Genomic DNA, 57,671 nt, shown 5'->3' on the forward strand with positions numbered 1-57,671 from the left:
GGCGCGCGGCGATGCCCAGGGCGCGCGCGGACACGTCGACACCGACGATCTCGGTGAAGCGCGGGTCCTTGAGCAGGGCCTGCACCAACTGCCCCTGTCCGCAGCCGAGGTCGAGCACGCGCGCCGCACCCGCCTCGTTCAGCGCGGCGAGAATCGTCTCCCGCCGCTGCTCGGCGAGCGGCACCGGCCGCTCCTCCGTGTCGGTCGTCTCGTCGACGGCGTTGTCGACGTCCTCGACGTCCAGCCCCTCGGCCTCGGCGAGCCGCGCCAGTTCGAGCCGCTCCGTCGCCTCCCGGGCCAGGCCCCAGCGCCGCGAGAGGTAGCGGGCGGTGATCAGCTTCCGCTCGGGGTGCCGGGCCAGCCAGCCGTCACCGGCGCGCAGCAGCTTGTCGACCTCGTCGGGCGCGACCCAGTAGTGCTTGGCGTCGTCGAGGACGGGCAGCAGGACGTACAGGTGGTTGAGGGCGTCCGCGAGCCGCAGCTCGCCCTCCAGGACGAGCCGCACGTACCGCGAGTCGCCCCACTCGGGGAACTCCCCGTCCAGCGCCACCGGTTCGGCGTCCACCGTGTCCCAGCCCAGCGGCCCGAACAGCGCCCGCACCAGCTCCGCGCCGCCCCGGGCGGGGAGGGCGGGAACCTCGACCCGCAGCGGCAGCGGCGCCGCGGCCCGCTCGGGCATCGCCTTGCACTCGCCGTGGAGCGCGGTCTTGAAGACCTTGGCGAGCGCGACGGCCAGCAGCGAGGACGCCGCGTAGGGCCGGTCGTTGACGTACTGCGCGAGCGCCGAGTCCGGGGCGCCGCCCCGGCCCTTGCCCTTGCCGCGGCGCACCAGCGCCACGGGGTCCACCTCCAGGAGGAGTGCCGCCGTGCACCGCTCGGCGCTCGCCTCGGGGTAGAGGACGTGCGCCGTGCCGTGTGAGGTCGAGAACGCCTGCGCCCGCTCGGGATGCTTGTGCAGCAGAAAACCGAGGTCGGTCGCGGGCCGCTCCGGATTGCCGTAGGTACTGATCGTCAGGAACACACGTCCGAGTATGAGCGTCCCCCACCCCGCCGACCAGGCATTTTCCGGGCCGGCGGGGTGAGGCCGCGGCCCGGAGGCCGCACCCGGGTCCCGGTCAGCGGGAACGGTCAGCGGGAGCGGTCGGCGGCGAGGGCCGCGGCGACGGCGGCGATCGTCGCAGGACCGACGCGGCAGCAGCCGCCGACGAGGCGAGCCCCCGCTGCGGCCCAGGCGACGGCCCGGGCCGGGTCGAAGGCCATGTCCCCACGCCAGCCCCGCGCCTCGGCGTCCCACCGCTCCCCGCTGTTGGGGTAGACCACGGCCGGCTTCCCGGTCACGGCCACGGCGAGCTCCACGGCGGCCCCCGCCTCGGCCGGGTCGCAGCAGTTCACCCCGACCGCCACGACCTGCTCGTTCCCAGCGGCGACCGCGAACGCCTCCGCCAGGTCCTGCCCGGCGCGGGTCCGCCCGCCCTCGACCGTGTACGACAGCCACACGGGCACCCCGCACCCCGCGGCCGCCCGCAGCAGGGCCTCGGCCTCCTCGACGTCCGGAACGGTCTCCAGGGCCAGGACGTCCGGCGCCGCCTCGGCGAGCACCTCGATCCGGGGCCGGTGGAACCGTTCCAGCGCCCGCACGGACAGCCCGTACCGTCCCCGGTACTCACTGCCGTCCGCGAGCATCGCCCCGTACGGTCCGACCGACGCGGCGACCCACACCTCCTCCCCCGCCGCCTCCGCCACTGTCCGGGCGAGCCGCACGCTCCCGCCGAGCAGCCGCGCCGCCTCCTCCCGGCCCGTGCCCCGCCGGGCGAACCCCTCGAACGTGGCCTGATAGCTGGAGCTGATCAGCACCCGCGCACCAGCCCGTACGTACGCCGTGTGGGCCGCCTCGATCTGCTCGGGCCCGTCGGCGAGGAGCCGCGCGGACCAGAGCGCGTCCGAGAGGTCACAGCCCTGCGCCTCCAGCTGGTTGGACAGCCCGCCGTCGAGGACGAGTACCCCCGCCCCGAGGGCGTCGGCGAGCGTACGGACCGGTCTCATCGGATCGCCCCGCTCATCCCAGCTGCGACAGGACCTGGGCGGAGATCAGCTCCAGGTGGTCCAGGTCCTCCAGGTCCAGGACCTGGAGGTAGACCCGGGAGGAGCCGATCGCCGCGTACCGCCCCAGCTTGTCGACGACCTCGGCGGGCGAGCCCGCGAGCCCGTTCGCCTTGAGCTCGTCCACGTCCCGGCCGATCGCCGCGGCCCGGCGGGCCACCTCGGCGTCGTCCTTGCCGACGCACACGACCAGCGCGTTGGAGTACACCAGGTCGCCGGCCGGCCGCCCGGCCGCCTCGGCGGCGGCCCGCACCCGGCCGAACTGCCGCTCGCTGTCCTCGACGGAGGCGAACGGGATGTTGAACTCGTCCGCGTACCGCGCGGCAAGCCGTGGCGTACGGGTCGCACCGTGCCCTCCGATCAGCACCGGGATCCTGGCCTGGGCCGGCTTGGGGAGCGCGGGCGAGTCGGTGAGCTGGTAGTACTCCCCGTCGTAGCTGAAGGTCTTGCCGACCTCGGTCTCCCACAGGCCGGTGACGATCGCCAGCTGCTCTTCGAGACGACCGAACTTCTCCTTCGGGAAGGGGATGCCGTACGCCTTGTGCTCCTCCTCGAACCAGCCGGCGCCCAGGCCCAGTTCGACCCGGCCACCGGACATCTGGTCCACCTGGGCGACCTGGATGGCGAGGACGCCGGGAAGCCGGAAGGTGCCGGCCGTCATCAGCGTGCCCAGCCGGATCCGCTTCGTCTCGCGTGCCAGGCCGGCGAGGGTGATCCAGGCGTCCGTCGGTCCGGGCAGCCCGTCGGCGGACCCCATGCTGAGGTAGTGGTCGGAGCGGAAGAAGGCGTCGAATCCGAGCTCCTCGGTGGCCCGGGCCACCGTGAGGAGGGTGTCGTAGTCGGCCCCCTGCTGGGGTTCGGTGAAGATGCGAAGATCCATACCTCCATCCTGCACCTTCCGGTGCCTGTCAACCTCACTGTCACCTCCCTGTCCACCCCGGCTCGGTCGGGTGAACATCCGGCCCCCTGCCGGGCCGCGTCCGCCCTGGCCAGTGACCGGGGCCGGGCCTCGTCGTTGGCTCGGGCGGAGCCGGACCGCCCGGCCCGCGTGCCGGCGGCCACTGTCGGCGCGTCTCCCTCATGGCCTCGCCCTCCGCGGCGGAGCCCGGGCCGAGGAGGCCGTCATGTCCCAGGAAGCCGCGCCGGAACGGGCCGTGCCCGAACGACCGGTGCCGCAGTCCGTGCCCGAACAGAAGGGCCCCGGCGCTCCCAAGGGCCTGCTCCAGCAGATGGAGGAACTGATGGCGGCGCTCTCCGCCGACCTCTCCCAGCTGGACGCCGACCTCCAGTCCACGTCCGACCGCCACACCCCTGAGCCGCAGATCGAGTCGCGGCCCGAGCCCCGGCCGGCCCCTCAGCCCCAGCCCCAGCCCCAGCCCCAGCACGACGACGCCGAGCGCGACGATCCCCAGTGCCCCCGCACCGAGCAACAGGACGCCGAGCGTCACGGCCCAGCGGCGCACTGACTCGGCCGGCAGCGAATCCACCGGCACGGAGCCGAACAGGATCGCCCCCTCGCCGCGCGCCCCTACCACGAGGGGCCCCGTCCCGGGCCCGCTCGGCCTCGGGCGGGGTCGGGAGGCCGGGCACGCTCCCCGTCACGCACGGCGAGGCGCCGCAGCATCCCGCGCACCCGGTCACTCGACTCGTCGGCGGCGTCGATCGCCTCGATGCACTGCCAGTAGAGCCCCTCCTCGTCGGTGGCGCAGGCCACACCCACGAGCGCGATCCCCACCTCCCCGAGAAGCTCCCCGAGCGCGGTCAACGCCCCGCACGGATCAGCGACTTCGGTCAGCTGGGCCGCGCGCGGGCCCCCGGCGCCCCAGGCCGGATACTCCCCGGTCTCACTCAGCCCCCGGGCCTCCCCGCGCAGCTCCTGCGGTCCGCAGAGCGCGAGGTGACTCCCTATCGCCTGGGCGAGCGCCTGGGCCTGCCAGGCCTCCCCCACGATGTCCTGTGCCGTCCCGCTCTCCGCCAGCGCGTGCCGGCCGAGCGCGATGAGTCGCTCCGCTTCCATCAACGCCGCCCCCGTTCGTACGACTTACTGCCCACTCGCTCACTACCCAGAGTGAGGCCAGCCGAGCCTTACCACCAGAGGAATTCGGAAATCTGTGGACAGGAAGCGTGACGGGGACAAGTCGATCACTCCGAAGAGTGACGATCCCCCTCCGATTCCCCCTCCGATTCCCTCTCCGGGCCTCCCTCCACGTCCCTGTCCGCCCCGGTGTCCACGCCCCCGTCCGCGCCCTCGTCCACGCCGGCGTCCGCGCCCCCATCCGCGCCGCCCCTCCCCCGGACGGGGAACCGGACCTCGTTCCGGTCGATCTTGGCCGCGAGCGCCGCCAGCGGATCGACCCCGAGCACCTGACAGAACTGGAGGAGGTAGGCGAGCACGTCCGCCACCTCGTCGGCGACCCGGTGCGCCGACTCCGGGTCCTCCATCACCCGCTCGGCCTGCTCCGGCGTCAACCACTGGAAGATCTCCAGGAGTTCGGCGGCCTCCACGCTGAGGGCCGCCACCAGGTTCTTGGGCGTGTGGTAGGGCTGCCAGTCGCGCGCCGCCGCGAATGCGGCCAGCCTGCGCTGCAGCCCCGCCACGTCGTTGTTGTCCGTCACCCCCTCAGGTCTACCACCGTCACCCCGGGCGTCCGGCGCGCCTCCTCCGCCGTCCCCTCCGCGACCGTGCCCACGACCCGGATGTGTCCGTCGGCGGCGATGTCCGTCGCGACCCGCAGAAGTTCGCGCACCTGGCGTCCGTCGAGCCCTCGATCCAGGCCGTCGGCGAGCAGCGTCAGGCTCTGCATGGCGTCCGGCACCTCGGCGATCCGGTCCATCTCCAGGACCCCGGGGCCCGTGAGCAGGGTGAGGGCGAGCGCCAGATAACGGAGTTCGCCGTCGCCGAGCCTGCCGAGCGGGGTGGCGGGCCGGCCGCCCCGCTCGAGCACCGCGCGGACGGTGCCCTCCGGGAGTTCCTCCACGCCGAGCCCCGTGACGGGTCCCACGCAGCCCGCCCCGGCGACGGTGGCGAGCCGCTGGTGGCGACGCGGGCAGTCCGTGTGCGTGCGGTGCAGCACCTCGGCGAGATTGCCGCAGCCACGCCGCAGCCGCCCCTCGCCCGGCGGTACGGCGTCCCGCATCCGCTCCGGCCGGGGGTCGCAGGCGAAGGCGGATCGCAGCCCGACGACGACCTGTTCGGCGGCGGCCAGGACCTCGAGCTGTCCCGGCGTCTTGCCCGCGACCCGCAGCGGCAGAAGCGCCGTGCCGAGCAGGTCGTCGGGGAACGGGGCCCGGGTGACGGGGGTGGCGCCCGCCGTGTGCCACTCGGCCTGGACGGTGCTCCGGCCGGGGTCGCGGAGCGCGGTGGCGAGCAGGGTGCGGCCCCGGCCGGTGAGCCGCTCGCCGACGATCCGGAGCCGGGGCTCGGCCTGCACGGCGAGGTCCAGGCTGACGGGGCCTTCGGGCCCGTCGACCGTGCACCCGATCCGGAAGCCGCGCCTCCCCTCGGCGTCGGGCCGTGCGCGCTCGGGGACGCAGCCGGCGGCATCGGGGAACACCTCGTCGAGCGGGTCGCCCGCGCAGAGCCTGGCCAGGGCCTCGTACGCCCGCAGGGTGGTGGTCTTACCGCTGCCGCTGGGCCCGGTGAAGAGGGTGACCGGCCCGAGCGTGTGCACGGCGGAGCGGAGGCCGGCGAACGCGGACAGCCGCAGCTCGGTGACAGCGGGACGGGCGGAGGCCGGCCCTCCCCGCGCCTCCGCCGCGCCCGGCCCCCGCGCCTCCGCCGCGCCCGGCCTCCGCGCCTCGGGGACGGAGGCACGGGGCCCGGAGTCGCGCGATCCGGACGTGGGCGATCCGGAAGAACGAGGTCCTGATGCGCGAATCCCGGAGGCACCGGGCCGCCCGGCGGCGTCGGGACCGGAAGCGCGGGCCGCGGGAGCGGGCACGACGGAGGAGGAACCGACAGGGAAAGAGCGAACCGGGGACGGGTGACCCGATGCGGGGTGACCCGGGGACGGGGGAACCGCGGGAGAACGAACAGCGGAAGGAACGACGTCGGAGGAGCGGGCGTCTGACGTGCGGGCGAGCGCGGGGCCGCCGGTGAGGTCCATGCCCGGACCGTACGCAGACCATTCCCTGACGAACCGTTACGGCGAGATGACCTTCCTACGATCGAGGGACGCCGGCGGTCCTGCCGTCCACGACACCGTCCTCGTCCTCACCCTCCGCGCCCTCGACCTCCGTACCGGCCGGGGCCAGAAGGAAGACGTTCCGGTCGACGCGGTGCATCCCGCTGCCCAGGCCGAAGACGACACCGCTGCTGAAGTCGAGGATCCGCTTGGCGACCTCGGTGTCGGCGCTCGTCAGATCGAGGAGCACCGGGATCTGGGCGATGAGGTACTCGGCGACCTCTCGGGCGTCGGCGAAGACCTGCACGCGGAGCACGACCATACGGCGCTGCTCGGCGGATTCGTACTGCTCGGGGATCGTGCGGTGATCGACCCTGGACGGCCATTCGTCACGGCCGCGCAGGGGCACGACCTGGGCGAGGCCCTCCCACTGCTCGTCGGTGACGTCGTACCTCTCGTACCTACTCATGGGGCCATCCTCCCGCTCCTCACCCGTTCGGCCCAACAACGACACGAGGTGATGCCCCGGGCGGCGGCCGGCGTACGGCTCCGGGTCAGGCGGTCGCCTGACCTGCGGCCGTCGGCGGGACGGAGTACGTGACGGTGGCGGAGGCCGCCAGATCGCCCGCCTCGTCCCTGAGTTCGGCGAGGACCACGCACAGCCGCCGGCCGAACTTGGCCATGCGCGCGTGGGTGCGGAGCAGTCCGGGCCGGGGGCGGTTGAGGTAGCTGATCTGGAGGGAGGTGGTGAGCGCCATCGGAGTGGGGCGCCCGAGCCGCGCGTTGATCAGGAGGAAGGCGGCGAGGTCGACCAGCCCGGCCTGTTCGGGGCCGGAGATCGTGCCGCCGGGGCGGGTGCGGAGCCGGGCTCCGTCCGCCTCCATGAGCAGGTGCGTCCCGCTCGCTTCGGTGACCCGGCAGGCCGCGTAGTCAGGAAACTGCCGCTGGACGAGCGCGTTGAGCTCGTCCGGCGACAGCGTGCCGGCGACGGCCGGAGCGGGAACGAGAGCGTCCCCACGGGGTATCGAGCAGCTCCCCGCGTCCCTCATCGGACGAAGCTCTTCGCCAGCCGGCGGAGCCCTTCCCTGATCTCGTCGGCCGAGTGCGTCGTGAAGGACAGCCGCATCGCGCCCGGATCCGGCTCGCCGCAGAAGAACGGCGCCCCCGGCACGTACGCCACCTCGTGCCCGACGGCGCTCTTCAGGAGGGCCGTCGCGTCGTGGCCCGCCGGAAGCGTCACCCAGATGAACATGCCGCCCTCGGGCCTGTTCCACCGGCTGCCCTCGGGCAGGGCGCCCGGCAGGCCGTCCAGCATGGCGTCCCGGCGCTCCTGGTACGCGGCGCGCATCACCGCGACATGGGCGTCCAGGTCGCTGTCGCGCAGATAGCGCGCCGCGGCGGCCTGGTCGATGGTCGAGGTGTGCAGGTCGGCGGCCTGCTTGGCGATCACGCAGGCGCGGCGCAGCCCGGCGGGGGCGCGCAGGTAGCCGAGCCGGAGGCCGGGGGCCATCACCTTGGAGAAGGAGCCGAGCAGGACGGTGCGGTCGGCGGCCGCGGGGTCGGCGGCGATGCAGGGGACGCGCTCGCCGTCGTAGCGCAGTTCGCCGTACGGGTCGTCCTCGACGATCCAGAACCCGTGCCGCGCGGCGGCTTCGGCGACGGCGTGGCGGCGCTCGGCGGGGAGGGTGCGGCCCGTGGGGTTCTGGAAGGTGGGGACGATGTAGAGGAGGGTGGCCTTCTCGCGGGCCGCGATCTCCTCCAGGGCCTCCGGGAGGATGCCCTGGTCGTCGGTGGGGACGGGGACGACGCGGGCGCCCGCGAAGCCGAAGGTCTGCAGGGCGGCGAGGTAGCAGGGGTCCTCGACGAGCACCACGCTGCCCGGTTCGACGAGGGCGGTGGTGAGGAGGGTGAGCGCCTGCTGCGAGCCGGTGGTGACGAGCAGGTCGTCGGCGTCCGTGGGCAGGTCGCGCGCGGTGAGCCGGGCGGCGATGGCGGCGCGCAGCTCGGGGTCGCCCTCGGTCGTGGAGTACTGGAGGGCGTACTGCGGGTTCTCCGCCAGGACCCGGTCGTACGCCGCCCGGATGCCGGCGATGTCGAACAGCTCGGGGGCGGGCAGGCCTCCGGCGAACGAGATCACCTCGGGCCGTGCCGTGAGCGCCAGGATCTCCCGTACCGGCGACGAGCCGACGTCGGCCAGACGGGAGGCGGTGGCCGGCGCGGGCACGGAGGGGGTGGAGGGGGTGGCGTTCGCGGGCGCGGAGGCGGCAGAAAACATGGCGCCAGCATATAGAGATTCAAGGCGGTGTCCAGGTCGTTCGATTCCCGCCGGACATGGCCGAGTTGCCCCGCCGCGGGTTCCCCGGCGGGGCCGAATTCCAGGCCTGATCCGGTCCCGGTTTGCACGTGCCCCGGGCGCTGCTTCGGTTCTGCTCCGGGCCTGCGTCACGTTCGACCCGATTGATCGGGCTTGATTCGGCCACTCTGCGGACCGTGGGAATTCAGCCGCCTGCGCCGAATTCGGAGGACTTCCCTCCCCCGGCTTTCTCGCTGGTCGCCACCGGGGACCGAGGGCCGGGTGGTCTTCCTCCCCGTTGTCCGACGCGCCGCAACCAGTTCTTGATCCGGTTCTCCACGCACCGCGAGCGACTCGGGGAAATCGGCCATTCCGGTCTTTGGTCTCATTGATGGACGGCTGCGCCATGGATAGCGTTCGACCGCTCCACCACCGCGATGTCAGCGGTCTTTCGGGTCGAAGTCGAACGAGCGAGGCGAGTGGATCACCATGGCATCTTCCGTTCCCGTCGACGAGGTCGTCGTCGTCCGCACCCCCGAGGAATTCCTCGCCATGCCCGAGGACTACCGCGAGATCGCCGTCCGGGGAATGATCGTCAACACCGAGGGCGAACTGTCCGGCGCCGACGACTACATCCAGGTGTTCCTGCCGCTCGCGCCGAACGCCGAGGAACGGCAGGTGTGCGCGGAACGCGCCGTCGAGGAGTACGACCACTACAAGATCGGCAAAAGGATCCTGGCCGACATCGGCGTGGACACCGGATACATGGAGCAGCAGCGGCTCGCCGACCGCGATCTCTTCGCCGGCCACGAGTTCCACACCTGCACCACCTGGGCCGAGCGCGGGATCTTCTCGTACATCGGCGAGGAGACCGCGATGGTGATGATCTCCGAATTCGCGCGGAGCAGTTACAAGCCGTGGGCCGAGGCGGTGCGCACGATCATTCTCGACGAGAAGGTGCACATCGCGCACGGCGCGCGTGTCTGCCGGAATCTCGCCCGCACCGAGGAGGGCCGCGAGGAACTCCAGGCGGGGCTCGACCGCTTGTGGCCGGGATTCAACCGGATCTTCGGAAGCGCCCGTTCGGAGCGGTCGAAGCTCGCGGTTCGCTTCGGCCTCCGGCAGACCACCAACGGCGAGGCGCGCGACATCTGGCGGGCGAAGGTCACCCCCCGGATCGAGAACCTCGGCCTGAAGGTGCCCGAGTAGCCCGGTACGACGAGCCAGCCGGTACGGCGAGACACAGCGGTACGACGAGCCAGCCGGTACGGCGAGACACAGCGGTACGACGAGCCAGCCGGTACGGCGAGACACAGCGGTACGACGAGTCAGCCGGTACGGCCGGACGCAGCGGTACGGCGAGACGGAGCGAGAGCGCGAGAGGCACAGCGACAGCGCGAACGGCACAGCGACAGCGCGAGAGACACCGAGCAGCAGTCCGACCGAGGAGTCCTCACCCCCATGGCCACCCCCCTGACCATCACCCCGCGCCCGCTCGGCCGCCGCGAGGCGAAGGAGCGCACCGCCGCCCTCCTGGCCGAACGCCCCGATCTCGCCGAGCGTCTGCACCGGTTGCGCCGTCTCGGCCGCGAGGTGCGCTCGTGCGAGGTCCACCTCACCAACACCTGCAACATCCGCTGCAAGGGCTGCTGGTACTTCGAGGGCGGCTTCGACACCGCCGTGCGCGAGCTCTCGGACGTCGACAGGATCCGTGCCTTCGCCCGCCGGCTGCGCGACGAGGGGGTCAACCAGGCCACCCTCATCGGCGGGGAGCCGACCCTGGTGCTGCGCCGGGTGGAGGCCTTCGTCGAGGAGCTGCCGTACATCACGATCTCGACCAACGGCCTGCGTCCGATGCCCGTGCAGGGATTCGAGCACATCGCCGTGGCCGTCAGCATCTTCGGCGGCGGGCCCCTCGACGACGACCTGCGGGCCATCCGGGTCAACGGCTCGAAGTTCACCGGCCTGTTCGACACGGCGCTCTCGCACTACCGGGACGATCCGCGGGTCCTGTTCATCTTCGCGCTCTCCGAGGACGGCCTTCCGTACCTCGAACCGACCGTGCGCAAGATCGCCGAGAACGGCAACATCGTCACCTTCAACTTCTACAGCGAGCACGGCACCGACACCCCCCTGCGGATCGAGAACGAGCGACGTGTCCTCGACGAGGCCCTGCGGGTCAGGGAGGCGTATCCGGAGGCCGTGGTCAGCCATCCGTACTTCATCCGCAGCCTCATCACGGGCACCTCGCACTGGGGGGCGCGCTTCGGGTACGACGTGTGCCCGAGCCTCAGCGTCGACCATCCCGACCACGAGGAACGGGTGGCCAACGGCAACCCGGTGATCCCGGGCTTCGCCGCCTGGGGCGCCGACTACGAGTCGCTGCAGTTCTGCTGCACGTCCGGGGAGTGCGGCGGCTGCCGCGACAGCCAGGCCGTCTACAGCTGGCTGGTGGTGAGCGCCGCACGCTTCCTGGACAGCGCCGCGCGCCTGGAGGAGTGGGTGGACATCGCGGAGAGCTACTGGCGCCAGTGGCACTGGTCCCCGTACCACGCCTCGAAGCTCATCCCCTGACCAGCCCCCCCATCCGGCCGTCCGAACACCGCACGGGAGAGTCATGTCCGAGACACTGGACCGCGCCACCATCGAGCAGTTCATCACCGACGCCCTCGTCGAGCTCGGCGTCGACGCCGCCGACGTCCGCCCGGGGGCGGCGCTCGACGACCTGGAGATCGACTCGCTCGACATGGTCGAGCTCGCGCAGTCGGTCAAGCGGGACCTCGGCGTGCCGGTCCGCACGAAGGACTTCGACGGCATCGACACCGTCGGCGAGATCCTCGACCTCTGCTACGAGAAGGCCGGAGTTGAGTGATCCTCGGGGGGACCGGGAGGTCGTCGTCACCGGTTTCGGCGCGGTCACCCCGTTCGGCGTGGGCGCCGGCGTGCTCCACGAGCGCGCCGTCGCCGGGGACGTGGCGCCGGCGGGTTCTCATCCGGCCGTTCGGCACGCCGACTTCACGGCCGCCGACCATCTGCCGCGGAACCTGGTGCGACGCACCGACCGGTTCACACAGCTGGCCCTGGTGGCGGCCGACGAGGCCCTGACCCAGGCCGGGAAGCGGGGCGGCGCGCCGGCGCCGTGGCCGTCCGACCGCGTCGCCTGCGTCATCGGCTGCGGCCTCGGCGGCACGTCCTCCTTCGAGACGCAGCGCGAGGTGTACGACAGGGAGGGCGCCGGGTTCGTGTCGCCGCTCATGATTCCTCAGATGATGGCCAACGCGGCCGCCGCCCACCTCTCCATGCGGCACGGTTTCCGCGGCGAGAGCCTGTGCGTGGCGTCCGCGTGCAGCAGCGGCGCGCAGGCCGTCGGTACGGGAATGCGGCTGCTGGCCTCGGGGGCGGCCGACGCCGTCGTGGTGGGTGGCGCGGAGGCCGCCACCTCGGACCTGGTGGCTGCCGCCTTCGCCAACGCGGGCGCCCTGTCGCCGGGCGGTGCCGCCCGCCCCTTCGACCGGGACCGCGACGGATTCGTGATCGGCGAGGGCGCCGGGATCCTCGTCCTGGAGACGGCGGCGGGTGCGGCCCGGCGCGGTGCGGAGGTCCTCGGAGCCGTACGCGGATACGCGGCGACCTCCGACGCCCACCACGTCACGGCGCCCGACCCCGGCGGCGGGCCCGCGGGCCGGGCGGTCACCCTCGCGCTGCGGGAGGCCTCGGTGGCGCCCCGGGAGCTGGCGTACGTGAACGCCCACGGGACCGGCACCGCCCTCAACGACCGCCTGGAGTGCGAGGCGCTGCGGCAGGCCCTCGGGGCCGACGTCCTCGCGGGGCTGCCGCTCTCCTCCGGCAAGGGCGCCCTCGGGCATCTCTTCGGGGCGGCGGGCGCGGTCGAGGCGATCGCCACGCTCCAGGCGTTGCGGCACGGCGTCGCGCCCCCGACGGCGGGGCTGCGTCATCCGGACCCGGCGCTCGGCCCCCTCGACCTCGTCCGTGCGGCGAGAAAACTGGCTCCGCGGGCGGGCACCGGCCGGCTCTTCGGGCTCTCCACCTCCTTCGGCTTCGGCGGACACAACGCGGCCCTCGTCCTGGCCGCGGAAGGACGGTCCTGATGCGCGCGCCCCGCCACCCCCACGGCCTGCCCGACGGGCCCGCCTCCCCTGGCTCCCACGCCCTCCCCGACCGGCCCGGCTCCCGCGACCGGCCCCGCCTCCCCGACCCGCTCGGCTTCTCCGGGCGGCGCTATCTGGTCACCGGGGTCCTCAACGACGACTCGATCGCCTGGCACACCGCGCGGGCGCTCCAGGAGGCCGGCGCGGAGGTCCTGTTGACGGGCTTCGGGCGGACCCGGCGGATCACGGAGGCGGCGGCCTCCGGCCTCCCGTACCCGGCCGACGTCCTGGAGCTCGACGTGACGCGTCCCGAGGACCTCGACGCGCTCACGAAGGAGCTGGAGCGCCGCTGGGGCGCGGTCGACGGCGTCCTGCACGCGATCGCCGCCGCCCCCCGCTCCGCGCTCAGCGGCAACTTCCTCACCACACCCGTCGAGAGCGCGTCCCTCGCCCTGCGCACGGCGGCGTTCTCGCTGCACTCGCTGACCACGGCCCTCGCCCCGCTGCTGCGCGAGGGCGGGGGCGCCGGGACGGCCAGGGGCAGCGTCGTCGGACTCGACTTCGACTCGTCCGGGGCCTGGCCAGGCTATGACTGGATGGGGGTCGGCAAGGCGACGCTCGGCGCGGTCTGCCGCTACCTCGCGCTCTATCTGGGCCGCTCCGGCATCCGCGTCAACCTCGTCGCCGCCGGCCCGGTCGAGACCGTGGCCGGGCGGGCCGTCAGCACCTTCGACCGGATCGCCGACCGCTGGGAGCAGGAGGCGCCGCTCGGCTGGAGCCGCTCCGATCCGGCCCGGCTCGTCGGCCCCGTCCTGTTCCTGCTCTCGGATCTGGCGGCCACCGTCACCGGGGAGATCGTGCACGCGGACGGCGGGATGCACGCCGTCCGCATGGGCGTCGACGCCGTCGGCGAGCCCCCGGACATCGGCGCCCCGCCCCGCGTCGGCAAGGAGGACCCGTCATGACCGCGGCGATCGTCGGCATCGGCTCCGCGCTGCCCGAACGGGTCGTGTCCAACGGCCACTTCGCCGCCATCGGTTCCTCCGACGAGTGGATCGTCAAGCGGACCGGCATCCGGCAGCGCCACTTCCTGCCGGAGGACGGGCACCTCGCCGATCTCGCCCTGGCCGCCTCCCGGACCGCCCTCGCCCAGTCGGGCCGGACGGCGCGCGAGGTGGGTCACGTCGTCGTGGCGACCACGACGCCCGACCGGACCACGCCGGGGCTCGCCGTGGAGGTGGCCGCCCGGCTCGGGGCGGACCGGGCCGCCGCCTTCGACCTGCACGCGGCCTGTGCCGGGTTCGTGTACGCCCTGGACCACGCCGTCGCCCTGATCGAGTCGGGCCGGGCGAGCACCGTCCTGGTCTGCGGGGCGGAGGCGCTGACCCGGATCACCGACCACGAGGACCGGTCGACGGCGGTGCTCCTCGGCGACGGTGCCGGGGCGGTGATCGTGGCGGACGTGGACCTGGTGCCCTCCGTCGAGCCCGCGTTCCGGCTCGGCTCCGACGGTGACCTGATCCCACTCCTTTACGCCGACCGGTACGACCGGAAGCTCCGGATGGACGGCCCCGAGATCTTCGTCCAGGCCGTGGAGCGGATGAGCGAGGCGGCCCGTGACGTCCTCGCGCGGCGGGAGCTGACCGCCGAGGACGTCGACCTGTTCGTCGCCCACCAGGCCAACGCGCGCATCGTACGGGCGGTGGGCAAGGAGCTCGGGGTCCCGCCGGAGCGGCTGTACCTCAACGTCGACCGGGTCGCCAACACCTCCTCCGCCTCCATCCCCCTCGCCCTCCACCAGGCCTGGCAGGAGGGCCGCCTCGGTCCGACGGGCCTGCTCGGGGTGGCCGGGTTCGGCGCGGGCGTCACCTGGGGGGCGGGCGTGATCGGCTGGCGCCTGGCGGACGGGGACGCGGGGGCCGGTGGCGGAGCGGGACTATGAGAGCCTCGCCCTTTCCCGTGCTCGCCGAGCTCACCGCCCCGGACGGCGCCACCCTCGTGGTCCGCGTCCACGCCCGCCCCGAGCCCACCGCCCCGGTCGTGGTCGTCCTCCCCGCGATGGGCACCGCCGCCCGCCACTACACCCCGCTGGTGCGGGCGCTGCACCGGCGGGGCGCGACCGTGGTGACGACGGACCTGCGGGGTCACGGCGAGAGCACTCCGGTGCCGGCGCGCGGGGTGCGCTTCGGCTACCGGGAGCTCGTCGAGCACGACATCGGCGCCGTCCTCGGGACCGTCGAGCGCGCGTTCCCCGGGGCGCGGAGGCTGCTTCTGGGGCACAGCCTGGGCGGGCAGCTCGGTCTCGTGCACTGCGGACTGCTCCGGCCGCACCTCGCGGGGGTCGTCCTGGTCGCCAGCGGCTCGGCGTGGTGGCGGGCGCTCGGTACGGGGGCGGATCCCCGGCCGGGTGCGCGGTGGCTCGTACGGAGCCTGGTGTGCGTGGCCGGGGCGGAGCTGCTCGGGTACTGGCCGGGGCACCGGTTCGGCTTCGGCGGGCGGGAGTCCGTGGGCGTGATGCGGGACTGGGCGCGGCAGCTGCGGACCGGGCGGTACGGGGCCAGGGGCGCCGTCGCGGACTACGAGGAGGCGCTGCGGGGCGTCGACCTGCCCGTGCTCGCCGTCGACGTGGAGGGCGACGCGCTCGCGCCGCCGCGGGCGGTGGACCACCTGTGCGCGAAGCTCCCCTCGGCACGGGTCCGGCGCTGGAGCTACCGGGCGGCGGACGCGGGCGGCCGGCGGCTCGACCACTTCCGCTGGATCCGGCACAACACGGCCCTGGTGGAACGGATCGCGACGTGGGCGGAGTTCCCGCCGGTGACCGGCGCGGACGGGCGGCGCGGGACGGCCCCGTCGGGTGCGCGGGCGTGAGTGTGGGGCGACGGGAGGGCGGTTCGCTGCTCGGCGCGCTGCTGCCCGAGCGGGTGCGCTGGGCTGAGGAGGTCTCCGCGCCCGGGGCGGCCGGCGCGGCCGCCCCCGGGTGGCTCTTCGCCGAGGAGGAGGCGCTGATGGCTCGCGCCACGCCCGGCAGGCGGCGGGAGTTCGCGGCGGGCCGGCTCTGTGCCCACCGGGCGCTCGCCGCCCTGGGGGTCGCGGCGGCGCCCCTCCTGCGGGTGCGGCGCGGGGCGCCCGCCTGGCCCGCGGGCACCGTCGGCAGCATCACGCACTGCGCGGGGTACCGGGGCGCGGCGGTGGCGCCGGCCGTCCGCTTCCTCGGCCTCGGCATCGACGCCGAGCCGCACGCGCCCCTGCCGTGCGGAGTGCGCGAGGCGGTGGCGTTCGGCGCGGAGGAGGCTCGGCTGCGCGAACTGGCCGTCCTGCGGCCCGACATCGCCTGGGACCGGCTGCTGTTCAGCGCCAAGGAGTCCGTCTACAAGGCCTGGAGCGGGTACGGCGGTGCCTGGCTCGGCTTCGAGGACGCCGAGGTGTCCTGGCACCCCGGTACGGACGACGGCCCGGATCGGGCCTCACGCGCGCGTACGGCGCGTTCCGGGGTCACCGGCCGGTTCCGGGCGCGGCTTCTGGTCGATCCGCGCATCCCGTCCGCAGCGGGACCGTCCACGTTCCCGCGCGTCCTGCCCGGTCGCTGGCTCGTCCGCGACGGCCTGCTGCTGACGGCGGTCGCCGTCCCCCGCCCCGTACCGCCTCCTCCTCCGCACCGCACGGCCCCGAAGGAGCACCCGTGATGAGCGTCGACGACGGCACCGTTCCCGCGCTGCTCGCCCGGAGCGCGGCCGCGCACCCCGACAGGACCGCGCTGCGGCTCGGCGCCGAGGAGCTGACGTACGGCGCGCTCGACGAGCTCGCCGACCGGGCCGCCGCGCTGCTCCACGCGCGCGGGGTCGGGCCCGGCGACCGGGTGGCGCTCATGCTCCCGAACAGCACGCTGTTCGCCGTGCTCTACTACGGCATCCTGCGCGCGGGCGCGATCGTCGTCCCGCTCAATCCGCTGCTGCGCGCGGGCGAGGTCCGGCACTGTCTGGCGGACGCCGGGGCGGCGCTGTTCCTCGCCTGGCACCGGGACGGCGAGGAGGGCGTCGAGGGTGCCCGGCTCGCCGGCACCCCGCACCTCACGGTCGGACCGCGGACGTTCACGGCGCTGGCGCCGGACCGCGCCCGGGCGGTGCCCGCGTCCCGTACCGCTGCGGACACGGCTGTCGTCCTCTACACCTCCGGCACCACCGGGGCGCCGAAGGGCGCCGAGCTCACCCACCGCAACATCCGGCGCAACGTCGAGGAAGGGGTGCGGGTCCTGGGGCTCGGTCCCTCGGACGTGGTCTTCGGGGGGCTGCCGCTCTTCCACTCCTTCGGTCAGGTGATGGGGCTCAACTGCGCGGTGGCGGTGGGCGCCTGTCTGACCCTCATGGCACGCTTCGACCCGGCGGCCGCGCTCGCGCTCGTCGCCCGGGACCGGGTCACGGTCTTCCTCGGCGTCCCCACCATGTACGGGCTGCTGCTGCGGCACCCGGACCGCGGGCGCCACGACGTCTCCTCGCTGCGGGTGTGCCTGTGCGGCGGCTCGCCCCTCCCGGTGGCGGTGCTGACCGGTTTCGAGTCCGGCTTCGGCTGCGCCGTACTGGAGGGGTACGGGCTGTCCGAGTCGTCCCCGCTGGCCTGTGTGAACCGGATCGACCGGCCGCGCTCCCCCGGCACGATCGGCATCCCGATCGAGGGCGTGGAGATGCGCGTGGTGGACCGGGAGGGCAAGGAGGTCCCCGACGGCGAGGTGGGCGAGCTCGTCATCCGGGGCCACAACGTCATGAAGGGGTACTGGCGCCGCCCCGAGGCCACCGCCGAGACGGTACGGGACGGCTGGCTGCACACCGGCGACCTCGGCAGCCGCGACGCGTCGGGCGACTTCCGGGTGGTCGACCGGGTGAAGGACGTCGTGATCCGGGGCGGTTTCAACGTGTACCCGAGGGAGGTGGAGGAGGTGCTCCACCTCCACCCGTGCGTGGCGGAGGCCGCGGTCCTCGGCGTCCCGCACCCGGTGCACGGGCAGGAGGTCGCCGCCGCGGTCGTCCCGCGGCCCGGCAGCCTGGTCTCCCCCGCCGAGCTGCGCGCCCATGTGCGGGAGCGGCTCGCCCCGTACAAGTACCCGCGCCGGATCTGGCTCACCGACGCCCTCCCGAAGGGGCCGACGGGAAAGGTCCTCAAGCGTTCGATCGTCCCGCCGGAGGGCGCGTGAGGTCCTGCCGTCAGGCCGGTCCGTCTCCGGCGTCCGGTTCGTCGCCCGCGTCGGGGTCGGCCCACAAGGAGCGCACATGGCCGAGGTGGCGACGAGCGCACGCCTCCGCGCCGGGGGCGTCCCCCGCGATCATCAGGTCGAGGAGTTCGAGGTGCTCCTCGGCGGAGGAGACCAGCTTGCCGGCCTCGTCGAGGCCGGTCAGGCCGTAGAGCCGGGAGCGCTTGCGCAGCTCGCCGACGGTCTCGACGAGCCGCTCGTTCCCGGAGAGGGCGAGCAGCGCGAGGTGGAAGCGGCGGTCCGCCTCCAGGTAGCCGATGAGGTCGTGCTCGCGGGCGCGGGAGACGATCTCCTCGGCGACCGGGCGCAGCTGTTCCAGCTGCTCCCGGGTGGCCGTGCGGGTGACCCGGCCGATCGTGGGGACCTCGATGAGGGTCCGCAGCTCGGTGTACTGGTCGAGGTCTCGCTCGCTGACCTCGGTGATGCGGAAGCCCTTGTTGCGTACGGGCTCGACCAGGCCCTCCCGGGCCAGGTCGAGCATGGCCTCGCGGACCGGGGTCGCGGAGACGCCGAGGTCGCCGGCGAGCCCGGGGGCCGAGTAGACCTGGCCGGGGCGCAGTTCCCCGGCGATCAGGGCGGCGCGAAGGGCGTGGCCGACCTGGTCGCGGAGCCGTTCCTGCGCTCTGACCAGACCGTACTGTTTCAGGTCACCCATCGTGCGTCCTCCGAGAAGTCACGGGGGAGCATCGTACAATGTCACGTTTCCCCGGCAGGCCGTCCGTGACGTCAGAGCAGGAAGCCGGCGGGGAAGGGGTCGTCGGGGTCGAGGAAGTACTGGGCGGTGCCCGTGATCCAGGCGCGGCCGGTGACGGCCGGGACGACGGCGGGCAGCCCGCCCACGGCCGTCTCGCCGACGATCCGCCCGGTGAACTCCGTGCCGATGAAGGACTCGTTGACGAAGTCGGTGCCCGGGGCGAGCAGTCCGCGCGCGTGCAGCTGGGCCATGCGGGCGCTGGTGCCCGTACCGCACGGGGAGCGGTCGAACCAGCCGGGGTGGATGGCCATGGCGTGGCGGGAGCGGCTCGCGTCGGAGCCGGGGGCGGCCAGGTAGACGTGCTTGACCCCGGCGAAGGCGGGGTTCTCGGGGTGGACGGGCCGGTCGGGGCCGGCGTTGACCGCGTCCATGACCGCGAGCCCGGCGGCGAGCAGCTCGTCCTTGTGGGCGCGGTCGAAGGGCAGGCCCAGGGAGTCGAGGTCGACGAAGGCGTAGAAGTTGCCTCCGTACGCGAGGTCGTAGGTGACCGTGCCGTACCCGGGCACGTCGGTCTTGAGGTCGAGCCCGACGGAGAAGGCGGGGACGTTGGTGAGGGTGACGGAGCAGGCCCGGCCGTCCTCGACGCGGACGTCGACGTCGACGAGACCGGCGGGGGTGTCGAGGCGGACGGTGGTGACCGGTTCGACGACCGGCACCATGCCCGTCTCGACGAGGACGGTGGCGACGCCGATGGTGCCGTGGCCGCACATCGGCAGCAGCCCGGACACCTCGATGTAGAGGACGCCGTAGTCGGCGTCGGGGCGGGTGGGCGGCTGGAGGATGGCGCCGCTCATCGCCGCGTGGCCGCGCGGTTCGTACATGAGGAGGGTGCGGACGTGGTCGAGGTGCTCGGCGAAGTGGAGCCGCTTCTCGGCCATGGTGGCACCGGGGATGACCCCGACGCCGCCGGTGATGACGCGGGTGGGCATGCCCTCGGTGTGGGAGTCCACCGCGTGGTAGACGTGGCGGGTGCGCATGGGGTCCCCTTCTGGTGGGTGAGTGACGGTCTCTACGCGTGGCCTTCGGCCAGGACCTTCTCCGTGGCGGCGCGCACGACGGCCTCCTGTTCGGGCGTGAGCGGGAGGCGCGGCGGCCGGGTGGCACCCCCGGTGTGCCCCGCGAGGTCCATGGAGAGCTTGATCGCCTGGACGAACTCCGTCTTGGAGTCCCAGCGGAAGAGCGGGTGCAGCGAGCGGTAGAGCGGCAGCGCGACGGCGAGGTCGCCGGCGACGGCGGCCCGGTAGAGGGTGGCGCACGCGCGCGGGAGGGCGTTGGGGAAGCCGGCGATCCAGCCGACGGCGCCCGCCACGGCCAGCTCCAGGAGCACGTCGTCGGCGCCGACCAGCAGGTCGAGGCCGGGGGCGAGTTCGGCGATCCGGTAGGCGCGGCGGACGTCCCCGCTGAACTCCTTGACGGCGACGATGCTGCCGTCGCCGTACAGCCGGGCGAGCAGGTCGGGGGTGAGGTCGACCTTGGTGTCGTAGGGGTTGTTGTACGCGACGACCGGGATCCCGGCGGCCGCGACCTCGGCGTAGTGGGCGCGTACGGAACGCTCGTCGGCGCGGTAGGCGTTGGGCGGGAGGAGCAGGACCGAGGCCGCACCGGCGTCGGCGGCCTGTTCGGCCCAGCGGCGGGCCTCGGCCCTGCCGTACGCGGAGACCCCGGGCATGACCCGGGCACCGTCCCCGGCGGCTTCGACGGCGGTACGGACGACCTCGGCGCGCTCCGCGTCGGTGAGGGTCTGGTACTCGCCGAGGGAGCCGTTCGGGACGACCCCGTCGCAGCCTTCGGCGATCGGCCGGGCGACGTGCTCGGCGTAGGCGTCGTGGTCGACGGAGCCGTCCTCGCGGAACGGAAGGGCGGTGGCGACCATGATCCCGTGCCAGGGGTGGGCGCGGTGCAGGGGGCGCGCGGCGACTTGCGCGTGGACCATGAGGACTCCCTTGTGTGGTGTGTGACATTTTATTGATGGAGGCGATGTCCACAAGGGTCCTGCACATGCCCAGTTCTGACGCGCGATCAGCTCAGCGGACGGTCATCGCGAGGGCTCGGCGGCGCGCGACGGCTTGGACGCCTTGCCGGGATGGCCCGAGGCGCTCCGACCGGCGCCGTCTCGCAGTCGAGTCCTCACGGAGCACCACGGGCATAGGCGGCCATGAACATGTCCAGCAGCCCGTCGATCGCGGCCTCGTCGACCGGGCGGGGCGTCAGGAGGTGGCGGTAGTACAGAGCCCCGCACAGCACCTCCGCCGCGGAGGCGAGCTCCAGGTCCGCGCGCAGCTCCCCGGTGCGCTGAGCGAGGGTGATCCGCTCCAGGGTGCTCCGTTCGACGGTGCGCAGGAACCGCTCGTACAGCGTCGCCCGCGCCGCGGGGTCGGACTGCGCCTCGGCGATGACGGCCCGGTAGACCGGACCGATCGGCGGGTGGGCCAGGGCGGACGAGGACCGCAGGAACTGTTCGCGCAGGTCGGCGCGCAGGTCGCCGGTGTCGCGGTACTCCATGTCCGTGGTCCAGGCCCGCTGGAGCGCGTCCAGGAGCAGGGCCGCCTTGGTCGGCCAGCGCCGGTAGACCGTGTGTTTGCCGACTCCGGCCCGTCGGGCGATGGCCTCGATGGTGAGACCCGCGTACCCGACCTGCACGGCGAGGTCGAGCGTCACCTGGAGCAGCGCTTCGGTGCGAACGGCGCCCCGGCGTCGGGGCGCCGAGGATTCGTTCGGCATGCGCGCGATCCTAACGGCACGGCCCATGCCGTTGACACCGTGCGGCATGGCACACCATGATCAGCACGCATCGTGCCGTTCGAGCCCCGCACCCGCCACCGCCGGGGAAACGCGCTCATGCCGGTACCGGCCGGGCCGACCGTCCTTCAGCCGGTGCCCGAGCAGCGCCACCGATGACATCGTCAGACACGCTCACCGCGGGGGTGAGGCGTGTGGAGGAGGGGGAAGAGCGCCGATGACCGACGCGCTCCGGGCAGGCGCCGACGACCGGGGGCCCGCCGATCTGAGCGGCCGGGACCGTGAACGTGCTTTCCTCGACGGCCTCTTGGCGGAAGCCTGGGAGGGCCGGGGCGGGGCCGTGGTGCTCCTCGGCGAGGCGGGATCGGGCAAGACGGCACTGCTCGACCGGTGCGCCACGGCGGCCGCGGGCAGAGCCCGGCTGTTGCGGTGCACGGGTGTCCAGTCGGAGGCGGCGCTGCCCTACGCCGGTCTCCAGGTACTCCTCCGGGGCGTCCTGGAGCCGGCCCGGAACCTGCCGGCGCGTCACCTGGCGGCGCTGCGCGGGGCGATCGCGCCGGACGACGTGCCCGTCGGAGACCGCTTCCTCGTCGGGGCCGCGACGCTGAGCCTGCTCGACGAGCTGGCCGAGGAACGCCCGGTCGTGGTCCTGGTCGACGACGCGCACTGGCTGGACCTGGAGACCGTGGACGCCCTGCTGTTCGCGGCCCGCCGGCTCTGCGTGGGGCGGGTGGTCATGGTGCTCGCCGCCCATGAGGACGCGCCGGCCTTCGACGGTGCGCCGGGCCTGCCGTTGCTGCACCTCGGGCCGTTGACCGACGAGGAGGGGGCGGCCCTGCTGGCCGGCCGGGCACCCGATCTGCACACCGCCGTGAGCAGCAGGATCCTCGGGCTCGCGCAGGGCAATCCGCTTGCCCTGGTGGAGCTCGTGGGGGCTCTGACGCCGGCCCAACGCGACGGGAGCGAGCCGCTGGACGCGCGGGAGATCGCCGTGTTGCCGGCCTCGTGGCGGGTGCGGCGCATCTTCGACGAGCGGATCCGGGCGCTGCCCGCGCCGACCCGTCTGCTGCTGACGGTCGCCGCGGCGGACGACACCGGTGACGTGGCACTGCTCGTGGCGGCGGGGGAACGGCTGGGCGCGGCCGCCGGTGACCTCGGGCTGGCGGAGGCGGCGGGGTTGGTGAGGGTGTCCGGGCGCCGGCTGGAGTTCCGGCATCCCCTGGCGCGGGCAGCCGCCTACCAGGGGGCGTTGCTGGTCGAGCGGACGGCCGCGCACCGGGCACTCGCCGAAGCGGCGCCGGCCGCCGGCGACATGGGCCGCCGGGCCTGGCACCTGGCCGCGGCGACCGTCGGCTACGACGAGGAGGTCGCCGCGGAACTGGAGCGCAGCGCCGAGCTGTTCCGCTCACGGGGCGGCCGGGCGGCGGTCGCCGCCGCCTACCGGCGGGCCGCCCGGCTGACCGAGGACCAGGAAGCCCGGTCGCTGCGGCTGGCCGCCGCGTCGGCCGCCGCGGCCGAGGCCGGACAGGCGGAGCTGGCGGGGACGCTCGCCGACGAGGCGGGGCCGGTGAGCAGCCCGCCGACGATGGCCCGGCTCGCCAGCGTCCGGGCGGCGCTCGAACACCGGCAGGGCCGTGCGGAGTCGGCGCGGCTGCTGCTCGTCGAGGCGACGACGGAGGTGACCGCGCACCGCCCCGCCATGGGGGCATGGCTGCTGTTCGAGTCGGCAGCGATGGCCTGGGACTCGCCGGACCCGGTCGCGGCCGCCCGGGACACCCTGGCGCGAATGGCCGGTCTGGACTTCGGCGAGCATCCCGTGCACCGGGGCGCGGCCGGGGTGCTCCACACGCTGGCGGGCGATCCGGTGAGCGGGGCGGCGGCGATACGGGAGTTCGCCGGGTACGTCGTACGGACCCGGCACGAGCGCAGCCTGATCGAACAGGTGCGCCTGCACGGCTGGGACATGCTGCTCGGCGAGTACCGCACGGTGCACGACGAGGCCGTGGCCCTGGAGCGGGAGTGCCGGGCGGAGGGGGCCGTCGGGGTGCTGCCGCGGGTGCTGTTGCGACTGGCACGGCTGCGGCTCTTCCTGGGCAGGCACCGGGACGCGTACACGACGGCGGTCGAGGGGCTGGAGATCGCGTGCGACACCGGTCAGCACCAACTCGCCATGATGCTGAGCGGCGTCCTGGCGGTGCTGGCCGCGCTCGACGGGGAGGAGCCGTGCGGGTCGGCGGGACCGGGAGGGGGCGACGGGGCCGGGGCGGGCGGAAGGCTGGGTTCGGCCGGACTGGATTCCGGCGCGCTGGGTCCCGCCGGACCGGGTTCCGCCGGGTTGGATCCCGAGGGTCCGGGTGCGGCTTGGCCGGGTTCCGCGGGTCCGGCTGGGCGGGATCTGTGCCTCGGCGTCGCGCCGATCCCGATCTGGCTGATCCGGGCGCAGGGCCTGTTCGACCTCGGGGTCGGCCGCTACGACCGGGCGCTGCAACGTTTCGCCGCCCTGACCGGGGGCCCGCACCGGCACCTCATGGTCTCCGTGCACAGCCTGCCCGACCAGGTGGAGGCCGCCGTGCGGATCGACCGGACCGCCGACGCCGGTCAGCCGGCCGCCGAGCGTTTCGCGCGCTGGGCCGGCGCCACCGGAACCGCGTGGGCGGAGGCGGTGGAGCTGCGCTGCCGCGCCCTGCTCGCCGCCGACGACGCGCGGGCGGAGGAGCTCTACGAGCGGGCGCTCGCCGCGCACGAGGGGGACGGCCGCCCGTTCGAGGAGGCGCGCACCCGGCTCCTGTACGGGGAGTGGCTGCGCCGGGCGAGGCGCCGCGCCGACGCCCGGGAGGCGCTGACGGTGGCGCTGGAGTCGTTCGAGCGGATGCCGGCGGCCGCGTGGGCGAACCGGGCTCGCACGGAGTTGCGGGCCGTCGGCGCCGCCCCGGCCGCGCCGGCGGCGAGCGCGGATCTCGTGGGCCGGCTGACCGCGCAGGAGCTGCGGGTGGTCCGGCTCGCGGCGACGGGCCTGAGCAACCGGGACATCGGGGCGCGCCTGTTCCTGAGCCCCCGCACGGTCGGCTACCACCTGTCCAACGCCTACCCGAAGCTCGGCGTGACGTCGCGGGCGGCCCTGGGAGCGCTGGACCTCGGCTGACCGCGGGCGGCCGAGCCGTCACCGCGGTCCTCCCCCAGGCGGCGCACGGTCGTGGTCCGGTCGTGTGGGAGCACCGGTACGGACCCAGGTCGTTCGACGGATCCGCGGGGCCGGGCGGGGTTCCTACGGTTCTCCTGTTCGAGGAACGTCCGCATGGGAGGGTTCATGAAGGTTCTGGTGCTCGGCGCCACCGGTTACATCGGCTCCGCGGTGGTGTCGCGACTGACGCTGGAGGGCCACGACGTGGTGCCCCTGGTGAAGAACGCGGCCTCGCTGCACCCGGACGTGCCGGTGCGGGTCGGCGATCTGGCCGACCCGGCGTCACTGCGCGCGGCGGTGACGGACGACGTGGACGCGGTGGTGAACCTGGCCACGCCGACCGGCGACGAGGCGGTGGACACCGCCGCCCTGGAGGCGCTGCTCGCTCCGCTGCGCGGCACGGGCCGGGCGTTCGTCTACACCAGTGGCGTGTGGGTGCTCGGCGCCACCGGGGACGTCCCGCTGACCGAGGACGCCGACACCGACCCGATCGCGATCGTCGGATACCGGCCGCGGATCGAGCAGCGGGTGCTGGCCGCCGCCGGGGACGACGTACGGGCCGTGGTGATACGTCCGGGCATCGCGTACGGCCGGGACGGCGGCATCCCCGCCCTGATGACCGGCTGGGCCCGGGAGCACGGCGCGGGTCGCTACGTGGGTCCGGTCGCGACCCGCTGGCCGATGGTCCACGTCGACGACCTCGCCGAGCTGTACGTCCTCGCCCTCACGAAGGGCGAGTCGGGTGACCTCCTGCACGGCGTGGCGTGGGAGTCCGTCCCGGCGGCCGCGGTCGCGGCGGCCGCCGACATCGCCGCGGGCGGCACGGGCCGGGCCGAGCCGTGGCCGCTCGCGGAGGCCGCCGAGGTGCTCGGGGCGCCGTTCGCCGAGGCGCTCGCGCTCGACCAGGTCGTGTCGGGGCGACGCGCCGTCGAAGAGCTGGGCTGGCGGCCGAGCCACCCGTACGTCCTCACCGAACTCACCGCACACACCGCACTCACCGGAGGCAACCGTGGCTGACAACACCGTCCAGACACCCCCGATCTGCCGCACCTGCGGCACCCAGTACGCCGACGCGCGCCCGGACTGTCCCGTCTGTCTGGACGAACGGCAGTATGTGGGCCGGGGCGGCCAGCAGTGGACGTCGCTGGCCGGGCTGCGCGAGGACGGCCACAGCGGCCGCTTCGAGGAGCAGGGGCCCGACGTGCTCGGGATCGGGGTCACCCCGGACTTCGCCATCGGCCAGCGGGCCCTGCTGCTGCGCACCGCCGCCGGGAACGTGCTGTGGGACTGCGTGCCGTACCTCGACGACGCGATGGTGCGTGCGGTCGAGGAGCTCGGCGGCATCGACCACATCGCGATCAGCCACCCGCACTTCTACTCCTCGATGGTGGAGTGGGCGCACGCCTTCGACGCGCCGGTCCATCTGCACGAGGCCGACCGGAAGTGGGTGGGCCGACCGGACCCGGCGGTGCGGTTCTGGAGCGGGCAGACGCTCCGGCTCACCGACGAGCTGACGCTGATCAACCCGGGCGTGCACTTCCCGGGCAGCGCGGTGCTGCACTGGAGCGCGGGCGAGGGCGCGCTGTTCACCGGTGACGTGGTCAACGTCTGCCCTGACGGCCGCTGGGTGACCCTCATGTACAGCTACGCGAACCACATCCCGGAGCGCCCGGACGCGGTCCGCGCGGCGGCGGACCTGCTCGCCGGCTACCGCTTCGAGCGGATCTACGGCGCCTGGTGGGACCGCGTCGTCACCTCCCAGGGCAACGAGGTGCTGGCCCGGTCCGTCGAACGCTACCTCCGCTTCGAGGAGGGCAAGGTCCAGGAGATCTGACGGCCCCGTCCGCAGGATCTGCGCGGGTAGCACGGCGCTGACATGCGGATTTCGGCTTGAGGGGGCAGTTCTTGAGATCACCGGCGGTATAGATGAGTCTGTGACAGAACTCCGGCTGGCCCTACCTCGACAGGTAGAGCCAGCCATCCCACTCAGGCGACCGGCCACGCGGCCGCGGCACTCTCGAACGGGGGTACGAGAGATCATGGACGTCCACGTCCTTTCCGACACCGTCCACGGGTTGATCCGTGAGCACCGGATCCCGGGAGCCCAGTTCTCCCTCTACAGAGACGGCACCCTCTGGGAGGTCTGCGCCGGCGCCGAGCGGTTCGGGTCGGACGCGCCGGTGTCCCCACGGTCCCGTTTCGCCTACGGTTCGGTGAGCAAGGTCTTCACGGCCGCGCTCGTCATGCAGTTGGTCGAGGAGGGCGAGGCGGAGCTCGACACGCCGGTGACGGAACTCCTCGCGGGCGTCGCGGGGCACACGCGCGTTCCCGTGGACCATCCGATGCGCAGCGTGACGTTGCGCCAACTGCTCAGCCACACCGCCGGACTCGTGTCCGACCACGAGGGCGCCCCCCTGCGTTCCCCGTCCCTTCGCCGCTACTTCGAGTCGGTGGTGCGCGAGGGGCACTTCTGCATGCCCGGCTGCACGTTCTCGTACTCGAACACCGGCTACGCCGTGGCGGCGTATGTGATAGAGGTGCTCACCGGGCAGAGCTGGTGGGACTCCATGGAGTCCTACGTGGCGTCCCCGGCCGGACTTGATCTCGCGTTCGTCGAGGATCCGCGGCCGGGCCGTGCCCCGGGCGCCACCGTCAGCGGCCACGCCGTGGACGCACGGACCGGCCGCACCGAACCCGTGGACTTCTACTGCGAGTCGACGCTGGCCGCCGCCGGAGGCATCGCGGGCAGCGCCACCGACCTGGTCCGCTTCGGCCGGGCTTTCCTCGGCGAGGGCCACGAGGCCCTGGACGCCGACATAGCCGATCCCGAGACGCTGGCCGTGATGGGCCGCGCCGTGCCGGCCGCAGACCCGTTCGGCCTGGCCGCCGGGTGGGGCGCCGGATGGGGCCTCTACCCGGCCGGGGAGACCCTGTGGCTCGGCCACGACGGCACACTCGACGGCGGCTCCTGCAACGTCCGCGTCGACCCGGCGAGCGGCACGGCACTCGCCTTCACCACCAACTCCACCACCGGCCTGGCCGCCTGGCTCGACCTCGTCGGCGAGCTCGACCGCACCCTCGGCCTGCGCGTCGGTCATTACGAACAGCCCGCCCCCGCCGGCCGGCCGTACCAGGAGGCCGCCGCGCTCGCCGGGGAGTTCGTCAACGGGGAACTCGCCATCCGGGTGTCCCACGAAGCGACCGGCGGCATCCTGCGCATGGACGCGGACAACGGCGTCTCCGGGGTGCTCAGCATCGGGTCCGACCTCGTCTTCAGCGTGCGCGCCGCGGACCAGGGCGACGTGCTGTTCAGCGGCCGCTTCCTCAGCTCCGCGAAGGGCCGTCCGGCCGACCTCATGCAGTACAACGGCCGGACCCTGCGGAGGGCGGAGGCCGTCACCCATCAGGCCGCCGCCTGACCTTCGTTCGTCACCCACACTTTCGTCCCCCCACGCCCCCTCCCCCTCCCCCTCCCCCTCCCCCCGCTTCCCCCCACTTTCGTCCCCCCGTTCGCGCTGCCGCCGGCCCGACCGGCGGCCGCGCGCCCCGCCCCTTCCTCACGCGCGGTGTCGCACCGGCGTGCGGCCCCCTCTCGCGCCCGACCGACGCGGCGGCGCGCACCGCTCTTGAGGAGTAGCAACCGTGGCTTCTGCCCAGCACGCGGAGTACCGGACGCTTCCGGCGCTGTTCGGCGCGCAGGTGGCCCGTCGGCCGGACGCGACCGCGCTGACGGCCGAATCCGGATCCATGAGCTACGCCGAGCTGGACGCGCGCGTGGCGCGGGCGACCGCCGTGCTGCACGGCCACGGGGTGCGGCGCGGGACGCTGGTCGGGGTGTGTCTGGAACGCGGCACCGCCCTGGTGGTGTCCATGCTCGCCGTCATGCGGGCGGGCGGTGTCTACGTACCGCTGGACCCGGCCTATCCGGCGGAGCGGCTGCGCTACATGACCGACGACTCCGGGATCGGCCTGGTGATCACCCAGCCGTCCGTCGCCGGCCTGGTGCCGGACGGACCGCGGCGGATGCTCGTGGCGGATCTGGACGACGCGGCGTGGGCGGATGCGCCCGCCGTGGAGCTGGGTCCTGACGACGCCGCGTACATGATCTACACCTCGGGCTCCACCGGCCGCCCCAAGGGCGTCGTCGTCACTCACCGCGGTATCGCCGACCTCTCCCGCACCCAGCGGGAGCGGATGGAGGTCACCGCCGGCTCGCGGGTGCTGCAGTTCGCCTCGCCCAGTTTCGACGCGGCGGTCTTCGAGGTCACCAAGTCGCTGCTGAACGGCGCGGCCCTCGTCGTGCTCGACCGCGGTGGACTGGCGGGCGCCGAACTGACCCAGGTGCTCCGTGACTTCGAGGTCACCCACGCGACGCTGCCGCCCGCCGTGCTGCCCACCATGGACCCCGAGGACCTGCCCGGCCTGGCCGCCCTGATGGTGGCCGGTGAGGCCTGCCCGGGCGAGCTGGTCGACCTGTGGTCGCGCGGCCGCCGCATGTACAACGGCTACGGACCCACCGAGGCCACGGTGTGCGCCACCATGAGCGAGCCCATGAGTGGCGGCGGCACCCCGTCGCTCGGCGTCTCGGTCGAGGGCACCGAGGTGTACGTCCTGGACGAGCGGCTGCGGCCGGTTCCGGCGGGCGCGACCGGTGAGCTCTACATCGCGGGCGAGGGGCTGGCCCGCGGTTACTGGGGCCGCCCCGATCTCACGGCGGAACGTTTCGTCGCCAATCCGCACGGCCCCGCCGGGGCCCGGATGTACCGCACCGGCGACCAGGTGCGGACCACCGACGACGGCGGACTGGAGTTCGTCGGCCGCGTCGACGACCAGGTCAAGCTGCGTGGTTTCCGCATCGAACCCGGCGAGATCGAGGCCGCCGCCATGCGGCTGCCCGGCATCGCCCATGCCGTCGCTCTGGTACGGGAGGACCGTCCCGGCCACCCCCGCCTCGTGGCGTACGCGGTTCCCGACACCGCGACGGCCGTCCTCGACACCTCGGCGGTACGGCCCACGCCCGCCGCGGTCCGTACCGCCCTGAAGCGCGCGCTGCCGGACTACATGGTGCCGTCGGCCGTCGTCGTACTGGACGCGCTGCCGCTCACCGTCAACGGCAAGATCGATCGTGCCGCGCTGCCCGAGCCCTCCCTCGCCCAGCTGGTCGGCGAGTACGTCGCCCCGAGCGACCCCCGCGAAGAGGCCGTCGCCGAGGCGTTCGCCGAGATCCTCGGCGTGGCCCGGGTCGGTGTCCACGACAACTTCTTCGACCTCGGCGGCGACTCCATACGCGCCGTTCAGGCCCTGTCCCTCATCGAGGCCCGGCTGGGCGCACGGACCGGGCGGCGCGCCCTGTTCGCGCACCCCACCGTCGCCGAACTCGTCGCCCGTGGACTGACCACCGAGGCCGTCGACGACGGCATCCCGCACGCCGACCGCGACCGCCCGCTGCCGTTGTCGTCCGCGCAGCGCCGTCTGTGGTTCCTCGACCAGTACGAGGGCGACTCCACCGAGTACTACACCGGCAGCGCCTACCGGCTGCGCGGCGCTCTCGACGTCCCCGCGTTACGCACCGCCCTGCGCGGGCTGCTCGCCCGGCACGAGTCGTTGCGCACCACCTTCCACGAGGACGGCGGCCACCCCGTCCAGCGGGTGCGCGCCGTCGCCGACGCGCCGCTCGCACTCGACGAGCGGGACCTGTCGGACCTGCCCGGCAGCGAGCGCGAGGCGGCGCTGTCCGCGCTGCTGCTCACAGAGGTGGAGACGCCGTTCGACCTGACGGCGGGCCCGCTGCTGCGGGCGGTGCTGGTGCGGTGCGCCGACGACGAGCACGTCCTGGTCCTGAGCATCCACCACATCGTCAGCGACGGCTGGTCCCTGGACGTGCTGACCAAGGACCTCAAGGCTCTCTACCGGGCCGCGATCGACCCTCAGGCGGCCCCGCCGGCCGCGCTGTCCGCGCAGTACGCCGACTTCGCCGCCTGGGAACAGGCCGGCTGGGACCGCGCTGCGGCCGCCGACCGGTTCGCCTACTGGCGGCGGCAGCTGGACGAGGTGCAGCCGCTCTCGCTGCCCACCGACCGGCCGCGCCCCGAGGTCCGTACCACCAGCGGCGCCGTGCACCGCTTCGAGCTGACCGCCGACGAGACCCATGCGCTGAAGGAACTGGGCCGCGGCCGCGGCGCGACGCTCTTCATGACGCTGACCGCCCTGACCCAGCTGCTGCTGGCGACCGCGTCCGGCAGCCGCGACGTGACCCTCGGCGTCGCCTCCGCGGGCCGGGACCACCGGCAGACCGCCGACCTGGTCGGCTTCTTCGTCAACCCCGTCGTCATCCGCTCCCGGGCGCGCACCACGGACACCGTGGTGTCCTTCCTCGATGGCGTGCGGACCACCGTGGGAGAGGCCTTCGACCACGAACTCCCCTTCGACCGGCTGGTCGAGGAGCTGGTCGCCGAGCGCGACCCCAGTCGCACCCCGCTGTTCCAGGCCATGATGGTGCTGCAGAACACCCTGCCCCAGCAGGTCGACCTGCCCGGCCTCGACGTCGCCGAGGTGCTGCTGCCCCGCGCCCGCTCGCTGTTCGACCTGGTGGTGGAGTACGAGGAGCGCGACGGCGCCCTGCGGGTCGCCATCGAGTACAACACCGACCTGTTCGAGGAGGCGACGGCTCGGCGGCTCGGCGAGCGGCTGCGCCGCCTCGTCGCCACGGCCACCGCGCGACCGCACCTGCCGCTCGCCGCCCTGGACCTGCTGTCGCCCGACGAGCGGCGACAGCTCGCCCAGTGGGCCGGCCGCGCTCCGCGGGACGCGGTGCCGGGCGTCCCCGAACTGTTCGCGGACGTCGCCGCGAAGGTACCGGACGAGACCGCCGTGATCGGCACCGCCGAACACCTCAGCTACGCAGAACTCGACTCCCGCGCCGAGCACCTGGCCCGGCGCCTGCGGGCCACGGGCGTGCGGGCCGAGACGCCGGTCGTGCTCGTCCTGGAACGTGGCGTGCAGGTCGTGGTCGCCATGCTCGCCGTCCTGCGCGCGGGTGGCACCTACGTACCGGCGCACACCGGGTATCCGCTCGACCGGGTCCGGGCGCTGACCGAACAGGCCGGGGCGGTCTGCGTGATCGCCGACGACGCGTCGGCGGACCGGGTCCCGCAGGACACCGGACTGCCCCTGATCGTCCTCGACGAGGGCGGCCGGCCGACGTCCGAAGGTCCGCGGGAACCGCTCGCCAGGACCACCACGCACCATCCGGGGCAGCTCGCCTACGTCATGTTCACCTCGGGCTCCACGGGGACTCCGAAGGGCGTGGGGATCACCCACGAGGACATCACCCGGCTCGCCGTCGACAGCCGCTGGCGCGACGGCCGCCACGACCGGACGCTGTTCCACTCCTCGCACGCGTTCGACGCGGCGACCTTCGAGATCTGGGCGCCGCTGCTGAACGGCGGCAGCGTGGTCGTCGCCCCGCCCGAGCAGCTCGACGCTGAGGCCTTCCGCGCGCTGGTCGACGAACACGGCGTCCACTCGACGTTCGTCACCTCCGCGCTGTTCAACCTGTACGCCAACCAGCTGCCGGAGTGCTTCTCCGGCCTGCGCGCGGTGCTCACCGGCGGCGAGGCCGCGAGCACGACGGCCGTTCGCAGGGTCGCCGAGGCCTGCCCGGACCTGCTGATCTGCAACGCCTACGGCCCCACCGAGACCACCACCTTCGCCACCGTCCACGCCTACGCGCCGCACGACGGCGAAGCGCCGGCGCTGCCCATCGGCACCGCCCTCGACGACACCCGGCTGCTGGTCCTCGACGCCTTCCTGCGGCCGGCGCCGGCCGGGGTCACCGGCGAGCTGTACATCGGCGGCGCCGGACTCGCCCGCGGCTACTGGGCCCGCCCCGACCTGACCGCGGAACGGTTCGTCGCCCACCCGACCGCGCCCGGCGAGCGCCTCTACCGCACCGGCGACCTGGTCCGCTGGACGCCCGGCGGCGAGCTCGAGTTCATGGGCCGGGTCGACGACCAGGTGAAGATCCGCGGCTTCCGCGTCGAGCTCGGCGAGATCGAGGCCGCGCTGCTGCGGCTGCCGGAGATCGGCGAGGCCACGGTCGTGGTGCACGGCACCGAGGCCGGCGGCAAGCGCATCGTCGGCTACGTGGTGCCGGAGCGGGACCGGAACACGCCGCTCGACCTCGACGGCATCCGGGCCCGGCTTGGCGAGCGGCTCCCCGAGTACATGCTCCCGGCGGTCCTGATCCCGCTCGCCGCCCTGCCCCTGAACGGCAACGGCAAGGTGGACCGGCGCGCTCTGCCCGCGCCGTCCCAGGAGGTCCTGGCCGGCGCCGCCTATGTCGCGCCTCGGGACGCGGCCGAGCGGGTGCTGGCGGCTGTGTTCGGGTCGGTGCTGGGTGTGGAGCGGGTCGGGGTGCACGACAACTTCTTCGACCTGGGCGGTGATTCGATCCTGAGCATCCAGGTCGTCTCCCGCGCCCGGAAGGAGGGTCTGCGGCTCACCTCGAAGGACGTCTTCGCCCGGCAGACGATCGCGGGCCTGGCGACCGTGGCCGTCACGGCCGGCGGCGAGCGGGCCCTCGCGGACCAGGGTGCGGTGTCGGGCGGGGTGGCGGTGACGCCGATCGTGGACTGGTTCTTCGGGACGCATCCGCAGGCCCCGGAGCACTTCAACATGGCGGTGCTCCTGGAGGTGGCGGACGGTTTCGAGGCGGATGTGCTGCCGGAGGCGGTCGGAGCGCTGCTGGCGCAGCACGACATGCTGCGGCTGCGCGTGGTGGACGGAACGCTGACCATCGCCGGGTCGGAGGACGCCCGGCGGGTGCTGGAGACGGTGGACGTCTCCGAGCTGTCCGGGCCGGAACTGGACGAGGCGGTACGGGATCACTCGGCGGGGGTCCAGTCGGGGCTGGACCTGGCGAAGGGCCCGCTGATTCGGGTGGTGTTCTTCGACAGGGGCGCCACGGGAGGGTCCCGGCTGCTGCTGGCGGCGCACCACCTGGTCGTCGACGGCGTGTCCTGGCGTGTCCTCCTGGAAGACCTGGACAGCGCCTGCCGCCGCGCCCCGCTCGGTGCCAAGACCACCTCGTTCCAGCAGTGGGCCCGGCTGCTGACGGCCGCCGCTGCCGAAGGCCGCTTCGACGCGGAGACGTCGTACTGGACCGAGGCCACCGCGCTCGCCGAGGCCGAGATCCCGGTGGACGCCACGGGCGCCAACCTCATGGGGACCCAGGAGTCGGTGCGGGCGGAGCTTCCGGCGGAGCTGACGCGCCGGCTGCTGCACGACGTGCCGGGGGCGTACCGGACACAGGTCAACGACGTCCTGCTCGCGGCTCTGACACGGGTGCTGTGCGGGTGGACCGGGGAGCGACGACTCCTGGTCGACCTCGAGGGTCACGGCCGCGAGGAGTTGTTCGAGGGAGTGGACCTGTCCCGGACGGTGGGATGGTTCACCACGATGTTCCCCGTCGCCCTCGAAGCCCACAAGGGCTGGGACGCGCAGATCAAGCACACCAAGGAACTGCTGCGGGCGATCCCGCACCGCGGACTGGGCTACGGCGCCCTGCGCCACCTCCGCACCGAACTGAAGGACCTCCCCGAAGCACGCATCAGCTTCAACTACCTCGGCCAGTTCGACCCGCGCACCGAGGACGGCCTGTTCGAGTCGATCGAGTTCAACCCCGGGGGTGAGTACGCCCCGGTGGAGGAGCGGGCGCATCTGCTGGACGTGGTCGGCCGGGTGGTGGACGGACGCCTGGTCTTCGAATGGGCCTACTCGACCGCCGTACACGACGAGACCACTGTGGCAGACCTGGCCCAGCGCTTCATGACCGAACTCACCGACCTGATCGGCCACTGCGTGTCGGACGGTGCCGGCGGGGCCACCCCCTCCGACTACCCGCTCGCCACCCTCACCCAGACCGAGGTGGACCGGCTCGCCGGCGACGGCCGGGACGTGGAGGACATCTACCCGCTGACCCCGATGCAGCAGGGCATGCTCTTCCACACCCTCCTGGAACCCGACTCCTCCTCCTACTTCGAACAGATCATGTTCGTGCTCGAGGGAGTCACCGACATCCACGGGCTCGCCGGGGCCTGGCAGCGGGTCGCGGACGCCACGCCCGTCCTGCGCACCTCCCTCGCCTGGGAGGACCTGGCCGAGCCGGTCCAGCGGGTGCACCGCTCGGCTGTCTTCCCCGTCACCGTCGGGGACTGGAGCGGTCTGTCCGAGGACGAACAGCGGGTTCGACTCGCGGAGTTCACGGCCGAGGACGAGCGGACGGGTATCGACCTGACGGCGGCACCACTGTCCCGAGTGGCACTGTTCCGCCTCTCGCCGACACGAGTACAGGTGGTGTGGACCTTCCACCACATCGTGCTCGACGGCTGGAGCCTCCCCCTCGTCATGGCCGACCTGTTCACCGCCTACCGCGGCGGCGAACTCCCCCCGCGACCCCCCTTCCGCGACTACCACGCCTGGCTCCGCGAACAGGACACACAGGCCGCACACGCCTACTGGCGCGAGATCCTCACCGGCTACGACACACCCGTCCCCCTCCCCTACGACCGCGTCCCCGACGACGTCCGCACCGCGCGCTCGACCGCCCGGCTGGTCGAGGACCTGACCGCCGACCTGACCGGTGCCGTGCACGACTTCGCCAAGCGTCACCGGCTCACCGTCAACGCCGTCGTCCAGGCGGCCTGGGCCCTGCTGCTCTCGACCCACTCGGACCGGACGGACCTGGTCTTCGGCGCGACGACCTCGGGCCGGCCCACCGACCTGCCGGACGTCGAGTCGGCCGTCGGCCTCTTCATCAACACCCTGCCCGTGCGGATCCGCATCGACCCGGACCGGCAGGTCGCCGAGTGGCTGCAGGGCATCCAGCTGCAGCAGTCCGAGGCACGCGGCCACGACTACCTCCCCCTGGCCCGGATCCAGGCGGAGGCCGGGCTCCCGGCGGACACCACGCTCTTCGACAGCCTGGTCGTCTTCGAGAACTACCCCGTCGACGAGGACAGCGCCCGGACCCACGGCCTGACCGTCGAAACCGTCACCGCCAACGAGGCCACCAACTACCCGCTGATGCTGGCCGCCTACGACGGCGCCCGGATCGGTTTCCACCTGCGCTACGACCCGCACCACTTCGACGCGGACACCGCCCGGCGGCTGCTGGACCGGCTGGTCCACCTGCTGACCGCACTCGTCGCCGAGCCCGGACGCCGGCTGGCCGCCGTACCGCTGCTCACGCCGGACGAGGAGCGGACCGTACTGGCTCGCCCCGTACAGCGGGGTGCCGCCGGTACCTTCGTCTCGTTGTTCGCCGAGCAGGCCCTGCGGCACCCGGAGCGCGTCGCGCTCGCCGGGGAGCACGAGCAGCTGACGTTCGCCGAGCTCGACGCCCGTTCCGACCGGGTCGCCCGCGCGCTGCGCGCACACGGCGTGGAGCGCGGGGCGTTCGTCGGCGTCTGCCTGGAGCGCGGCCCGTCGCAGACCGTTGCCTACCTCGGGGTGATGAAGGCCGGTGCGGCCTATCTGCCGATGGACCCGACGTACCCGCTCGATCGTCTCCAGTACATGGTCGACGACTCCGGCGTCCGTACGGTCGTCACCCAGCGCTCCCTCGTCGGGGTCGTCCCCGGTACGGAACGGCAGCTGATCCTGGACGAACTGACCGCCACCGCCGTGGACGAGCTCGCGGCGCCGGAGATCGGCCTGGACGACGCCGCTTACGTGATCTACACCTCGGGGTCGACCGGCCGTCCCAAGGGCGTCGTGGTCAGCCACCGGGGTGTGGCCGACCTCGCGCGCACCCAGCGGGACCGGATGCGGATCACGCCGGACTCGCGCACCCTCCAGTTCGCCTCACCGAGCTTCGACGCCGCTGTCTTCGAGACGACCTGCTCCCTCCTCAACGGCGGCGCGCTCGTCACGCCCTCCCGCGACAGGCTCGTGGGCGACGAACTCGCCCAGGTCATCCGCGACTTCGAGGTGACGCACTCCCTGCTGCCGCCCGCCGTCCTGCCCACCCTGGATCCCCGGGAGGTGCCCGGACTCGCCGTCCTGGCGACGGGCGGTGAGGCGCTCCCCGGCGAACTCGCCGACCGGTGGTCGCGGGACCGCTGCCTGATCAACGCCTACGGCCCCACCGAGACCACCGTGTGCGTCACGATGAGCGGCCCGTTGTCCGGCGGTGCCACGCCGCCGATCGGCACCAGGGTCGAGGGCAGCGCGCTGTACGTCCTGGACGCGTTCCTGCGGCCGGTGCCGGACGGGGTCGCGGGCGAGCTGTACATCGGCGGCGCCGGACTCGCCCGCGGCTACTGGGGACGGCCCGGCCTGACCGCCGAGCGGTTCGTCGCCGACCCGTTCGGCGCGCCCGGAGCCCGGATGTACCGCAGCGGTGACGTGGTCCGCCGGCGCACCGACGGCGAGCTGGAGTACATGGGCCGGGTCGACGACCAGGTGAAGATCCGCGGCTTCCGCGTCGAGCTCGGCGAGATCGAGGCCGCGCTGCTCGCCCGGCCGGGGGTCGGGCAGGCCGTGGTCACGGTCCGCGAGGACCGCCCCGGATCCAAGCGGCTCGTCGGGTACGTCGTCCCCGAGGCCGGAACGGCCCTGGACGCCGCCGTCCTGCGCGCCCGCGTCGGCGACGTCCTGCCCGCCCACATGGTCCCTGCGGCCGTGGTGGTGCTGGACGAACTGCCGCTCACCGTCAACGGGAAGACCGACACCAAGGCGCTCCCGGACCCGGTCTGGGCCGCTGCCGAGGGCTCCGCGTACGTCGCGCCGCGTGACGCGGCCGAGCGGGTGCTTGCGGGTGTGTTCGGGTCGGTGCTGGGTGTGGAGCGGGTCGGGGTGCACGACAACTTCTTCGACCTGGGCGGTGATTCGATCCTGAGCATCCAGGTCGTCTCCCGCGCCCGCAGGGAGGGCGTCCACCTCACCTCGAAGGACGTCTTCGCGCATCAGACCGTCGCCGAGCTCGCCAAGGCCGCCGCACCCGGTCAGGGCGCGGCTCCGGTGGCCGAGCAGGGTGCGGTGTCGGGCGGGGTGGCGGTGACGCCGATCGTGGACTGGTTCTTCGGGACGCATCCGCAGGCCCCGGAGCACTTCAACATGGCGGTGCTGCTGGAGGTGGCGGACGGTTTCGAGGCGCGTGTGCTGCCGGAGGCGGTCGGGGCGCTGCTGGCGCAGCACGACATGCTGCGGCTGCGCGTGGTGGACGGAACGCTGACCATCGCCGGGTCGGAGGACGCCCGGCGGGTACTGGAGACGGTGGACGTCTCCGGGCTGTCCGGGCCGGAACTGGACGAGGCGGTACGGGATCACTCGGCGCGGGTCCAGTCGGGGCTGGACCTGGCGAAGGGCCCGCTGATTCGGGTGGTGTTCTTCGACAGGGGCGCCACGGGAGGGTCCCGGCTGCTGCTGGCGGCGCACCACCTGGTCGTCGACGGCGTGTCCTGGCGTGTCCTCCTGGAAGACCTGGACAGCGCCTGCCACCGCGCCCCGCTCGGCGCGAAGACCACCTCGTTCCAGCAGTGGGCGGCGCGTCTGGCCGAGCACACGAAGCAGGGCGGCTTCGACGCCGAACTGCCCTACTGGACCGCGGTGACCGAAGGCGTTCCCACCGACGTCCCCGTGGACGCCACGGGCGCCAACCTCATGGGGACCCAGGAGTCGGTGCGGGCGGAGCTTCCGGCGGAGCTGACGCGCCGGCTGCTGCACGACGTGCCGGGGGCGTACCGGACACAGGTCAACGACGTCCTGCTCGCGGCTCTGACACGGGTGCTGTGCGGGTGGACCGGGGAGCGACAACTGCTGGTCGACCTCGAGGGTCACGGCCGCGAGGAGTTGTTCGAGGGGGTGGACCTGTCCCGGACGGTGGGCTGGTTCACCACGATGTTCCCCGTCGCCCTCGAAGCCCACGCGGGCTGGGACGCGCAGATCAAGCACACCAAGGAGCTGCTGCGGGCGATCCCGCACCGCGGACTGGGCTACGGCGCCCTGCGCCACCTCGGCACCGAACTGAGGGAACTTCCCGAACCGCGCATCAGCTTCAACTACCTCGGCCAGTACGAGGCCTCGGTCGGCGGAGCCGGCGTCTTCGCCGCGTCCGACCTCAACCCCGGGGGTGAGTACGCCCCGGTGGAGGAGCGGGCGCATCTGCTGGACGTGGTCGGCCGGGTGGTGGACGGACGGCTGGTCTTCGAATGGGCCTACTCGACCGCCGTACACGACGAGACCACGGTGACCGGCCTGGCCCAGCGGTTCATGACCGAACTCACCGACCTGATCGGCCACTGCGTGTCGGACGGTGCCGGCGGGGTTACCCCCTCCGACTACCCGCTCGCCACCCTCACCCAGACCGAGGTGGACCGGCTCGCCGGGAACGGGCGGGAGGTGGAGGACATCTACCCGCTGACCCCGATGCAGCAGGGCATGCTCTTCCACACCCTCCTGGAACCCGACTCCTCCTCCTACTTCGAGCAGACCCTCCTGGTGCTCGACGGCGTCGAGGACGTCCAGGGACTCGCCCGCGCCTGGCAGCAGGTCGTCGACGCCACGCCCGCGCTGCGGACGACGGTCGCCTGGCAGGGCGTCGAGCGGCCCGTCCAGATCGTCCGGCGCGACGTCGTCCTGCCCGTCACAGTCGGGGACTGGAGCGGTCTGTCCGAGGACGAACAGCGGTCTCGGCTCGCGGAGTTCACAGCCGAGGACGAGCGGACGGGTATCGACCTGACGGCGGCACCACTGTCCCGAGTGGCACTGTTCCGCCTCTCGCCGACACGAGTACAGGTGGTGTGGACCTTCCACCACATCGTGCTCGACGGCTGGAGCCTCCCCCTCGTCATGGCCGACCTGTTCACCGCCTACCGCGGCGGCGAACTCCCCCCGCGACCCCCCTTCCGCGACTACCACGCCTGGCTCCGCGAACAGGACACACAGGCCGCACACGCCTACTGGCGCGAGATCCTCACCGGCTACGACACACCCGTCCCCCTCCCCTACGACCGCGTCCCCGACGACGTCCGCACCGCGCGGACCACCGAGCGCCTGGGGCTGGACCTCCCGGCCGGTCTTTCGGACGCCGTGCTCGATTTCGCCAAGCGGCACCGCCTCACCGTCAACACCGTCGTCCAGGGCGCCTGGGCGTTGCTGTTGTCGGCCTACTCCGGCCGTACCGACCTGGTCTTCGGCGCGACGACCTCGGGACGGCCCACCGAGCTGCCGGACGTCGAGTCCACCATCGGCATCTTCATCAACACCCTGCCCGTGCGGATCCGCATCGACCCGCGCGAGCCGGTCGCCGCCTGGTTGCGGGACATCCAGCTGCGGCAGACCGAGTCGAGGCGGCACGACTACCTCTCCCTGGCCCGGATCCAGGCGGAGGCCGGGCTCCCGGCGGACACCACGCTCTTCGACAGCCTGGTCGTCTTCGAGAACTACCCCGTCGACGAGGACAGCGCCCGGACCCACGGCCTGACCGTCGAAGCCGTCACCGCCAACGAGGCCACCAACTACCCGCTCACTCTCAGCGCGTACTCCGGCGACACGGTGCGGCTGGTCCTCGGCTACGAGCCCCGGCACTTCGACGAGCGGACCGTACGCGGTCTGCTGGACCACCTCGGCGACGTTCTCCGGGCCATGGCCGAGGGGCCCGACGTGCCGCTCGGTCGCCTCCCGGTCCGACAGGACCCGGCCCTGGCGGCCTTCGAGGACGGCGGCGCCACCGAGGTGCCCGGCCTCAGCGTGCCCGAGCTGTTCGCCGAGCAGGTCGCACTGCGGCCGGAGGCAGTCGCTGTCGTCGGCGAGGACGAGGTGCTGACGTACGCCGAACTCGACGCCGAGACGGACCGGCTGGCCCGCCGACTGCGTCACGCGGGCGTCGGCCCCGAGTCGCGGGTCCTGCTCCTGATGCCGCGTTCCGCGCGGGTGGTCGTGGCGATGCTGGCGGTGCTGAAGGCGGGCGGGGCGTACGTTCCCGTGCACGCGGCCTTCCCGGCGGACCGGGTGGCCTGGCTGCTGGAGGACACCGCCGCCGCGGCGGTCGTCGCCGACACCTCGATGCTCGACCGGCTCGTCGAGCCCGAGGTGCCGGTGGTGGTGTACGACGCGACGGGCGACACCGGCCCGGACCACGCCGGCGCCGCGCTGCCGCGAGTGCCGGCCGACTCCACCGCGTACGTGATGTTCACGTCCGGCTCCACCGGCACCCCCAAGGGCGTCACCGTCAGCCACCGCAGCGTCGTGGCGCTGACCCGGGACCACCGCTGGCGGGGCGCGCACGAGCGGGTGCTGTTCCACTCGCCGCACGCCTTCGACGCCGCCACGTACGAGGTCTGGACCCCGCTGCTCGCGGGCGGCACCGTCACCGTCGCCCCGGCCGGGGACCTGACCGCCGAGATCATCCGCGGCTGCGTGGCGGAGCACGGCGTCACCGCGATGTTCCTCACGACCGCGCTGTTCAACCTGTTCGCGCAGCAGGACCCCGGCTGCTTCGGCGGACTGCGCGAGGTGTGGACGGGTGGCGAGGCCGCGCAGCCCGCGGCCTTCGTCCGGGTCGCCGAAGCATGCCCGGACACCACTGTCGTGCACGTCTACGGCCCCACGGAGACGACCACCTTCGCCACCTGCACTCCGATCACTCCCGACGAGGCACGGGCGGCCGTGACGCCCATCGGCCGGCCGATGGACAACACCCGGGCCCACGTCCTGGACGCGCTGCTGCGGCCGGTGCCGGCCGGGGTGGCGGGCGAGCTGTACCTGGCGGGCGACGGGGTGGCCCGCGGGTACGAGAACCGGCCCGCGCTGACCGCCGAGCGGTTCGTCGCCGACCCGTTCTCCGCCGGCGGGCGCCTGTACCGCACCGGTGACGTGGTCCGCTGGAACGCCGAAGGCCGGATCGAGTTCATCGGCCGTGCCGACGGGCAGGTCAAGATCCGCGGTTTCCGCATCGAGCTCGGTGAGATCGAGAACGCGCTCGCCGACTGCCCGGGCGTCGCCCGCGCCGCCGTGGCCGTCGTCGACTCGCCGTCCGGGGCGAGACAGCTGGTCGGTCACCTCCAGACGGAGGACCTCGCGGCCGCGCCCGAGCCGGAGGCCGTACGGGCCAAGCTCGCCGGGATGCTCCCCGCCTACATGGTGCCGACGGTGCTACTGCCCATCGACGCACTGCCGCTGACGCCGAACGGCAAGGTCGACCGCCGGGCACTGCCCGAACCCGACTGGTCCCGGCTGTCCGGGGAGCGCTACGAAGCGCCGGAGACCGTCACGGAAGAGGCGCTCGCCGACGTCTGGGCCGGGGTCCTGGGCCTCGAACGGGTCGGCGTGCACGACAACTTCTTCGACATCGGCGGCGACTCGGTCCGCAGCATCCAGGTCATCGGCGCCGTCGAGGCCGCCCTCGGGGTGCGGATGCCCACCCGGTCGCTGTTCGCGCACCAGACGCTGCGGGCCTTCGCGGAGGCCGTCGAGGAAGCCGTCCTCACGGAGCTCGAGGACCTCGACTGACCCATGCCCCCCCTCACCGAACGCCCGTACGCATCACACGAACCAGCGCCGGAGGACAGTGCGATGACCCTCGACCGCAAGGAACGGCTGAAGCAGGAGATGCTCCGCCGGCTGGCGGCGCAGCAGACCCGCAAGGACCGGAACAGGATCCCCCGCGTCTCCCGGGACGGCGACCTGCCCCTGTCGTACGCCCAGCAGCGGCTGTGGTTCCTCGACCAGCTGGAGCCCGGACGGGCGGACTACAACTCGGCCATGTGCCTGGAACTGCGCGGCGATCTGGACCCCGAGGCGCTGCGCCGCGCCTGCGCCGCGCTCGTCGTGCGGCACGAGGCGCTGCGCACCACCTTCCACGAGAGCGACGGGCGGGCCGTGCAGCGGGTGCGGCCGGCGCGGGAGGCCGAGGACGCGCTGGTCTTCGAGTACACCGCGGCGGGCGACGAGGAGGCCCTGGCCGAGGCGCTGCGCGAGCGCTTGGGCCGGCCCTTCGACCTGTCCGCGGGGCCGCTGTTACGCGCCCACGCGGTGCGGGCGGGGGCGCGGCGGCACGTGTTGCTGGTGGCGATGCACCACATCGTCACCGACGGCTGGTCGATGGGGGTGCTGCGGTCCGAGCTGGACGGGCTCTACCGGGCGGCGCTGGAGCGGCCCGCCGTACCCGTCGCGGAGCTGCCCGCCGCCGCGGGCCTGGCCGAACCGGCCGTGCAGTACGCGGACTACGCGGTGTGGCAGCGCGAACGGCTCAGTGGCGAGCGCTACGAACGGTCCCTGGAGCACTGGCGGACCAAGCTGGCCGGGGCCGAGCCGCTGGACCTGCCCACCGACCGGCCGCGGCCACCGGTGCGCGGCACCGGGGGCGGCGCGCACGTCTTCCGCGTCCCGAAGACCACCGCCGACGTCATGCGGCGGGCCGCCGCCGCGCAGGGCGCCACCCTGTTCGCGGTGCTGGTCGCGGGCGTCCGGCTGGTGCTGTCCCGCTGGACCCGCTCCGACGACGTGGTCGTCGGCACGGTCGTGGCCGGCCGGGACGACCCGCAACTGCGCGACACGGTCGGCTTCTTCGTCAACACCGTGGCCCTGCGCGGGCGGGTGGACGAGCGGCAGACCTTCGGGGAGCTGCTCGCCGGCGTCAAGGACGGCGTGCTGGCCGACCTGGACCACGCGGAGGTGCCCTTCGACGCCGTCGTGGACGCCGTCCTGGACGAGCGCGACGCCTCCGTACCGCCGCTGGTGCAGGCCACGGTGGTCCTGCAGAACCAGGACGGCGGGCAGCGGGCCGGCCTCGGCGGGCTCGAGGCCGACGCCTACCCGCTGCGGCGCGAGCACTCCGTCTTCGACCTGACCTTCGAGTTCGCGGAGACCGCCGACGGCCTGGACGCGCGGCTCGAGTTCGCCACCGAACTGTTCGACCCGGGCACCGTCGAACAGCTCGCCCGTGACCTGTGTGCGGCGCTCGGCGCGGCGGCCGATCCCCGGCCGCTGCGGGACACCGAACCGCTCGGCGCCGACGGCCGCGCGCGGGCACTCGACGCCGGCCGGGGTCCGGCGGGCCCGGCGCCGCGCACCTTCGGCGAACTCCTCGCCGTACGGGCCGCGCGGCACCCCGCGGAACTCGCGGTCGTCTCCGACCGGGAGCAGCTGACCTTCGCCGAACTCACCGACCGCGCGGGACGCTTCGCCACGTACCTGCGCGACCGCGGGCTGCGCGGCGGCGAGTTCGTCGGTGTGTGCCTGGAGCGGGGCGCCGACCAGACGGCCGCGCTGCTCGGCGTCATGCAGGCGGGCGGGGTCTATCTGCCTCTGGACCCCGGTTATCCGGCGGAGCGCCTCGCCTACATCCTGGACGACTCGGGAGTGCGTACCGTCCTCACCGACACGGACGTCGCCGGGGTGCTCCCGGACTCGGTCGAGCGGATCCTGCTCGACCGGGTGCGCGACGACGTCCTCGCGTGCGAGCCCGCGCCGCAGCTCGCCAGGGTCGACGGCGCCGCGTACATGATCTACACCTCGGGTTCCACCGGCCGCCCCAAGGGCGTGCTCGTCGGCCACCGCGGCATCGCCGCCCTGGCCGCGGCGCAGGGCGCCCGCATGGACGTCGGCCCGGGGACGCGGATGCTGCAGTTCGCCTCGCCCGCCTTCGACGCGGCGATCGCCGAACTGTCCGTGGCACTGCTGAACGGCGCCACGGCCGTGGTACTGCCGAGGGAACAGTTGCGCGGTGAGGGGCTCGTCCGGGCACTGGGCGCGTACGGCGTCACCCATGTGACGCTGCCGCCCGCGCTGCTGCCCAGCCTCACGCCCGAGAAGCTGCGGCCGCTGCGGGCGCTGCTGGTGGCCGGCGAGGCCACCCCTGGCGAGCTGGTCGCGGAGTTCTCCGCCGGACGCCGGATGTTCAACGCGTACGGGCCCACCGAGTCCACCGTGTGCGCCACCATGAGCGCCCCGCTGTCCGGCGCGGCCACCCCGCCGATCGGCACCGCGATCGAGGGCACCCGGGTCTATGTCCTGGACCGCTGGCTGCGGCCGGTCGGGCCCGGGGTGCCCGGCGAGCTGTACATCGCGGGCGACGGCCTGGCGCACGGCTACTGGCAGCGGTCCGCGCTGACCGCCGAGCGGTTCGTCGCCGACCCCTTCGGCCCGGCGGGTGCGCGCATGTACCGCAGCGGCGACGTCGTGCGACGGCGCGGCGACGGGGCACTGGAGTTCCTGGGCCGGTCCGACGGCCAGGTGAAGATCCGCGGCCACCGCATCGAGCCGGGCGAGGTCGAGGGCACCCTGCTGCGGCTGCCCGGGGTGGCGCAGGCCGTCGTGGACGTCCAGGGCCGCGGCGCCGACCGCAGGCTCGTCGCGTACGCCGTGCCGAGCGCGCCCGGGGCGGTGACCGCGGACGGGTTGCGCGAGCAGCTGGCCGCGACCCTGCCGGAGCACCTGGTGCCGTCCGCGATCTGCCTGCTCGACGCGGTCCCGCTGACCAGCAACGGCAAGGTGGACCGCAAGGCGCTGCCCGCCGTCGACTGGGCCGGCCAGTCGGGCGTGGGGCACACGGCCCCGTCCACCCCCACCGAGACGGTGCTCGCCGGGATCTGGGCCGAGCTGCTCGGCCTGGAGAACCCGGGCGTCCACGACGACTTCTTCCGGGTCGGCGGCGACTCCATCGGCAGCGTCCGGATGCTCTCCCGGGCCGCCGACGTGTTCGGGGTGCGGCTGCCGCCGCGCAGCGTCTTCGACCGCCCGACGATCGCCGGCCTCGCCGCCCTCCTGGACGCCGCCATGGGCGGCAGGCTCCGGGACGGCGGGCCGATCACACCCGCGCCGCGGGACGAGCCGCTGCCGCTGTCGTACGCGCAGCGCCGTCTGTGGTTCCTGGACGACTTCGCACCGGGCGGCTCCGAGTACAACTCGGGTGGCGCGCTCAGGCTCTCCGGCCCGCTGGACCGAGGAGCGCTGCGGAAGGCCGCGGACGCGCTGGTGCACCGGCACGAGTCGCTGCGCACCGTCTTCGTCTCCCGGGACGGCAGCCCGGAGCAGGTCGTCCGCCCGGCGGCGCCCGTACCGCTGCCCGTCACCGACCTGACCGGCCGGTCCGCCGCGGACCTCGACGCGCTGCTCGCCTCGGAGGTCCAGCGCCCCTTCGCCCTGGACGAGGGGCCGCTGCTGCGGCTGCTGCTCGTCAAGCTCGGTGCCGAGGAGCACGTCCTGCTCCTGAGCATCCACCACATCGTCACCGACGCCTGGTCGATGTCCGTGATCACCCGGGAGCTCGGCGCTCTGTACGCGGCGGCGCTGTCCCACCCGGACACGCCCGCCGCGGATCTTCCCGTACGCGCCGGGCTCGCCGAACTGCCGCTGCAGTACGCGGACTTCGCCGTCTGGCAGAACCGCAGGGAGTCGTCGGCGGACCTCCGGGCGTCCCTGGACCACTGGGCGCGGCTCCTGGCCGGGGCGCAGCCGCTGGAGCTGCCCACCGACCGCCCGCGTCCCACCGTGCGCGGCACCGCCGGCGCGGTGCACGACTTCGCGGTGCCCGCCGACGTCCTGGACGGGCTGCACCGGCTCGGGCGGGCGCACGGCGCCACGCTGTTCATGACGCTCACCGCCGCCGTGCAGCTGCTGCTGTCCCGCTGGACCGGACAGGACGACATCACCGTCGGCACGGTCACCTCCGGCCGGGAACGCGCGGAGCTGGAGAACATCGTCGGGTTCTTCGTCAACACGCTGGCGCTGCGCACCAGGATCGACGAGTCCATGACCGTCGCCGGACTGCTCGCGGGGGTCCGCGAGACGGTCCTCGACGCCTTCGAGCACGCCGACGTGCCCTTCGACCGGGTGGTGGAGGCGGTGGCGCCCGAGCGGGACCCCTCGCGGCCCACCCTGGTGCAGGCGGTCGTCGCGCTGCAGAACGCGCCGGGCGAGGCCCCCCGCCTCGACGGCCTGGTCCTCACCGAGCACCCGCTGGTCCGCGAGCACGCGCTGTTCGACCTCAGCCTGGACTTCGGCGAGGTGGACGGCCGGCTGCTCGGAGCACTGGAGTACAACACGGAGCTGTTCGACCCCGGGACGGTCGCCCGCCTCGCCGACCAGCTCGTGGCGCTGCTGCGGCTGCTGGCCGAGGACGACGGCCGCACCCTGCGTGACCTCCTCCCGCTGACCGACACCACCCGGAGCGAGCTGCTGGCCGCCGCGTCCGGGCCCGCCCTCGCCGCCGACGGCGGCCATGTCCTGCGCGGTCTGGCCGAGACCGCCGCCGCGCACCCGGAGCGGCCCGCGCTGACCGCGGGGGACGTCACGCTCTCCTTCGGTGAACTCGACGCCCGCGTCAACCGGCTGGCCCGCCGACTCGTCGCCTCCGGCGCCGGACCCGGCGACCGGATCGCGCTGGTCCTGCCGCGCACGGCCGACACGGTGACGGCCGTGTTCGCGGTGCTGCGGGCCGGCGCCGCCTACGTACCCGTCGACCCGTCGTACCCCGACGACCGGATCCGCTCGATCGTCGGCCAGGCCCGCCCGCACAGTGTCCTCACCGTCGAGGCGAGCGCGGCCGCGCTGCGCGAGCTGTTCGGCCCCGACGTCGACGTGACGGTCCTGGACGGGGAGGCGGCCGCCGCGCTCGCGGAGGGGGACGGCTCGCCGTTCGACGACGCCGAGCGCATCCGGCCGCTCACCGACGCCCATCCCGCTTATGTGATGTACACGTCCGGCTCCACCGGCACCCCCAAGGGCGTCGTGATCGACCACGGCAATCTGCGGGCCATGATCGACGGTTACCGGGCCGTCGTCCTCGACGCGCTGCCGGATCCGGGGGCGCCGCGTCGTGCCGCGCACATCGCCGCCTTCTCCTTCGACGCGTCCTGGGACCCCCTGGTGTGGCTGATCCACGGCCACCACCTGCACGTGGTGGACGAGCGGACCCGGCTGGACGCCGAGCAGCTGTGCCGCAGCCTGGACGAGTGGCGCGTCGACTACTTCGACGCGACCCCGTCGTACCTCACCCAGCTCGTCGCGGCCGGACTCCTCGACGAGGGCCGACACCGCCCGCAGGTGATCACCGTCGGAGCCGAGGCGCTCGACGCGGCCCTGCTCGCCCGGCTGCGCGAGGCCGGGGTGGCCACCGGCTACAACTTCTACGGCCCCACCGAGAACACCGTGAACAGTGTGTACTGGCCGATCCGCGAGGGCGAGCGGCCGCTCATCGGCCGCCCCATGCCGGGGACGCGCGCGCACGTCCTGGACTCCTCGCTGAGACCGGTGCCCGTCGGCGTGCACGGCGAGCTGTACCTGGGCGGCGCGGGCGTCGCCCAGGGGTACGCCGGCCGGCCCGACCTGACCGCGGAACGGTTCGTCGCCGACCCCTTCGGCCCGGCGGGCGCCCGCCTGTACCGCACCGGTGACGTGGTGCGCTGGACCCCGGACCACGAACTGGAGTTCATCGGCCGCGCCGACAACCAGGTCAAGATCCGCGGCTTCCGGATCGAACTCGGCGAGATCGAGGCCGTCGTGGCCGCCGTGCCCGGGGTCCGGCACGCCGTCGTCGTCGTACGGGAGGACACGCCCGGAGTCCGCCGACTGGTCGCCTACGCGGTGGCCGATGGCGTCTCCGCCCGCGAGATCAGGGCGGCGGCCTCCGCGGCCCTGCCCGAGTACATGGTCCCCGCGGCCGTCGTGCTCCTCGACGACCTCCCGCTCAACGCCAACGGCAAGCTGGACCGCAAGGCCCTGCCGCGGCCGTCCCACGACGCCCTGGCCGGCGCCGCCTACGTGGAGCCGCGCACCGCGACGGAGCGGCTGCTCGCCGATATCTGGGCCGAGCTGCTCGGCGTCGAACGCGTGGGAGCGGAGGACAACTTCTTCGAACTGGGCGGCGACTCCATCCTCAGCATCCAGCTGGTGTCCCGGGCCCGTAAGGCCGGTCTCGTACTGACCTCGAAGGACGTGTTCGTCCGGCAGACCGTGGCCGGACTCGCGGCCGGGCTCGGCGCGGGAGCGGACACGCCGTCGGCCGGTGCCCCCGAGGTGGCGGCCGGGCAGGGCGCGGTGGTGGGGGAGGTTCCGCTCACCCCCGTGCAGGACTGGTTCCTGCACAGCCACCCCGTGGCTCCCGAGCACTTCGACATGACCCTGCTCGTCGAACTCCACCCGGGCGTCGACCTGACCCTGATACCCCGGGCCGTCGCGGCCCTCCTGGAGCAGCACGACATGCTCAGGCTGCGCGTCACGCGCCAGGATGGCGTGTGGACGCAGCGGATCGCGGAGCCGGACGACGCGCCGCACGAGGCGGCGCACGCCTGGCACACCGTGGACGCCTCCCGGATGAGCGACGAGCGGCTCGACGCGGCGATCCACGAGCGGGCCCACCGCGCGCGGTCCGCCGGCCGACTGGCGACCGGCCCGCTGTTCGAGGCCGTCGCCTTCGACCGCGGCTCCGGCCGCCCCGCCCGGCTGCTGCTCGGCGCCCACCACCTGGTGGTCGACGGAGTCACCTGGCGGGTGATCCTGGAGGACCTCGCCACCGCCTACGAGCAGCTCGCCGCCGGGAAGCGGCCCGACCTCGGCGCCAAGTCCACCTCCTTCCCCCAATGGGCGCAGAGGCTGGCGGACTTCACCCGTGACGGCGGCTTCGACGACGAGGCCGCCCACTGGGCGGGCGTCCTCGACGGCGCGCCGGTCGAGGTGCCGCTGGACCACCCCGGCGGGGACAACACCGTGGCCTCGCAGGAGACGGTCACCGCCGCCCTGTCCGAAGTGCACACCCGGTTGCTGCTGCAGCGGGTGCCGGGCGTCTTCCGCAGCCGCGTCAACGATGTGCTGCTGGCCGCGCTGGGCCGGGCCCTCGCCGAGTGGACGGGGTCGCCCCGGGTGCTGGTGGAGCTGGAGGGTCACGGCCGCGAGGAGCTGTTCGACGACGTCGACCTCTCCCGTACGGCCGGCTGGTTCACCACGGTCTACCCGGTCTCCCTCGACCTGCCGGACGGCGCGGACTGGCGCCGGACCGTCTCGGCGGTCAAGCGCCGGCTCCGGCTGGTGCCCCGCAACGGCATCGGCTTCGGCGCCCTCGCCCACCTGGGCACGGAGGAGCAGCGGGCGGGGCTGCGGGACCTGCCGATGGTGCCGGTCTCCTTCAACTACCTGGGCCGGTTCGGCGGCCAGGGCGAGGGGGACGGCTTCTACCGCCGCTTCCTGCCGAGTCCCGGCGGCGACCACGCACCCGCCGAACTCCGCACCAACGTCCTGGATGTGACGGGCAGCGTGTCCGGGGAGCGCATGGAGTTCGTCTGGACCTACTCGGCCGCGCTGCACCGGCGCGGGACCGTCGAACGGCTCGCGCGGGCCTTCACCGACGGCCTGCGCGAGATCGCCGAGGCCTCCGCCTCCGGCAGGTAGCCGGCAGGAGCACCTGCGGATCCCCGCAGCGAGCAGACCCCGCGACAGCGGACGTGACACACGAGAGGAAACATCCCATGAGCAACCCCTTCGAGGACGAGAACGCCACCTACCTGGTCCTGGTCAACGACGAGGGCCAGCACTCCCTGTGGCCGTCCTTCGCCGAGGTGCCGGCCGGCTGGGAGACGGTCCTGGCCGAGACCTCGCGCGCCCAGGCCGTCGAGTACATCAACACCCACTGGACCGACATGCGGCCCAAGAGCCTCATCGAGGCGATGGGCGCCTGAGCGGGCTCGTACGCATGCGAAGGGGCGGGGCCCCGGCCGATCCGGCCGGGGCCCCGCCCCTTCGCTCGCCCCCTGACGCTATTCCCGCACGCCGATGGCCTCCACCGGCTTGGTCCGCAGGGCCAGCCGCACCGGGACCATCGTCGCCGCCATGCCGAGCACGACCGTGGCGGCGATCACCGACACGTAGATCAGCGGAGACCCGGCGGGCAGCGGACTGCCCAGGAAGGCGATGCTCAGCGCCCCGAGCGGCAGCACGGTCATCGCGGTGCCGAGCAGCACCGCGAGGCCGCACATCAGCAACGCCTCCCAGCGCAGGGTGCGGATCACCTGGCGGTGGGTCATGCCGATCAGCCGCATCAGGGCGAACTCGCGGGAACGGGCCGCGGTCGCCACGACCAGGGTGTTGACGACGGCGATGGCGATGTAGAGCAGGATCATCGCCAGGCCCGTGAGGTTGATCCAGGCGGCGAGGGTGGCCTCCTGGCGCACCCCCGCGGAGAAGCCGTCCCGGTCCTTCACGGACAGCGAGGGGTACGTGTCGGCCAGCGTGCGCAGCGCCTCGCCGACGGCCGCGCGGTCGCCGCCGTCCCGCACCCGCACCAGCAGCTGCCCGGGGGCACGGGCCGTGGTGTGCCCGGTCAGGACGTCCTGCGGGACGGTCATCTCCCCGAATCCCATGCCGCGTTCGTACGTGGCCACCAGCTTCAGCCGGGTGCGGCTGCCGTCGCCGAGGTACAGCTGCACCTGGTCGCCGACCGAAACGCCGAGCAGGGTGGCCTGGGTCTCCTCCATGGCCAGGGTCCTGCCACGCAGGTTCCCGATGTCGCCGTCGACGACCCCGAGGTCGATGGTCCGGGAGAGCTTTTCGGGGGTGACGCCGCGCAGCGAGAATCCGGCGAGCTCCGTGTCCTCGAACACGGTGATCGCCGTGAACGCCTTGGAGGTGGACACCGCGGTGGCCACCTCCACGTCCTTCACCTCGCGGACCCGGTCGACGACCTGGGACGACAGACCGCCCGAACCGCCGTCTCCCACCACGTAGTCGGCGTCCAGGCCCGCCTCGACCTGGCGACCCGCCGCCGCGGACAGGGTGGTCTGGGTGTAGACGAGGGTCACGCTGAAGCCGATGGCGAGCACCAGCGGCATGACCGCGGAACTCATCCGCCGCGCCGCCGTGGCGCTGTTGGAGGCGGCGAGGAAGCCGCTGACCCGGCTCGCCCGCAGCGGGAGCCCGAGCACGCCGACCAGGGCGCGTACCACCAGCGGGCCGAGCAGGGCGAGTCCGACGAGACCCAGCAGCGCCGCGCTGCCCGCCCCGGCCGCTCCGAGCTCGCTGCGCACCACCAGCGGCATCACGGCGGAGAGGGTGGCGATCCCGAGGAGGGCGAGACCGAGCAGGACCCGCCAGAGGGACCGGCCGCGGCGCTCCACGGCCGCTTCGCCGAAGGCGTCGACCGGGTTGATGCGCGCGGGACGGTGGGCGGCGATCAGGCCGGCCACGAGGGCGGTGGCGACGCTGAGGACCAGCGCCGCCACCATCGGCACGGGACCCACGACCAGGGGGAGATCGTCGGGGACCGCGCCGAACCCGGCGAAGAGGCCGCGCAGCAGCTCCGCCACGGCTACGCCGGGAGCGCAGCCCAGGACACCGGCGACGACCGCGACCAGCAGCGCCTCGGACAGGACCAGTCTGTAGACCTGTCGCGGGGTGGAGCCGATGGCGCGCAGCACCGCGAACTCCCGGCGCCGCTGGTCGACGGAGAGCCCGAGGGTGCCCGCGACGACGAACATGGCGACGAACGCCGCCATGCCGCCGAAGGAGGTGGCGACCAGCAGGAGCAGTCCGCCGGCCGAGTCGACGTCCGGGAACTCCAGCCTGCTCCGGTCGTCGCCCGTGTGAGCGACGGTTCCGGGGACCGCCGTCTCGACGCGGGCGGCCAGCGCGGCGGCGTCGACTCCGTCCGCGGCGAGCACGCCGACGGCGTCGAACACGCCGGGGTGGCCGGACAGCCGGGCGGCGGTGGCAGGGGTGAAGAACGCCGCGCTCTGTCGTTCGAGTCCGGCGTCACCGGACGGATCGGCGAGGCCGGAGACGCGGTACTCGGCGGGCACGGACTCGACGACGACACGGACCCGGTCCCCGACGCGCGCACCGGCGGCCCGTGCGGCGGCGTTGTCCAGCACCACGTCGTCGGCGGACGCGGGGGCACGTCCCTCGGCGAGCCGGAAGGGGCCGAGGACCGCGGCGTCCCAACCGTGCCCGTACAGCGGCTCGGTGTCGGCCCCGGGCAGGGCGGCGGTGAAGCTGTAGTCGCCGACGGCGCGCCGTACCCCCGGAACGGCCGCCACCGCGCGCAGCACGTCCTGCTTCAGCCGGGCGCGCTCGGGCAGGGTCTCGCGGACGGTGAAGTCACCGCCCGGCACCCGCAGGGTCTGGTCGCCGCCGACCATCACCGCCGCGCCGGCGTAGCGTTCGGGCCGTACGGACGTCCGCAGCCCCGACTCGACGAGGATGCCGGACGCGGCGAGCACCGCCGTACCGCAGAACAGCGCCACGAAGGCGCCGAGGAACGCCGCTTTGCGGGCGCGCAGCGTCTTCCACGCGATCTCGAGCACGGTCACCGGCCCCCGAGGTGGGCCATGCGCTCGGCGACGCCCTCGGCCGTGGGGGACTCCATCCGCTCGACGAGCCTGCCGTCGGCCAGGAAGAGCACGCTGTGCGCGTACGAGGCGGCCACCGGGTCATGGGTGACCATCAGCACGGTCTGCCCCAGGTCGCGGACCAACTCCTGGAAGAGTCGCAGTACTTGCTGCCCGGACTGGGAGTCCAGGGCGCCGGTCGGCTCGTCGGCCATGACGACGTCGGGCCGGCTGATCAGCGCGCGGGCGATCGCCACCCGCTGCTGCTGGCCGCCGGAGAGCTCGGACGGACGGTGGCGGAGCCGTTCGGTGAGGCCGACCCTGCCGGTGATCTCCTCCAGCCAGCCGCGGTCCGGGGAGGCGCCGCTGAGCCGCAGGGGCATGGTGATGTTGTCCTTCACGCTCAGCGAGGGCAGCAGGTTGTACGCCTGGAAGACGAACCCGACCCGGTCCCGCCGCAGCCGGGTCAGCCCGGTCTCTCGCATGCCGGACAGCGGGACGCCGCCGAGCCAGACCTCGCCACTGCTGGGACGGTCGAGTCCGGCGGCGCAGTGCAAAAACGTGCTCTTGCCGGAACCCGACGGACCCATTACCGCAGTGAAGCTGCCGCGGGCAAGGTCTACGGAAATACCCCGAAGGGCTTGCACCGCATTCCCTCCCCGGCCATAATTCTTGGTTACGTCGCGCAAGGTCAGTGCAGGCGCGCCGGGCGCGCTGAAATTCATCGAACCACCGGACACAAGAGGAACCCCCGCTCAGAATGACGCCGGGAAGCTATCACGAGGCCGGGAAGCCGGACAATGCATATCTGACTGCACCCGCGGGGGTGTACGCAGGTATACCCCGGGGGCCGGAAAACGGCTCGGTGCTGCGGAAAAGGGCCCGCGCCGCCGTGCCGGAGGTGCGGTATCTGGTCGCCGCGGCGGGATCGGCCACAGCCTCCTGGGCCATGCTCCCCTTCCTCCTTTTCGCGAGCCTGATTTCCGCGGTGGGATTGCGCACCCATTTTGTGCCCGAACTACTGGAACGAGCCAGTAGAAATCGCGCCGCGGATCTGGACGCCAGTGTCTCGGTCTTCACCAGGAGAAATATTCCGGTACCGGAGGGTCCGGAGCCCGAGCCCCGGGAGGAACTGGCCCGCTTACGGCGCGCGGTCGCACGGTCCGTGGTCAACGCGCTCACCGGTCTCCTCACGGGAATCTGTGTTCTCGTGCCGGCGCTCAGCGCCGCCGTCGCTCTCACCGTCCCGCTGTGGTGGTGGGCGCTCCCGCCCCACATCGTCCTCAGTCCCGCCTTCTTCCCGGTCCGTGACTGGCCCACCGCCCTCCTCACCCCCGTGGCGGCGGTCCCGCACCTGGCCGTCCTCGTCTACCTCGCTCCGCCGGCGGCACTGCTGCACGCCCGGGTCAGGGTCCACCGGCTGACCGCCGGCGGAAGGACGCGGCTCGCCCACCGGCTCGCCGAGGTGACCACGTCCCGGGCGGAGGCGCTGGAGGCGCACGCCGCGGAACTGCGCCGCATCGAACGCGCCCTGCACGACTCCACCCAGAACCGCCTGGTCGCCGTGCGGCTGCACCTGGGCATCCTCGAACGCCTCATGGACAGCGACCCCGTCAAGGCCCGCGAGCTGATCGGGGTGACCCAGGCCGCGGCCGAAGAGGCTCTCGCGGAGTTGAGGAACGTCGTACGCAGCATCTACCCGCCCGTTCTCGCCGACCGCGGCCTGGCCGGCGCGGTCTCGGCACTCGCTCTGCGCTGCCCGCTGCCGTGCGCGCTGGAGGTCGGCGCCCTGACCCGCGCGCCCATGGCGGTGGAGGTGGCCGCGTACCACGTCGTCGCCGAGGCGCTCACCAACGCCGTCAAGCACAGTGGCGCCTCCGGGATCCGTGTGGGTATGAGGACCGAGGGGCAGACCCTGTACGTCACCGTGACCGACGACGGCCGGGGTGGCGTCGACGAGACCCGCGGCAGCGGACTCACCGGCATCAGGGGCCGGGCCGCGGCCTTCGACGGAACGACCGAGGTGTCCAGCCCACCGGGCGGGCCCACGACCATCCGGGTGGAACTACCGTGCGCGTGCTGATCGTCGAGGACGACGCCCTGCTGAGGGCCGGGCTCGAACTGCTGCTGGTGACGGAGGGCATCACCGTCGTCGGCACCGTGGACCGGGCCGAGGAACTGCCCGCGCTCGTCGCGGCCTTGACCCCCGACGTGGTGGTGCTCGACGTACGGCTGCCTCCGACCTATCGCGACGAGGGCCTGCGGGCCGCCGCCGAACTGCGCCGCGAACGGCCGGGATTCCCGGTCCTCGTCCTGTCCGCGCACGTGGAGGACAACTACGCGACGGAACTCCTCGGCGACGACGCGAGCGGAATAGGTTATCTGCTGAAGGACCGGGTGGGAAACGTCGCCGAGTTCATGGCGGCGGTGCATCGCGTCCGCGCGGGCGGCACCGTCATGGACCCCGAGGTGATCTCCCAGCTCCTCGGCCGGCGCCACGGCCAGGACCCGCTCGATCTGCTCACCCCGCGCGAGCGGGAGGTCCTCGGCCTCATGGCGGAAGGGCACGACAACGGGCGGATCTGCGAACTCCTCGGACTGTCGGTGCCGGCCGTGAGCAAGCACATCAAGAACATCTTCACCAAGCTCGGTCTTCCCGCCTCGGGCACGGGGCACCGCAGGGTCCTGGCCGTCCTGGCCTTCCTGAACCGGTAGCGGTGGGCGGGGGCCGTTCGTGAACACGTAGCCGTGGGCTGAAGCGTGACCACGCTGTTCAGCCGCGGCCACACGTCGCCGTACGGCTTCAGGTCCCGGACGCGAGTTCGCGTACGGCCGCGTCGCGGCTCAGGCGCTCGCCCTCCGCGCACCGTCGGCGGAACTCCGCGGCCCCCAGACGCACGGTCAGTTCACGGCTCAGCGCGCGCACTTCGGGACTGCCCAGATCTTCCAGACCCCGCAGCGCCGTCGCGGTGCCGAGCAACTGCGCGGACCGTACCGGCCGGCCCTCGTGGAGGGCGACCGACGCCAGCAGCTCCGCGACCGTCGCGAGCACCCACATGTCGTTGAGCGGCGCGGCCAGCCGCAACGCCCGCGTCGTAGCGTCCCGGGCCGCTGCGACGCCCCGAGTCCCCTGCGACAGTTCCAGCGCGGCGGTGCGCCGCAGCACCTCGATGTGCAGGAACTCCTTGTCGAAGACCGCGTCGTCGAGCAGCCGCAGCGCCCGTTCGAGCCGCTCGGACGCGATCGACGGCTGGCCGCGCCGGGTGGCCAGCTCCGCCAGGCCGGCCGCCACCAGCACCTCGTACTCGGGCATGGTGCGCCGGGGACCGTGCACCGCATGGTGGAAGCTCACCTCCGCCGCTTCGTACTCCCCGGAGCGCAGCTGCTCGGTACCGAGCCGGATCCGGATCTGAGCGATGTCGTCGACCGAGCCGACCGCCTCGATCGCGGTCCGCGCCTCGTGCAGCAGAGCCAGCGCGCCCGCGGTGTCCCCGCGCAGCGAGGTGAACCGGGACAGCGTGCAGGTGAGCTGCGCCGTGGACCACTGGTCGCCGAGCTCGCGGAACGACTCCAGCGCGGCCCGCAGGTGCCGTTCACCCGCGTCGCTGTCGCCCGTGGTCTCCGCCGCGAAGCCGAGGGCCGCACGGCCGGAGGCCCGCGCCCAGGCGTCGTGATGGGCGCAGGCCCGCCGGGCGCTGCGCTCCATCTCCTCGTGCTCGCCCACCGTCAGCCAGCACTTGGGTTCCAGCAGCGACAGCAGGGGATGCTCGCTCATGGCGTCGCAGTCCCGGGCGCGCCGGGCCGCCTCGGCGACGTCCCGGTCGAGGTCTCCGGCGTCCCGCTCCTGGACGGCGGGCGCGGGGAGCAGCAGCCGCAGCATGGTGAACACGGCCGCTGCGGTCTCCGGTACGCGCGCCCCGAACCGCAGCAGCTCGCCGCACCAGGTGTTGGCCTCGGAGTAGCGGCCGCGCATGACCCAGTACCACGACAGGGCGAGGCCCAGCCGGACCGCGGTGTCGATCTCCCCGCCGTCGACGGCCCGGCGCAGGGCCAGCAGCACGTTGTCGTGGTCGGCGTCGAGCCGGGCGATCCAGCGTGGCTGGCCCGCGCCGCGCAGTTCCTCGGCTGCGCGTTCCGCGAGCACGACGAAGTGCCGGGTGCAGGCGGCCTCGGCCGACTCGCGCTCACCGGAATCGGTGAGGCGCTCCGCACAGTACGCCCGGGTGGTCTCGGGCATGCGGTAGCGCATCTCGCCGCCCTCGGTCTCCCACAGGTGCAGCAGGGACTTGTCGACGAGCGACGACAGGAGATAGGGCACGTCGTCCTCGGCCAGATCCGCGCCCGCGCAGACGGCGGCGGCCGCATCCTGCGTCACGCCGTTGCCGGCTGCGGAGAGCCGCCGGGCCAGGGTGCGTTCGGGCTCGGTGAGCAGCTCCCAGCTCCAGTCCATGGTGGCGCGCAGGGTGCGGTGCCGCGCCGTGGAGGTGCGGTTGCCGACCGTCAGCAGCCGGAAGCGGTCGTCGAGCCGTTCGGTGATCTGCTGGACGGACATCGACCGCAGTCGGGCGGCGGCGAGTTCGATCGCGAGCGGTAGTCCGTCGAGCGTGCGGCAGATCTCCACCACCTGGGCCGCGTTGGACGGTGTGAGGGTGAAGCCGGGTCGCACCAGTGCGGCCCGGTCGCAGAAGAGCTGCACCGCGGTGGAGCGTTCGGCCTCGGCCTCCGAGGACGGCAGACGCAGCGGGTCGACCCGGCACAGCGCCTCACCGGTGATCATCAGGGGCTCGCGGCTGGTGGCGAGGAGCAGCAG

At 73.6% G+C, this 57,671-nt stretch carries 34 protein-coding genes and 1 pseudogene (2 of these 35 cut by a window edge); 19 read left to right on the plus strand and 16 right to left on the minus strand.

Going from position 1 to position 57,671, the window contains the following annotated elements; translation table 11 throughout:
- The 3 genes from ACZ51I_RS28655 to ACZ51I_RS28665 form a co-directional block, all read right to left on the minus strand.
- Positions 1 to 1,021, minus strand: the 5' portion of a protein-coding gene (locus tag ACZ51I_RS28655; RefSeq protein ID WP_468881474.1) for a 3' terminal RNA ribose 2'-O-methyltransferase Hen1. 443 nt of this gene lie to the left of the window's left edge; the window shows 1,021 of its 1,464 coding nt (coding positions 1–1,021); its start codon is at positions 1,019 to 1,021; the stop codon falls past the left edge of the window.
- Between the two features lie 107 nt (positions 1,022 to 1,128).
- A complete protein-coding gene (gene mmuM / locus ACZ51I_RS28660; protein WP_468881476.1) occupies positions 1,129 to 2,043 on the minus strand; it encodes a homocysteine S-methyltransferase in 915 nt (304 codons plus the stop codon).
- A 13-nt stretch (positions 2,044 to 2,056) separates the two neighbouring features.
- On the minus strand, positions 2,057 to 2,980 hold the full coding sequence (locus ACZ51I_RS28665; RefSeq protein WP_468881478.1) for an LLM class F420-dependent oxidoreductase: 924 nt from the start codon (positions 2,978 to 2,980) through the stop codon (positions 2,057 to 2,059).
- Between the two features lie 244 nt (positions 2,981 to 3,224).
- Between ACZ51I_RS28665 and ACZ51I_RS28670 the strand changes: the two genes are divergently transcribed.
- On the plus strand, positions 3,225 to 3,566 hold the full coding sequence (locus ACZ51I_RS28670; RefSeq protein ID WP_468881480.1) for a hypothetical protein: 342 nt from the start codon (positions 3,225 to 3,227) through the stop codon (positions 3,564 to 3,566).
- Between the two features lie 62 nt (positions 3,567 to 3,628).
- Here ACZ51I_RS28670 and ACZ51I_RS28675 read toward each other — a convergent pair whose 3' ends face one another.
- The 6 genes and pseudogenes from ACZ51I_RS28675 to ACZ51I_RS28700 form a co-directional block, all read right to left on the minus strand.
- Positions 3,629 to 4,117 (minus strand): DUF6099 family protein, encoded by a 489-nt coding sequence (locus tag ACZ51I_RS28675; protein WP_468881483.1) that lies wholly within the window; start codon positions 4,115 to 4,117, stop codon positions 3,629 to 3,631.
- A gap of 260 nt (positions 4,118 to 4,377) precedes the next feature.
- Positions 4,378 to 4,716: pseudogene (locus ACZ51I_RS28680) on the minus strand (nucleotide pyrophosphohydrolase); the annotation flags it as partial.
- Complete coding sequence (locus tag ACZ51I_RS28685; RefSeq protein ID WP_468881705.1) at positions 4,713 to 5,978, minus strand: AAA family ATPase; 1,266 nt, start codon at positions 5,976 to 5,978, stop codon at positions 4,713 to 4,715. The pseudogene ACZ51I_RS28680 and the gene ACZ51I_RS28685, both read right to left, overlap by 4 nt.
- A 283-nt stretch (positions 5,979 to 6,261) precedes the next feature.
- Positions 6,262 to 6,693, minus strand: coding sequence for a cell division protein SepF (locus tag ACZ51I_RS28690; RefSeq protein ID WP_468881485.1), 432 nt, complete (start codon positions 6,691 to 6,693; stop codon positions 6,262 to 6,264).
- Positions 6,694 to 6,778: 85 nt separating this feature from the next.
- Entirely contained in the window at positions 6,779 to 7,273 is a 495-nt protein-coding gene (locus ACZ51I_RS28695; RefSeq protein WP_468881488.1) for a PaaI family thioesterase, read from the minus strand.
- Entirely contained in the window at positions 7,270 to 8,499 is a 1,230-nt protein-coding gene (locus tag ACZ51I_RS28700; RefSeq protein WP_468881491.1) for an aminotransferase-like domain-containing protein, read from the minus strand. The genes ACZ51I_RS28695 and ACZ51I_RS28700 overlap by 4 nt, the downstream gene beginning before the upstream one ends.
- 507 nt (positions 8,500 to 9,006) lie before the next feature.
- Here ACZ51I_RS28700 and ACZ51I_RS28705 point away from each other — a divergent pair.
- The 9 genes from ACZ51I_RS28705 to ACZ51I_RS28745 all read left to right on the plus strand — a co-directional run bounded on the left by ACZ51I_RS28705 (position 9,007) and on the right by ACZ51I_RS28745 (position 17,811).
- Positions 9,007 to 9,726 carry a Phenylacetic acid catabolic protein gene (locus ACZ51I_RS28705; protein ID WP_468881493.1) on the plus strand — a complete coding sequence of 240 codons (720 nt, stop codon included), beginning with the start codon at positions 9,007 to 9,009 and terminating at the stop codon, positions 9,724 to 9,726.
- 252 nt (positions 9,727 to 9,978) lie between these two features.
- On the plus strand, positions 9,979 to 11,091 hold the full coding sequence (locus tag ACZ51I_RS28710; RefSeq protein ID WP_468881496.1) for a radical SAM protein: 1,113 nt from the start codon (positions 9,979 to 9,981) through the stop codon (positions 11,089 to 11,091).
- A gap of 43 nt (positions 11,092 to 11,134) precedes the next feature.
- Positions 11,135 to 11,389: an acyl carrier protein gene (locus tag ACZ51I_RS28715; RefSeq protein ID WP_468881499.1), complete on the plus strand. Its 255-nt coding sequence runs from the start codon at positions 11,135 to 11,137 to the stop codon at positions 11,387 to 11,389.
- Positions 11,382 to 12,626 (plus strand): beta-ketoacyl-[acyl-carrier-protein] synthase family protein, encoded by a 1,245-nt coding sequence (locus ACZ51I_RS28720; RefSeq protein ID WP_468881501.1) that lies wholly within the window; start codon positions 11,382 to 11,384, stop codon positions 12,624 to 12,626. Before ACZ51I_RS28715 ends, ACZ51I_RS28720 begins: the two co-directional genes overlap by 8 nt.
- Entirely contained in the window at positions 12,626 to 13,591 is a 966-nt protein-coding gene (fabI, locus tag ACZ51I_RS28725) for an enoyl-ACP reductase FabI (RefSeq protein ID WP_468881503.1), read from the plus strand. Before ACZ51I_RS28720 ends, fabI begins: the two co-directional genes overlap by 1 nt.
- Positions 13,588 to 14,568 (plus strand): beta-ketoacyl-ACP synthase III, encoded by a 981-nt coding sequence (locus ACZ51I_RS28730; protein WP_468881506.1) that lies wholly within the window; start codon positions 13,588 to 13,590, stop codon positions 14,566 to 14,568. The genes fabI and ACZ51I_RS28730 overlap by 4 nt, the downstream gene beginning before the upstream one ends.
- Positions 14,565 to 15,494, plus strand: a complete 930-nt coding sequence (locus ACZ51I_RS28735; protein ID WP_468881509.1) for an alpha/beta hydrolase family protein — start codon at positions 14,565 to 14,567, stop codon at positions 15,492 to 15,494. The genes ACZ51I_RS28730 and ACZ51I_RS28735 overlap by 4 nt, the downstream gene beginning before the upstream one ends.
- 26 nt (positions 15,495 to 15,520) lie before the next feature.
- Entirely contained in the window at positions 15,521 to 16,309 is a 789-nt protein-coding gene (locus ACZ51I_RS28740) for a 4'-phosphopantetheinyl transferase family protein (RefSeq protein ID WP_468881708.1), read from the plus strand.
- Entirely contained in the window at positions 16,309 to 17,811 is a 1,503-nt protein-coding gene (locus ACZ51I_RS28745; protein WP_468881511.1) for a long-chain-fatty-acid--CoA ligase, read from the plus strand. The genes ACZ51I_RS28740 and ACZ51I_RS28745 overlap by 1 nt, the downstream gene beginning before the upstream one ends.
- A gap of 10 nt (positions 17,812 to 17,821) precedes the next feature.
- Here ACZ51I_RS28745 and ACZ51I_RS28750 read toward each other — a convergent pair whose 3' ends face one another.
- The 4 genes from ACZ51I_RS28750 to ACZ51I_RS28765 form a co-directional block, all read right to left on the minus strand.
- Positions 17,822 to 18,523, minus strand: a complete 702-nt coding sequence (locus ACZ51I_RS28750) for a GntR family transcriptional regulator (protein WP_468881513.1) — start codon at positions 18,521 to 18,523, stop codon at positions 17,822 to 17,824.
- A 71-nt stretch (positions 18,524 to 18,594) separates the two neighbouring features.
- Positions 18,595 to 19,599, minus strand: a complete 1,005-nt coding sequence (locus ACZ51I_RS28755) for a proline racemase family protein (protein WP_468881516.1) — start codon at positions 19,597 to 19,599, stop codon at positions 18,595 to 18,597.
- A 32-nt stretch (positions 19,600 to 19,631) separates the two neighbouring features.
- A complete protein-coding gene (locus tag ACZ51I_RS28760) occupies positions 19,632 to 20,555 on the minus strand; it encodes a dihydrodipicolinate synthase family protein (protein WP_468881519.1) in 924 nt (307 codons plus the stop codon).
- 194 nt (positions 20,556 to 20,749) lie between these two features.
- Positions 20,750 to 21,343 (minus strand): TetR/AcrR family transcriptional regulator, encoded by a 594-nt coding sequence (locus ACZ51I_RS28765; RefSeq protein WP_468881522.1) that lies wholly within the window; start codon positions 21,341 to 21,343, stop codon positions 20,750 to 20,752.
- Between the two features lie 235 nt (positions 21,344 to 21,578).
- Here ACZ51I_RS28765 and ACZ51I_RS28770 point away from each other — a divergent pair, with 235 nt between their 5' ends.
- From ACZ51I_RS28770 to ACZ51I_RS28800, 7 genes are all read left to right on the plus strand, one after another.
- Positions 21,579 to 24,503, plus strand: a complete 2,925-nt coding sequence (locus ACZ51I_RS28770) for a helix-turn-helix transcriptional regulator (RefSeq protein ID WP_468881525.1) — start codon at positions 21,579 to 21,581, stop codon at positions 24,501 to 24,503.
- A 153-nt stretch (positions 24,504 to 24,656) separates the two neighbouring features.
- Positions 24,657 to 25,559: an NAD-dependent epimerase/dehydratase family protein gene (locus ACZ51I_RS28775; protein WP_468881528.1), complete on the plus strand. Its 903-nt coding sequence runs from the start codon at positions 24,657 to 24,659 to the stop codon at positions 25,557 to 25,559.
- Positions 25,552 to 26,376, plus strand: a complete 825-nt coding sequence (locus ACZ51I_RS28780; RefSeq protein WP_468881531.1) for an MBL fold metallo-hydrolase — start codon at positions 25,552 to 25,554, stop codon at positions 26,374 to 26,376. Before ACZ51I_RS28775 ends, ACZ51I_RS28780 begins: the two co-directional genes overlap by 8 nt.
- A 205-nt stretch (positions 26,377 to 26,581) precedes the next feature.
- Positions 26,582 to 27,961 carry a serine hydrolase domain-containing protein gene (locus ACZ51I_RS28785; protein WP_468881533.1) on the plus strand — a complete coding sequence of 460 codons (1,380 nt, stop codon included), beginning with the start codon at positions 26,582 to 26,584 and terminating at the stop codon, positions 27,959 to 27,961.
- A 223-nt stretch (positions 27,962 to 28,184) separates the two neighbouring features.
- On the plus strand, positions 28,185 to 42,056 hold the full coding sequence (locus tag ACZ51I_RS28790) for an amino acid adenylation domain-containing protein (protein ID WP_468881536.1): 13,872 nt from the start codon (positions 28,185 to 28,187) through the stop codon (positions 42,054 to 42,056).
- 63 nt (positions 42,057 to 42,119) lie between these two features.
- Positions 42,120 to 49,931, plus strand: a complete 7,812-nt coding sequence (locus tag ACZ51I_RS28795; RefSeq protein ID WP_468881539.1) for an amino acid adenylation domain-containing protein — start codon at positions 42,120 to 42,122, stop codon at positions 49,929 to 49,931.
- A 77-nt stretch (positions 49,932 to 50,008) separates the two neighbouring features.
- Complete coding sequence (locus ACZ51I_RS28800) at positions 50,009 to 50,218, plus strand: MbtH family protein (protein WP_468881542.1); 210 nt, start codon at positions 50,009 to 50,011, stop codon at positions 50,216 to 50,218.
- A gap of 78 nt (positions 50,219 to 50,296) precedes the next feature.
- Here ACZ51I_RS28800 and ACZ51I_RS28805 read toward each other — a convergent pair whose 3' ends face one another.
- Together ACZ51I_RS28805 and ACZ51I_RS28810 are read right to left on the minus strand one after the other, a co-directional pair.
- Positions 50,297 to 52,843, minus strand: a complete 2,547-nt coding sequence (locus ACZ51I_RS28805; protein ID WP_468881545.1) for an ABC transporter permease — start codon at positions 52,841 to 52,843, stop codon at positions 50,297 to 50,299.
- A complete protein-coding gene (locus ACZ51I_RS28810) occupies positions 52,840 to 53,586 on the minus strand; it encodes an ABC transporter ATP-binding protein (RefSeq protein ID WP_468881548.1) in 747 nt (248 codons plus the stop codon). Before ACZ51I_RS28810 ends, ACZ51I_RS28805 begins: the two co-directional genes overlap by 4 nt.
- A gap of 485 nt (positions 53,587 to 54,071) precedes the next feature.
- On the opposite strand from ACZ51I_RS28810, the gene ACZ51I_RS28815 reads away from it, so the two are divergent.
- Both ACZ51I_RS28815 and ACZ51I_RS28820 read left to right on the plus strand, forming a co-directional pair.
- Positions 54,072 to 54,944 carry a sensor histidine kinase gene (locus ACZ51I_RS28815; protein WP_468881551.1) on the plus strand — a complete coding sequence of 291 codons (873 nt, stop codon included), beginning with the start codon at positions 54,072 to 54,074 and terminating at the stop codon, positions 54,942 to 54,944.
- Entirely contained in the window at positions 54,932 to 55,576 is a 645-nt protein-coding gene (locus ACZ51I_RS28820; protein WP_468881554.1) for a response regulator, read from the plus strand. The genes ACZ51I_RS28815 and ACZ51I_RS28820 overlap by 13 nt, the downstream gene beginning before the upstream one ends.
- An 88-nt stretch (positions 55,577 to 55,664) precedes the next feature.
- On the opposite strand, the gene ACZ51I_RS28825 is transcribed toward ACZ51I_RS28820, so the two are convergent.
- Positions 55,665 to 57,671: the 3' portion of an AfsR/SARP family transcriptional regulator gene (locus ACZ51I_RS28825; protein ID WP_468881557.1), read on the minus strand. The gene runs 1,284 nt beyond the window's last position; the window shows 2,007 of its 3,291 coding nt (coding positions 1,285–3,291); its start codon lies beyond the right edge, outside the window; it ends in the stop codon at positions 55,665 to 55,667.

Source organism: Streptomyces sp. NPDC034084 (assembly GCF_055575535.1).

Excerpts from the sequence above, each read along its gene's own strand:
- mmuM (WP_468881476.1), bottom strand. The coding sequence starts at position 2,043 with ATGAGACCGGTCCGTACGCTCGCCGACGCCCTCGGGGCGGGGGTACTC.
- ACZ51I_RS28665 (WP_468881478.1), bottom strand. The coding sequence starts at position 2,980 with ATGGATCTTCGCATCTTCACCGAACCCCAGCAGGGGGCCGACTACGAC.
- ACZ51I_RS28670 (WP_468881480.1), top strand. The coding sequence starts at position 3,225 with ATGTCCCAGGAAGCCGCGCCGGAACGGGCCGTGCCCGAACGACCGGTG.
- ACZ51I_RS28675 (WP_468881483.1), bottom strand. The coding sequence starts at position 4,117 with ATGGAAGCGGAGCGACTCATCGCGCTCGGCCGGCACGCGCTGGCGGAG.
- ACZ51I_RS28690 (WP_468881485.1), bottom strand. The coding sequence starts at position 6,693 with ATGAGTAGGTACGAGAGGTACGACGTCACCGACGAGCAGTGGGAGGGC.
- ACZ51I_RS28695 (WP_468881488.1), bottom strand. The coding sequence starts at position 7,273 with ATGAGGGACGCGGGGAGCTGCTCGATACCCCGTGGGGACGCTCTCGTT.
- ACZ51I_RS28700 (WP_468881491.1), bottom strand. The coding sequence starts at position 8,499 with ATGTTTTCTGCCGCCTCCGCGCCCGCGAACGCCACCCCCTCCACCCCC.
- ACZ51I_RS28705 (WP_468881493.1), top strand. The coding sequence starts at position 9,007 with ATGGCATCTTCCGTTCCCGTCGACGAGGTCGTCGTCGTCCGCACCCCC.
- ACZ51I_RS28710 (WP_468881496.1), top strand. The coding sequence starts at position 9,979 with ATGGCCACCCCCCTGACCATCACCCCGCGCCCGCTCGGCCGCCGCGAG.
- ACZ51I_RS28715 (WP_468881499.1), top strand. The coding sequence starts at position 11,135 with ATGTCCGAGACACTGGACCGCGCCACCATCGAGCAGTTCATCACCGAC.
- fabI (WP_468881503.1), top strand. The coding sequence starts at position 12,626 with ATGCGCGCGCCCCGCCACCCCCACGGCCTGCCCGACGGGCCCGCCTCC.
- ACZ51I_RS28730 (WP_468881506.1), top strand. The coding sequence starts at position 13,588 with ATGACCGCGGCGATCGTCGGCATCGGCTCCGCGCTGCCCGAACGGGTC.
- ACZ51I_RS28735 (WP_468881509.1), top strand. The coding sequence starts at position 14,565 with ATGAGAGCCTCGCCCTTTCCCGTGCTCGCCGAGCTCACCGCCCCGGAC.
- ACZ51I_RS28745 (WP_468881511.1), top strand. The coding sequence starts at position 16,309 with ATGAGCGTCGACGACGGCACCGTTCCCGCGCTGCTCGCCCGGAGCGCG.
- ACZ51I_RS28750 (WP_468881513.1), bottom strand. The coding sequence starts at position 18,523 with ATGGGTGACCTGAAACAGTACGGTCTGGTCAGAGCGCAGGAACGGCTC.
- ACZ51I_RS28755 (WP_468881516.1), bottom strand. The coding sequence starts at position 19,599 with ATGCGCACCCGCCACGTCTACCACGCGGTGGACTCCCACACCGAGGGC.
- ACZ51I_RS28760 (WP_468881519.1), bottom strand. The coding sequence starts at position 20,555 with ATGGTCCACGCGCAAGTCGCCGCGCGCCCCCTGCACCGCGCCCACCCC.
- ACZ51I_RS28765 (WP_468881522.1), bottom strand. The coding sequence starts at position 21,343 with ATGCCGAACGAATCCTCGGCGCCCCGACGCCGGGGCGCCGTTCGCACC.
- ACZ51I_RS28770 (WP_468881525.1), top strand. The coding sequence starts at position 21,579 with ATGACCGACGCGCTCCGGGCAGGCGCCGACGACCGGGGGCCCGCCGAT.
- ACZ51I_RS28775 (WP_468881528.1), top strand. The coding sequence starts at position 24,657 with ATGGGAGGGTTCATGAAGGTTCTGGTGCTCGGCGCCACCGGTTACATC.
- ACZ51I_RS28785 (WP_468881533.1), top strand. The coding sequence starts at position 26,582 with ATGGACGTCCACGTCCTTTCCGACACCGTCCACGGGTTGATCCGTGAG.
- ACZ51I_RS28795 (WP_468881539.1), top strand. The coding sequence starts at position 42,120 with ATGACCCTCGACCGCAAGGAACGGCTGAAGCAGGAGATGCTCCGCCGG.
- ACZ51I_RS28800 (WP_468881542.1), top strand. The coding sequence starts at position 50,009 with ATGAGCAACCCCTTCGAGGACGAGAACGCCACCTACCTGGTCCTGGTC.
- ACZ51I_RS28810 (WP_468881548.1), bottom strand. The coding sequence starts at position 53,586 with ATGAATTTCAGCGCGCCCGGCGCGCCTGCACTGACCTTGCGCGACGTA.